This is a genomic window from Paenibacillus tyrphae, from assembly GCF_024158745.1.
GTDB classification, from domain to species: domain Bacteria; phylum Bacillota; class Bacilli; order Paenibacillales; family NBRC-103111; genus Paenibacillus_G; species Paenibacillus_G tyrfis_A.
In genome coordinates, this window is sequence record NZ_JAMZAW010000011.1 from 57,672 (window position 1) to 115,342 (window position 57,671).

The 57,671-nt window shown below is 57.3% G+C and carries 46 protein-coding genes (2 of these 46 cut by a window edge); 39 read left to right on the forward strand and 7 right to left on the reverse strand.

Going from position 1 to position 57,671, the window contains the following annotated elements; translation table 11 throughout:
- Positions 1–483, reverse strand: partial view of an NAD(P)H-dependent flavin oxidoreductase gene (locus NI000_RS17510; RefSeq protein WP_253412745.1) — the 5' portion only. It extends 600 nt beyond the left edge of the window; 483 of the gene's 1,083 nt are visible here — the first part of the coding sequence; its start codon is at positions 481–483; the stop codon falls past the left edge of the window.
- Between the two features lie 112 nt (positions 484–595).
- Positions 596–1,498, reverse strand: a complete 903-nt coding sequence (locus NI000_RS17515) for a LysR family transcriptional regulator (protein WP_375540983.1) — start codon at positions 1,496–1,498, stop codon at positions 596–598.
- Between the two features lie 137 nt (positions 1,499–1,635).
- Between NI000_RS17515 and NI000_RS17520 the strand changes: the two genes are divergently transcribed.
- The 4 genes from NI000_RS17520 (at position 1,636) to holA (ending at position 6,396) form a co-directional block, all read left to right on the forward strand.
- Positions 1,636–2,859, forward strand: coding sequence for a YbfB/YjiJ family MFS transporter (locus tag NI000_RS17520; protein ID WP_253412747.1), 1,224 nt, complete (start codon positions 1,636–1,638; stop codon positions 2,857–2,859).
- Positions 2,860–3,165: 306 nt separating this feature from the next.
- A complete protein-coding gene (locus NI000_RS17525) occupies positions 3,166–3,723 on the forward strand; it encodes an RNA polymerase sigma factor (protein ID WP_036677069.1) in 558 nt (185 codons plus the stop codon).
- 57 nt (positions 3,724–3,780) lie between these two features.
- The gene (locus NI000_RS17530; protein WP_301292563.1) at positions 3,781–5,091 is read left to right on the forward strand and encodes a zf-HC2 domain-containing protein; all 1,311 of its coding nucleotides are present in this window, start codon (positions 3,781–3,783) and stop codon (positions 5,089–5,091) included.
- 285 nt (positions 5,092–5,376) lie between these two features.
- Complete coding sequence (holA, locus tag NI000_RS17535; protein WP_253412751.1) at positions 5,377–6,396, forward strand: DNA polymerase III subunit delta; 1,020 nt, start codon at positions 5,377–5,379, stop codon at positions 6,394–6,396.
- A 50-nt stretch (positions 6,397–6,446) separates the two neighbouring features.
- Here the strand turns inward: holA and NI000_RS17540 are convergent, their stop codons facing one another.
- Entirely contained in the window at positions 6,447–6,938 is a 492-nt protein-coding gene (locus tag NI000_RS17540; protein ID WP_253412752.1) for an AAA family ATPase, read from the reverse strand.
- Positions 6,939–7,069: 131 nt separating this feature from the next.
- Positions 7,070–7,342, reverse strand: a complete 273-nt coding sequence (gene rpsT, locus NI000_RS17545; RefSeq protein WP_010495603.1) for a 30S ribosomal protein S20 — start codon at positions 7,340–7,342, stop codon at positions 7,070–7,072.
- A gap of 188 nt (positions 7,343–7,530) precedes the next feature.
- On the opposite strand from rpsT, the gene gpr reads away from it, so the two are divergent.
- The 24 genes from gpr (at position 7,531) to NI000_RS17665 (ending at position 33,016) form a co-directional block, all read left to right on the forward strand.
- The gene (gene gpr, locus NI000_RS17550; protein ID WP_253412754.1) at positions 7,531–8,529 is read left to right on the forward strand and encodes a GPR endopeptidase; all 999 of its coding nucleotides are present in this window, start codon (positions 7,531–7,533) and stop codon (positions 8,527–8,529) included.
- A gap of 190 nt (positions 8,530–8,719) precedes the next feature.
- Positions 8,720–10,003, forward strand: a complete 1,284-nt coding sequence (spoIIP, locus tag NI000_RS17555; protein ID WP_253412756.1) for a stage II sporulation protein P — start codon at positions 8,720–8,722, stop codon at positions 10,001–10,003.
- A gap of 42 nt (positions 10,004–10,045) precedes the next feature.
- A complete protein-coding gene (locus NI000_RS17560; RefSeq protein WP_253412758.1) occupies positions 10,046–10,447 on the forward strand; it encodes a hypothetical protein in 402 nt (133 codons plus the stop codon).
- Between the two features lie 120 nt (positions 10,448–10,567).
- Entirely contained in the window at positions 10,568–12,382 is a 1,815-nt protein-coding gene (lepA, locus tag NI000_RS17565; RefSeq protein WP_301292565.1) for a translation elongation factor 4, read from the forward strand.
- 63 nt (positions 12,383–12,445) lie between these two features.
- The gene (gene hemW / locus NI000_RS17570) at positions 12,446–13,624 is read left to right on the forward strand and encodes a radical SAM family heme chaperone HemW (protein ID WP_253412760.1); all 1,179 of its coding nucleotides are present in this window, start codon (positions 12,446–12,448) and stop codon (positions 13,622–13,624) included.
- 78 nt (positions 13,625–13,702) lie between these two features.
- The gene (locus NI000_RS17575; RefSeq protein WP_253412762.1) at positions 13,703–14,170 is read left to right on the forward strand and encodes an N-acetyltransferase; all 468 of its coding nucleotides are present in this window, start codon (positions 13,703–13,705) and stop codon (positions 14,168–14,170) included.
- Between the two features lie 333 nt (positions 14,171–14,503).
- Positions 14,504–15,535 carry a heat-inducible transcriptional repressor HrcA gene (gene hrcA / locus NI000_RS17580; protein ID WP_253412763.1) on the forward strand — a complete coding sequence of 344 codons (1,032 nt, stop codon included), beginning with the start codon at positions 14,504–14,506 and terminating at the stop codon, positions 15,533–15,535.
- Complete coding sequence (locus NI000_RS17585) at positions 15,532–17,070, forward strand: TCP-1/cpn60 chaperonin family protein (RefSeq protein WP_253412765.1); 1,539 nt, start codon at positions 15,532–15,534, stop codon at positions 17,068–17,070. The genes hrcA and NI000_RS17585 overlap by 4 nt, the downstream gene beginning before the upstream one ends.
- Before the next feature lie 97 nt (positions 17,071–17,167).
- Positions 17,168–17,776, forward strand: coding sequence for a nucleotide exchange factor GrpE (gene grpE / locus NI000_RS17590; protein WP_253412767.1), 609 nt, complete (start codon positions 17,168–17,170; stop codon positions 17,774–17,776).
- A gap of 69 nt (positions 17,777–17,845) precedes the next feature.
- Complete coding sequence (gene dnaK, locus NI000_RS17595; RefSeq protein WP_253412769.1) at positions 17,846–19,693, forward strand: molecular chaperone DnaK; 1,848 nt, start codon at positions 17,846–17,848, stop codon at positions 19,691–19,693.
- Between the two features lie 82 nt (positions 19,694–19,775).
- Positions 19,776–20,891, forward strand: a complete 1,116-nt coding sequence (gene dnaJ / locus NI000_RS17600; protein WP_253412771.1) for a molecular chaperone DnaJ — start codon at positions 19,776–19,778, stop codon at positions 20,889–20,891.
- A 136-nt stretch (positions 20,892–21,027) separates the two neighbouring features.
- Positions 21,028–21,186 carry a YfhD family protein gene (locus tag NI000_RS17605; RefSeq protein WP_157261791.1) on the forward strand — a complete coding sequence of 53 codons (159 nt, stop codon included), beginning with the start codon at positions 21,028–21,030 and terminating at the stop codon, positions 21,184–21,186.
- 18 nt (positions 21,187–21,204) lie between these two features.
- Positions 21,205–21,600, forward strand: a complete 396-nt coding sequence (locus NI000_RS17610; RefSeq protein ID WP_054976864.1) for a hypothetical protein — start codon at positions 21,205–21,207, stop codon at positions 21,598–21,600.
- A 167-nt stretch (positions 21,601–21,767) separates the two neighbouring features.
- Entirely contained in the window at positions 21,768–22,748 is a 981-nt protein-coding gene (gene prmA, locus NI000_RS17615; protein ID WP_253412773.1) for a 50S ribosomal protein L11 methyltransferase, read from the forward strand.
- 10 nt (positions 22,749–22,758) lie between these two features.
- Positions 22,759–23,445, forward strand: coding sequence for a site-2 protease family protein (locus NI000_RS17620; protein ID WP_253412775.1), 687 nt, complete (start codon positions 22,759–22,761; stop codon positions 23,443–23,445).
- 133 nt (positions 23,446–23,578) lie between these two features.
- Positions 23,579–24,355 (forward strand): 16S rRNA (uracil(1498)-N(3))-methyltransferase, encoded by a 777-nt coding sequence (locus tag NI000_RS17625; RefSeq protein ID WP_253412777.1) that lies wholly within the window; start codon positions 23,579–23,581, stop codon positions 24,353–24,355.
- Positions 24,356–25,762 carry a tRNA (N(6)-L-threonylcarbamoyladenosine(37)-C(2))-methylthiotransferase MtaB gene (mtaB, locus tag NI000_RS17630; RefSeq protein WP_253412779.1) on the forward strand — a complete coding sequence of 469 codons (1,407 nt, stop codon included), beginning with the start codon at positions 24,356–24,358 and terminating at the stop codon, positions 25,760–25,762.
- Positions 25,763–25,898: 136 nt separating this feature from the next.
- The gene (locus NI000_RS17635; RefSeq protein WP_253412781.1) at positions 25,899–26,330 is read left to right on the forward strand and encodes an NUDIX hydrolase; all 432 of its coding nucleotides are present in this window, start codon (positions 25,899–25,901) and stop codon (positions 26,328–26,330) included.
- A gap of 67 nt (positions 26,331–26,397) precedes the next feature.
- Positions 26,398–27,768 carry a class I SAM-dependent rRNA methyltransferase gene (locus NI000_RS17640; protein WP_253412782.1) on the forward strand — a complete coding sequence of 457 codons (1,371 nt, stop codon included), beginning with the start codon at positions 26,398–26,400 and terminating at the stop codon, positions 27,766–27,768.
- Between the two features lie 200 nt (positions 27,769–27,968).
- Positions 27,969–28,955: an SIS domain-containing protein gene (locus NI000_RS17645; protein WP_253412784.1), complete on the forward strand. Its 987-nt coding sequence runs from the start codon at positions 27,969–27,971 to the stop codon at positions 28,953–28,955.
- A gap of 97 nt (positions 28,956–29,052) precedes the next feature.
- On the forward strand, positions 29,053–30,390 hold the full coding sequence (locus NI000_RS17650) for an ABC transporter substrate-binding protein (protein ID WP_253412786.1): 1,338 nt from the start codon (positions 29,053–29,055) through the stop codon (positions 30,388–30,390).
- A 64-nt stretch (positions 30,391–30,454) separates the two neighbouring features.
- The gene (locus NI000_RS17655; protein ID WP_253412940.1) at positions 30,455–31,336 is read left to right on the forward strand and encodes a carbohydrate ABC transporter permease; all 882 of its coding nucleotides are present in this window, start codon (positions 30,455–30,457) and stop codon (positions 31,334–31,336) included.
- A gap of 2 nt (positions 31,337–31,338) precedes the next feature.
- Positions 31,339–32,169, forward strand: a complete 831-nt coding sequence (locus NI000_RS17660) for a carbohydrate ABC transporter permease (RefSeq protein ID WP_253412788.1) — start codon at positions 31,339–31,341, stop codon at positions 32,167–32,169.
- 25 nt (positions 32,170–32,194) lie between these two features.
- Complete coding sequence (locus NI000_RS17665; RefSeq protein WP_253412790.1) at positions 32,195–33,016, forward strand: PfkB family carbohydrate kinase; 822 nt, start codon at positions 32,195–32,197, stop codon at positions 33,014–33,016.
- A gap of 273 nt (positions 33,017–33,289) precedes the next feature.
- On the opposite strand, the gene NI000_RS17670 is transcribed toward NI000_RS17665, so the two are convergent.
- A complete protein-coding gene (locus NI000_RS17670) occupies positions 33,290–34,060 on the reverse strand; it encodes a GntR family transcriptional regulator (RefSeq protein ID WP_253412792.1) in 771 nt (256 codons plus the stop codon).
- Between the two features lie 217 nt (positions 34,061–34,277).
- Here NI000_RS17670 and NI000_RS17675 point away from each other — a divergent pair, with 217 nt between their 5' ends.
- On the forward strand, positions 34,278–34,880 hold the full coding sequence (locus tag NI000_RS17675) for a nitroreductase family protein (protein ID WP_253412794.1): 603 nt from the start codon (positions 34,278–34,280) through the stop codon (positions 34,878–34,880).
- A 26-nt stretch (positions 34,881–34,906) separates the two neighbouring features.
- Here NI000_RS17675 and NI000_RS17680 read toward each other — a convergent pair whose 3' ends face one another.
- Complete coding sequence (locus tag NI000_RS17680) at positions 34,907–35,830, reverse strand: helix-turn-helix domain-containing protein (protein WP_253412796.1); 924 nt, start codon at positions 35,828–35,830, stop codon at positions 34,907–34,909.
- 158 nt (positions 35,831–35,988) lie between these two features.
- Here NI000_RS17680 and NI000_RS17685 point away from each other — a divergent pair, with 158 nt between their 5' ends.
- Positions 35,989–37,110, forward strand: coding sequence for a Gfo/Idh/MocA family protein (locus NI000_RS17685; protein ID WP_253412798.1), 1,122 nt, complete (start codon positions 35,989–35,991; stop codon positions 37,108–37,110).
- A 4-nt stretch (positions 37,111–37,114) separates the two neighbouring features.
- On the opposite strand, the gene NI000_RS17690 is transcribed toward NI000_RS17685, so the two are convergent.
- Positions 37,115–38,011: a hypothetical protein gene (locus tag NI000_RS17690; protein ID WP_253412800.1), complete on the reverse strand. Its 897-nt coding sequence runs from the start codon at positions 38,009–38,011 to the stop codon at positions 37,115–37,117.
- A gap of 156 nt (positions 38,012–38,167) precedes the next feature.
- Between NI000_RS17690 and gnd the strand changes: the two genes are divergently transcribed.
- The 9 genes from gnd to NI000_RS17735 all read left to right on the forward strand — a co-directional run.
- Positions 38,168–39,067: a phosphogluconate dehydrogenase (NAD(+)-dependent, decarboxylating) gene (gnd, locus tag NI000_RS17695; protein WP_253412802.1), complete on the forward strand. Its 900-nt coding sequence runs from the start codon at positions 38,168–38,170 to the stop codon at positions 39,065–39,067.
- Between the two features lie 111 nt (positions 39,068–39,178).
- Positions 39,179–39,850, forward strand: coding sequence for a GntR family transcriptional regulator (locus NI000_RS17700; protein WP_253412804.1), 672 nt, complete (start codon positions 39,179–39,181; stop codon positions 39,848–39,850).
- 135 nt (positions 39,851–39,985) lie between these two features.
- The gene (locus NI000_RS17705; protein ID WP_253412806.1) at positions 39,986–41,347 is read left to right on the forward strand and encodes a GntP family permease; all 1,362 of its coding nucleotides are present in this window, start codon (positions 39,986–39,988) and stop codon (positions 41,345–41,347) included.
- Positions 41,348–41,382: 35 nt separating this feature from the next.
- Positions 41,383–42,912: a gluconokinase gene (gene gntK / locus NI000_RS17710; RefSeq protein WP_253412808.1), complete on the forward strand. Its 1,530-nt coding sequence runs from the start codon at positions 41,383–41,385 to the stop codon at positions 42,910–42,912.
- Between the two features lie 249 nt (positions 42,913–43,161).
- Complete coding sequence (gene addB, locus NI000_RS17715) at positions 43,162–46,842, forward strand: helicase-exonuclease AddAB subunit AddB (protein ID WP_253412810.1); 3,681 nt, start codon at positions 43,162–43,164, stop codon at positions 46,840–46,842.
- Positions 46,839–50,843, forward strand: a complete 4,005-nt coding sequence (addA, locus tag NI000_RS17720) for a helicase-exonuclease AddAB subunit AddA (RefSeq protein ID WP_253412811.1) — start codon at positions 46,839–46,841, stop codon at positions 50,841–50,843. The genes addB and addA overlap by 4 nt, the downstream gene beginning before the upstream one ends.
- A 127-nt stretch (positions 50,844–50,970) precedes the next feature.
- Positions 50,971–52,149 (forward strand): exonuclease SbcCD subunit D, encoded by a 1,179-nt coding sequence (locus tag NI000_RS17725; protein ID WP_253412812.1) that lies wholly within the window; start codon positions 50,971–50,973, stop codon positions 52,147–52,149.
- 39 nt (positions 52,150–52,188) lie between these two features.
- A complete protein-coding gene (locus NI000_RS17730; RefSeq protein WP_253412813.1) occupies positions 52,189–55,644 on the forward strand; it encodes an AAA family ATPase in 3,456 nt (1,151 codons plus the stop codon).
- 73 nt (positions 55,645–55,717) lie between these two features.
- Positions 55,718–57,671: the 5' portion of a stalk domain-containing protein gene (locus NI000_RS17735; protein WP_253412814.1), read on the forward strand. Its footprint extends 218 nt past the window's final position; the window shows 1,954 of its 2,172 coding nt (coding positions 1–1,954); the start codon lies at positions 55,718–55,720; the stop codon falls past the right edge of the window.

Below are 57,671 nucleotides of genomic sequence, written 5' to 3' on the forward strand. Positions count from 1 at the left end.
CGCTTCGCGAACCGTGGTCGCGGTCCCGATCAGCTTAATGCTTTCGCTTTTCAGCTTGCCGATGAGCTCCGGCGAAGGAATGCCGAAGGTAAAGCTGAACACGGGCACGCGTTCGTCCAGAACGACTTGAAGCTGTGCTTCAAACGTTTCTTGAAACGTAGCGGGCATAGTCCCCGGAGCAAGTTTTAGCCGTTCACGGTAACGGTTTAACCACTCGTTCATGCGTTCTGCGGTATCATCCGGCGGACCGAACGGCTCAGGGGTGAATAGATTGACGGCAAAAGGGCGATCTGTCAGACGGCGGACGTCCTCGATCGCGCGTTTAATTTGCTCGGGCGGGAGATATCCGGCGCCAATCGTCCCCAGACCGCCGGCTTCCGACACGGCGGCTACGAGCTCCGGAGTCGTCGGCCCCCCGGCCATGCCGGCTTGTATGATGGGATAGGAACATCCAACGATGTCTGTCATCGGGGTAGAAAACATGGTACAGCACTCCTTCCGAACTATGACGGCATATCCAAACCTGCTATGTTCTCATCATAAGCAATCCGGTTCGCCAAGTAAAATCGCAATAGCTGATACCCGCCATCTCAATCTAAGATGGCTGGCCGGAGCCGCGGGGCACACGGAAGCGGTTGTTGATCTCATGGAGAAACAGCTTGTAGGCTTGCGTCAAATAGGCGTCTTTCCGTCGAATAAATACCGTTTGAACCTTTCCGTACCGTTCCGGGATCGGATAGGATCGGACGAGGCTTTCCTTGGTTTTGCTCCGCACGATCGATTCGGGAAGCAGAGAGACGCCAAGTCCGGCGGCAACACAGCCGATAATCGTCTCCAAGGTGCCGAATTCCATAATTTTGACGGGCATGACGCCTTCCTCCTGAAGCCAGCCTAGCAGCTTGGCCCGGTAGGAGCAGCCGGAACGGAACACGAGAACGGTCCGGTCCGTCAATTCCTTCGGAAAATCAAGACGCGGGCGCAATGCGTCCGTGACAAGGACAAGCTCTTCCTCGAAGACGGAATCCTGAAGCAGCTCCGGATGTTCTACGGGTCCCATGACAAACGCTCCGTCCAAGCTGTAATCGAGCACCGCCTGAATCAATTGCTGCGACGGTCCCGTCACGAAAGACAAATCGACCTCCGGGCACATCCGGTGATAGTCTGCCAGCAAGTGGGGCAGCCGGACGGCGGCGGTCGTTTCCATAGATCCAATCGACAACGGCCCGGTCGGCGTCGACGCATCTTGAATCGCTTTGCGCGCCTCTTCCAATAAACGCAGCGCTTTGTCGGCGTACTCAAGCAGCGTTTTGCCGGCAGGAGTCAGCGTAATGCCCCGGTTATGCCGGTAAAAGAGCGGGGCGCCAAGCTCTTTTTCGAGCTGCTTGATTTTGGTGGTGACGTTGGATTGCGCATAGTTTAGCAACTGGGCGGCCTTGGAGACGCTGCCGCTCCGCGCGGCGGCTTGAAATATTTGAAGAGCTGCGGTATCCAGCGGCATGATCGATCGGTGCCTCCTTTGGTATATGAAAAAGTGATATATCTTATCAAAATCATTTAATTTACATGATATCAGGTAGCGTCTACGATAGACAAGACAATAACGTTTTGTTTTAACGAGACAGCGGAGGGATCGGGATGAACGAGCATAAAAAGCGTTCGCTATTATTGGTCGGCGGGGGAATCGCTTCTCTTTTTATCGCAATGGGGGTCGGGCGGTTCGCATATACGCCGATTCTTCCGCTGATGCTGAAGCAGCAGCTGTTTTCCGAGGCGGGCGCCGGCGCGCTGGCGTCGTCGAATTATGCGGGTTATTTGGCCGGTGCGATTATGACTGCTTTGAAGGCTCGGAAGGAGAGCAGATTAAGCCGGTTGAAGCTGGCGCTTGTCGTCAGCGTGGCGACGACGGCATGGATGGGGATCGCGGACAGCTATGCGTTATGGTTCGCACTGCGCTTCGTCTCCGGCTTCGCAAGCGCCGTGATCTTCGTCTACGTGTCCGGATTGGTCATGGACGGCTTGGCGGGGTTGTCGAAGCCTCATCATGCGGTGGGGCTCTTTTACAGCGGCGTCGGCCTCGGCATTACGGCGACCGGCTTTGCGGTTCCGTGGCTGCATGAGCAATACGGCTGGCGCGGCACGTGGCTTGGCATGGCGCTGATATGCGCCGTTTTGCTGGCGCTGGCGTGGACGAAGCTTCGGGAGCCGGTGGATTCAGCGGCTGCGGGGGCCCGCGTAAGTTCACCCGTCCCCGAGGACCGCAGCTCGCTGACAAGCTTCAAAATACGGCTGCTGATCGTCTACGGGCTAGAAGGGCTTGGCTACATCGTGACCGGTACGTTTCTGGTCGCTTATGTGCAGCAGCTTCCGGCGATGCAGTCTTTTTCAGCCTGGAGCTGGATTTTGGCCGGTGCGACGGCCGTTCCTTCCTGCTGGTTGTGGTCCCTGCTCGCAGGCCGGATCGGCAGCAAGGCGGCTTTATTCGCGGCCCTGGCCCTCCAAGCGGCCGGGATCGCGCTCCCCGTCGTTTATCCGGCCTGGCCGGGAGTGCTTACGGGGGCCGTGCTGTTCGGCTTTACGTTCATGGGCGTCACGACGCTGACCATCTCGTGGACGCGGCAGCGGATGCCGGCCGATTCCGGAAGATTTGTCGGCGTCCTCACTGCCGTTTACGGCACCGGGCAGGTGGCCGGTCCGATCGCCGCTGGCTGGATGGTGTCGGGCAGCGGGCATTACCAAGAGGCGTTAATCGGCGCAGCTTCGATCGTGTGCGCCGGAGCGCTCGCCACGATCTTTCCGGCCGGACGTAAGGGGAAGGGCGCTTTCACAAAGAAGGCCCGAACATCGGCAGTCAAACGGTGACATAGACCGGGAGCATGGCAACGCGTCTGCTTTATATTTGAACTCACCATCGGATTCCTGGCAAATCTCCGGGCACGAGCCTTTAACGGGCATCGTCAGCCGGGGAGCTGCTGGGAATCCGATCTTTTTTGCCGCGAAACAAAAAAGCCCTGCACACGTATAATTGAACGACATGAGTCGGCTGTTCAAGCCTTAGAAATCTATATACCTCGAAGTCAAAATTTGATATGCTGATAGAGTTGTGTTCCGGGTGCAACATTTTGCTCGACGCACTCGTTTATAAGGTTGCAAGAGAGGGGGATCCCAGTGGTAGCGCCTGAAGTTATCAAGGCTGCCCAGTCGGGCGATCGCGACGCTCTAATTACCCTATTGCGCGAAATTGAAAACCACGTCTACCGCACTGCTTATTACATTTTGAACAATGAGCAGGATGCGATGGACGCCGCTCAGGAAGCGTTAATCCGAATTTATACGAAAATCAACTCCTACGAAGAAAAGGCTCAGTTTAAAACGTGGGTGCAGCGCATCGTGACCAACTTGTGCATCGATAAATTCCGCCGGGCCAAGCCTACGGTTTCGATCGAGCAGCACGATTTGAGCTTTACCGACCATAAAACGGTGGAAGACGAAGTGATGTCTACGTATATCGCTCAGGACATCCGAGATGCAATCGACAAGCTCCCCGAGCACCATCGGTCCGTCGTGGTGCTTCGATACTTGCAGGATTTTTCCTACAATGAAATAGCGGAATCGCTCGACTTGCCGATCAACACGGTGAAATCTTATCTGTTCCGGGCAAGACAGCAGCTCCAAACCATCCTGAGGGAGTACAAAAAGCCAAGCGGCGACGCGGTTCGAGGGTAAGCGGCGCAGCATGAAGAGGATATACGAATCGTTACGGAAAGGTAGTGTACGGGGATGATGTGTCAAGAGGTGATCGAACTGATGCAGAGATACCTGGACCGGGATCTCGATGAAACGGAGTACAGCCGGATGCTTCAGCATCTGCAGCAGTGTCCGGATTGCACGGAATTGTTCGAACGTCTTGTTAATTTATCGAACGAGCTGGAGAGCTTGCCCAAGGTAACGCCGCCATTCAGCTTGGTCGATGCCATATTGCCGAAGCTGGAGCAGCTTGAAGCGGCAGGAGCCGTACCGGATACCGCTTACGCCGCTTCCGACAAGATAGAGCGCGAGACGGAAGCTCTGCGGGCTAAGACCGCCCCTGATCCGGCGGACGAACGTCCGACCTGGGGAAGCTGGCGCAAAAATATGCGGGAATGGATTTCCTTCCCCGTGTTCGGCGGCGTCGTGGCGGCCGGGCTCGTGTTCGGATTTTTCCTGTTCCAGAGCCAGCAGACCAATCCCGAGGCGGATGCGGGAAGATTGCTGCTCTCGATGACGGATAAGAAAGCGGAAAACGCAAGCGGCGCGGGGCAGCCGGCGGCCGGCCAAGCGACCGATACGGCGAAAAGCAAGCCAGCGGCGTCCGAGGAGCACAAGCTCCAAAATTCGTCCGCAGGGAGCGGTGACGCCAATACAGAAGCTCCTGCCCGCGCGGGAAGCTCCGATGCAGGGAGTGCAAGCCAGACGGCCGGACCCCGGCAGCCGACGTTTGGAGGCGGGAACAAGACGGCGGAACCGGAGCAGCCCGTTCAGGAGAAGCAGCCAAAGGCTCCGGCAGAGAGACGCGATAATGTAGCGGTGCCTTCTCAGCAGCCTGCTACTCCTCCGGCACAGGAAAAAGGCGGTCAGTCCGGGGAGCAGGGCGGTCAACAGACGGTAGCGCCGAAGAACGGCAGCAGCGAGCAAGCCGAGGGCTTCATCGCCCAGCCTTCGGAAGAAGCGGCCACCTCCGAGTCCGCTGACGCGGGCGGTGCAGGAGCGATGGATAATCAGCCGCCGCTGGAAGAATCCGCTCAGACGAATGGCGGCTCGCCTATGGGCATTGCCGCGAAGCCGGACTCGAAGCCCGCAGCTCACGAGCTTGCATCTTCGGACGGGAAGTATAAAGCCTCGGTCCGGGAAGAGAAAATTGTTATTTTTGACAAAGACGGCAAACAACTGTTTGCGTCCGGCTACAATTGGAAGGGTGCGGATCGCATCGAGCTTGTGGAATGGTCCGGCGACGGGAAATTGACGTACCGGGTCAACATGTCCGAACAGTCCAAGACGTTGGTCATCGACCTCAAAGCCAAGACCGAAACGGAAGTCAAGCCGAGCAAGCCGTAACCGAAGGCGGGTTTCAACAAGTTCATGAAAGTTTAACATATTGGTAAAGAGAACTGTTGCACCCCGCGGCGTGCATTCACGTATATATACAATAGATTAAGACGGAAGACGATTCACGTCGTATGACCATCTGCGGGCCGGTTTCTAGAGCCTGCCCGGCGGGTGTTTATATAGATGCGTTTCGGGCAAAGGGATTAGGTCGGGCCTTAGGGCTTTGACGTAATCCCTTTGTTGTTGGTATCATGAAGGACGTAAGCAGAGCGGGAAGGAACGGTGGGCGGCACGATGGATTACAAAACGGCGATGAAGCACATCAGCAAGGGGCAGTTTAAGCCCGTATACATAGCCTACGGGGCGGAAAGCTATCTGATTCAGGAGCTGATCGCCCGGTTGACGGACAAGCTGATCGAGCCGGAGCATAAAGCGTTTGCCGTATCGCGGTACGATCTGGCGGAAACGCCGGTCGACGCCGTCATCGAGGAGGCGGAGACGCTGCCTTTTATGGTGCCGAGCAAGTTGGTCGTGGCGACGAATGCGCTGTTTCTGACAGGTGCCAAGGAAAGCGGCAAAGTGGAGCATTCGCTCGAACGGCTTGCGGACTATTTGAAAGCCCCGGCGGATTTCTCCATCATCGTCTTTACGGTCGAGGCGGACAAGCTGGACGAGCGCAAAAAGATCGTCAAGGCGCTGAAGGAAGCCGATGCGCTTGTTCCGTGCGCCATGCTGTCTGCGGACGAACTGGCGGGATGGGTCAATCAGGAAGCGGGAAAAGCCGGTTTTTCGTTCGGTCCCGGGGTCGCGGAGCAGCTCATTCTGTACGCGGGCACCAGCCTTCAGGCGCTCGTCAAGGAAGTGGAGAAATGTGCCCTCTACGTCGGTCAGGGAGGGACGCTGCGAGCCGAAGATTTGGAGCAGCTCGTCACGAGAAGCATCGAGCAGAACATCTTCCTGCTGATTGAGCATATCGTTCAGGTCAAGCTGGATCAGGCGTTTACGATGCTGAGCGAGCTCATCCGCCGCAAGGAGGAGCCGATCAAAATCGTGATGCTGATTGCCCGGCAGTTCCGCATTATGTTCCAAGTGAAGGATCTAATGCAGCAGGGCTATTCGCAGCAGCAAATCGCCGGCCAGCTCGGGCTGCATCCGTACGGCGTGAAGGTTGCGGCCGGTCAGGCGAACAAGTTCGAATTGAAGCAGTTGGCGGACATTTTGCAGCAGCTTGCGGATCTCGATTACCGGATGAAGAGCGGGAAAATCGACAAAGTGCTGGGCTTGGAAATGTTTCTGCTGCGGCTGGCATCTTGACGATACAAGAAGAGAGCATGATCGTTCCGGGAAGGGACGGCCATGCTCTTTTACTTTACAAAACTCAAGTCCTTATTATCATATAATCGGATAACTTTGTGTTGATAGAACTGCAGCTTGGATTCAAAGCTTGCTCTGTTGTTTTCAAAATCCTGCGTCCATTGAAACATCATCCTTAATATCGTAAGATCCGACTTATAATGGCACGTTTCAATCCCCAGTTTTTGTTTAAGAAACCGGGTAACTATGCGGATTCTGCGTTTCCATAGCGGCGTATCGAGAAAAATAATAGTATCCGCCATTTCAAACAAACACTGATACGATTCCCGGTCCGTTCCTTCGAATATCCAAGCTCCGCTTTTATCAATCTCCCTAATGACCTCGACTTGCTCATCCGCTGTCCGTTTATACCGCCCGGCCTCCGTTTGAGGATGAACGATACCATCCAGCTCATACCAAGGAACATTCAGCTTTTGGGATAAACGCTTCGCCAAGGTCGTTTTGCCGCTAGCTACAATTCCAACGATGAAAACCTTTTTCATAGGAGCTCCTTCATGTAAATAAAAAAGACCGACAGGACAAAATCCTGAAGGTCTTTCTTTATCGCATGTATGTTGTTGACAACGGGTACGGAGACAAAGCCTCGTACCTGGTGCAACGCCGCTTAAGTACCTTACGATTGAGCGGAAAGAGCATTAAGTCTTTTCGCGAGACGGGACTTTTTGCGGGCAGCGGCATTTTTATGGATTAATCCTTTGGTCACTGCTTTGTCCAACTTTTTGCTGGCAGCGATCAGAGCGGCTTTAGCCGTTTCCACGTTGGTGCCTGCGATTGCAGTTTCAGCTGTTTTTACAGCCGTGCGGAGCGCGGATTTGTGCGAAGCGTTGCGAAGACGGCGCTTCTCGCTTACTTTCACGCGTTTAATCGCGGATTTAATGTTTGGCATGACGTTCACCTCCTACCACAACTTGCAAAAAAACATAGGTCATGTTTTGTTGACAACTCTTAATATTCTAACATGGGCAATATGAAAATGCAATAGAAACGCCGGACCGAGCCTGTAAAACTTTTGCATAACGGATTTGGCTTTTTCACACAATAATTTGGCGAGCCAGAATGAAAGGAGATGAGAGCATGGGATTGGATTTGAGCGCTTACTCCGTGCGGACGGATCTCGCCCTTGAGGCGCACGATTTGGCATCGGCCGGCGGAATGACGATACCGGGCATTGAGCGGACGCAGTACGAGGAGGAAGGCGTCCGGGTCAGCGTGATCGATATTACTTCCCAGGAGGGCTCCCAGGCGGTCGGAAAGCTTCCGGGTCATTATATAACCTTGGACGTACCGGCGCTGCGTCAAAAAGATAGCGATCTGCAGGACCGGGTAGCTACGATATTCGCCCAGGAGTTTGAGAAATTTCTGCACAAGCTGAATATCGGGCCGAAGGCGAGCGTGTTGATCATCGGACTCGGCAACTGGAACGTGACGCCCGATGCGCTGGGACCGATGGTCGTGGAAAATGTCATGGTGACCCGTCATTATTTCGAGCTGATGCCGGATCAGGTTAGCCCGGGCTATCGTCCGGTAAGTTCCGTGGCGCCGGGCGTGCTTGGGACGACCGGGATCGAAACGAGCCAGATCGTGCAGGGAATCGTAGAGCAAGCGAAGCCCGATCTGGTGATCGCCATCGACGCGCTGGCGTCCCGTTCGCTCGAACGCGTCAACACGACGATTCAGATCGCGGACACGGGCATTCATCCCGGGTCGGGCATCGGCAACAAGCGCAGAGGCTTGACGCTGGATACGCTTGGGGTGCCCGTTATCGCCATCGGCGTGCCGACCGTCGTCTATGCGTCGACGATCGTGAACAATGCGTTCGATATGATGCATAACCATTTCCGCAAACAGACGACGAACACCGGACATATTCTCGGTCTTCTCGACAATATGCAGGAGCAGGAGCGGCTGCAGCTGGTGAAGGAAGTGCTGAACCCGCTCGGCCACGATCTGCTCGTCACGCCGAAGGAGATCGATCAGTTCATCGAAGACATCGCCAATATTATTGCCAGCGGGTTGAATGCCGCGCTGCATGAAGCGGTCGATACGAGCAACGTTTCTGCGTATACACATTAAGCCGAATGAACGTCTGGGAACGGCAGGATGACGATTCTCCGCCCCGGGCGTTTTTGATTGCGCCGGTAAATTTGCTCTTGATCTATGATTTTCAGGTTCTATCTTCTAGCGCGGCTTCATAGAGTTGGTAATAGAGAAGCGGGATTTCCGAAGGCAAAAAAATCGTCGGAAAGTGCCTGCTCAGCCGAAGATGCACCAGAAGCCGAACAAGGAGGAATGGATCATGAAGTGGCCGGCCATAACCGTCAATTTAAGCAGGTACCGGAAAATGGGACAAGCCATCGGCATGTACTCAAGGACGTTGACCATCCTGATGACAGGATGTCTGTTGTTTTTTATAGCCATCGGATTGCTAGGGTATGTGCATTCGACCGTCTCGAACCCTTCCCCTTCTACGTCGATGAAGGGACTGGCAGCATCCGTATCCAGCCGGTTCTTCATGGATATGATGGGGATGGAGGTGCCGGGTCTGCAGCAGGACCGCAAGTCGTTTACATTTTCGCAATCGAACGTATCGGGCTTCCTGTTCTCGCTGTTTACCGATCTGAATCCGAAGGATCCGAAGACGCTCATTTCCCGGGAGGTCCCCGGGCTGTCGCAGGAGCGCTCCGTGCTGCTGAGCGGCGCCGACGGCTTCGTCGTCGATTCTCCCGAGGACTACGGCCCCAAATCGGACGTGTTCCAGCGTGGGGACCTGGGGGAAGCGGGCTCGATCACGGCCAATCCCCGAGCGAGATCTGTCGACGACGGAAAAGTGCAGGGTCCGGCCATCCCGCTACCTGCGGCCGAAGGACCGAGAATGGCTGGCAAGAACGTCGCTTTCATCTATCAATCGCACAATCAGGAATCGTATTTGCCGGAGCTGCCCGGCGTCCGAGATCCGGACAAGGCGTACGACCCGAAACGGAACGTAACGCTGGTCGGGCTGCGGCTCGCCCAAATGCTTGAAAAGGAAGGTATCGGCGCCGTGCATTCGGATAAAAACTATCCGGCCATCGAAAAAAGCTTCAACTATTACTACTCCTACAAATATTCGTTCAAAACGCTGGAAGAGGCCGTATCCGGGCACCCGGACTTGAAATTTTATTTTGACGTTCACCGCGACTCGCAGCGCCGCGACAAGACGACGGCGACGATCAACGGAAAAGATTACGCGCAAATCTACTTTATCATCGGCGGCAAAAATCCGAATTGGAAGCAAAACTACCAGTTCGCCGAACAAATCGACCGCGTGCTCGAAGCGAAATACCCCGGCCTCTCCAAGGGCATTCATGCCAAAAACGGAGAAGGCAACGGCGTCTACAATCAGACCTTCTCCCCGAACAGCGTACTGATCGAGGTCGGCGGGGTGGACAACAGCCTGGAGGAATGCTACCGCACCGTGGATGCGCTGGCCAAGGCGGTTTCCGAAGTAATCCTGAATGCAGAGAAGGTCGATGCGCCGGTTACAGACGGGAAAGACGGGAAAAAGTAACGGCCGGTACCGGACCCCCAGCGAGAAAGAGAGGAGAGCGCGGTGAGAGGAAATGCGTTCGTCAAAGTCGGCGCCGTAGGATTGGCGATGGCCTTCTGCATCTTTTTCGGAGTCGCGCTTGCCACGCAGGGAACCGAGCGGATCCACGGCCCGCTGACCAAGCCGCAGGCCGAGGCCGGTGAGGCGAAGCAGCACGCGTATACCGCCGCGCCAGCAGGGAAGCAGGCTACCGCGCCTCCGGCCGGAGCAAATGCAGCGGGGCCGGTGCCCAAGCCGCAAGCGCAGCGACCTGCGGAGGCCAAAGCGAAGCCGGCGATGCCGGAAGATCCGGCTGCGAACACGGGCATCAACCGTGTCGGGAACAAGACGGGAGAGCTGCTGCAGATTGCGGCGTATCACGGCATCCGTCTCGTCGTCTCTCTATTTGAAGCGTTAAGTCCATAAGCGCCGTCTTCGGGAACGGGACGGAGATGGAAGTTTAGGGGTGTCCATTGCTGCCCGCCGTCACAACTGCTATAATTAGAAGTATTGTAAATTTGCAGGTTAGTGAGGGTAAAGCTGCCGATGGATATCCAAGCCAGACAAAAGAAAATAAGAAATTTTTGTATCATCGCCCATATCGACCATGGGAAATCGACGCTTGCAGACCGCATCCTCGAATATACCGGCGCACTTTCGTCGCGCGAAATGCAGGAGCAGGTGCTTGACCAGATGGATCTGGAGCGCGAGCGGGGCATCACGATTAAGCTGCAGGCGGTTCGCCTTAGCTACCGGGCCGACGACGGTGAAGATTATATATTGAATTTGATCGATACCCCGGGACACGTCGACTTTACGTACGAGGTTTCCCGCAGTCTTGCCGCCTGTGAAGGCGCCCTGCTCGTCGTGGACGCGGCGCAGGGGATTGAAGCGCAGACGCTTGCCAACGTTTACTTGGCGTTGGACAACAATCTGGAAATTTTGCCGGTCATCAACAAAATTGACCTCCCCAGCGCGGAGCCGGAACGGGTGAAGCAGGAGGTCGAGGACGTGATCGGGCTTGACGCCAGCGATGCGGTGTTGGCTTCCGCCAAAGCCGGCATCGGAATCAAGGAGATTCTCGAGCAGGTCGTACAGAAGGTTCCCGCACCGACGGGCAATCCGGACAACCCGCTCAAGGCGCTCATTTTCGACTCGCACTACGATCCGTATAAGGGCGTTATCGTGTACGTCCGCGTCATCGACGGCTCGATCAAGGCGGGCTCGAAAATCAAATTCATGGCGACGGACAAAACGTTCGAGGTCATCGAGGTCGGCGCGTTCAAGCCGCGCATGGGCTCGGTTCCTTCGCTGGAGGTCGGCGATGTCGGCTTCATCGTCGCCGGGATCAAGAACGTCGGCGACACCCGGGTCGGGGATACGGTAACGGACGCCAAAAATCCGACACCCGAGCCGCTGCCGGGCTACCGCAAAATCAACCCGATGGTATTCTGCGGACTGTATCCGATCGAAACGAGCGATTACAACGATCTGCGCGAAGCGCTGGAGAAGCTGCAGCTGAACGACGCGTCGCTCAGCTTCGAGCCGGAGACGTCCACGGCGCTCGGCTTCGGCTTCCGCTGCGGATTTTTGGGGCTGCTCCACATGGAGATCATCCAGGAACGGATCGAGCGCGAATTCAACATTCCGCTCATTACGACCGCACCGAGCGTGGTGTTCCGCGTGACGCAGACGAACGGCACCGTGCTGAATATCGAGAATCCGTCGCTGTTCCCGGAGCCGGGCAAAATCGACTTCGTCGAAGAGCCTTACGTCAAGGCGTCCGTCATCGTGCCGAACGATTATGTCGGCGCCATCATGGAACTGTGCCAATCCAAGCGCGGCGAGTATATCAATATGGAATATCTCGACACGACCCGCGTGACGCTCACTTACGATATTCCGCTGTCGGAGATCGTTTACGACTTCTTCGACCAATTGAAATCGAGCACCAAAGGCTACGCTTCGTTCGATTATGAACTGTCGGGCTACAAGAGTTCCAACCTGGTGAAAATGGACATTCTGCTGAACGGGGAGCAAGTGGACGCGCTCTCGTTCATCGTGCACCGCGACCGGGCGTTCCACCGCGGCCGTATCATTTGCGAGAAGCTCAAGGAACTCATTCCGCGCCAAATGTTCGAGGTACCGGTGCAGGCTGCGATCGGCCAGAAGGTCATCGCGCGCGAGACGGTGAAGGCGATGCGCAAGAACGTCCTCGCCAAATGTTACGGCGGCGACATTTCGCGGAAGCGGAAGCTGCTCGAGAAGCAGAAGGAAGGCAAAAAGCGCATGAAGCAGGTCGGCAGCGTGGAAGTGCCGCAGGAAGCGTTTATGGCCGTATTGAAGATCGACGATAACTAAGAAAAAAGCAGGCAGGTGCTTCGGAGTTCCGAACGCCTGCTTTTGCCATTAGGGGGAACCTAAATGCTGCAGCGAACCCAGACACCCCAAGCGGTGTATATTCATATTCCTTTTTGCACGAACAAATGCCACTACTGCGATTTCAACTCCTACGTGCTGAAAGGCCAGCCCGTCATGGATTACTTGGACGCGCTTGAGCGCGAAATGGAACGGACGGTACAGGTGGTCCCGCCGGGGGAGATCGAGACGATCTTCGTCGGGGGCGGTACGCCGACGGTATTGACGCCGGAGCAGATGGAAGTGTTTTTGCGCCGCGTCCGCGCTTATTTTCCGGCCTGGTCGCCGCAGCTGGAATTTACGATGGAGGCGAATCCGGGCACGACTGACCTGGAGAAGCTGCAAGCGATGAAAGAAGGAGGCGTCAACCGGATCAGCTTCGGGGTGCAATCGTTCGACAACGGGCTGCTTGAAGGCATCGGACGCATCCACAATACCGACGACGTATACCGGAGCTTGGAGAACGCGCGGAAGGCCGGGTTTACGAACCTGTCCATCGATCTGATGTTTGGCCTGCCGAAGCAGACCAAGGCTGTAATGGAAGCGACGTTGAAGGAAGCGCTCGCGCTGGACTTGCCGCACTACTCGATCTACAGCTTGAAGGTGGAAGAGAATACGCTGTTCCACACGCTCTATGAGCGCGGACAGCTGCCGCTGCCCGAAGAGGATGAGGAAATCGGCATGTTTCTACTGATTATGGAACGGCTGCGCTCGGCCGACTACGGCCAGTATGAAATCAGCAACTTCGCCAGACCCGGGTACGAGAGCCGGCATAACGCGATGTACTGGCGCAATCAGAGCTATTACGGCCTTGGCGCCGGGGCTCATGGCTACGTTCACGGTCAGCGGCATGTGAATATTAAAGGTGTCCAGCCTTACATCGATGCGACGCGCAGCGGGCTGCCGCTGCTGGACAAGAACGCCGTTGAAGTTCATGAAGCGATGGAAGATTTCATGATGGTCGGGCTACGGATGCTCGGCGGTGTGCGCAAGGCGGATTTTAACGAGCAGTTCGGCATGGAGTTGGACGACGTGTTCGGGCATGTACTGCAACGGCAATGCGGCCTCGATTTGCTGGAGGCAAACGCCGGGGGCTACAAGCTGACGGAGCGGGGTGTGCTGCTCGGAAACGAAGTGTTCGGCGAATTTTTGGGAGCCGTAAAAAATACGTCAAAAATAGGTTGATCCTTTATACGTCTTGTTGTATATTTATTCATATCATTTTCTACATGAGATACTACTAGGCGATGGGTGGGAACCGCTATGACGACGACGTTGACCTGCAGACAAGCGACCGCGCAGGACATTGACACATTATACGACATTATTCAAGGCTATGCTGAAAAAGGAATTATGCTCCCGCGTACCAAGGAGACGCTGTCTGTGCAGCTCGATACGTTCGTCGTAGCGGAGATCGACGGCCAGCTTGTAGGCTGCGGCTCGCTCACAAGGCTCGGGCAAGATCTGGTCGAGATCCGGTCGCTCGGAGTTTCGGACGGATACAAAGGTCAAGGCATCGGCAAGGCGCTCGTCAACTCGCTGCTGCACGAAGCGAAGCAGCAGGGCATCCCGAAAGTGATGGCGCTGACCTACGAGGTGGCGTTCTTCGAAAGAAACGGCTTTACCGTTGTCGAGAAGGAGATCTTCCCCGAGAAGGTATGGCGCGACTGCATCCACTGCAAAAAGCAGCATTGCTGCGACGAAATCGCCGTCCTGAAACGGCTCGACTGACTTGACACAGACCCTATGGGTCTGTTATTTTTGTATTAGCTTAGCACTCACTAGCACGGAGTGCTAACGAAAGAACGGTTTGAATGTTGGGAAACAAGGCAAGCAAGGTATGCCTTGGTTTACTTCTTTTAATATATTTGTTTTTCGGTAAAAAGTTTGACGGAGGAAAGAACTGCAGTCGGAGAGTCTACGTGCCGCCTTTGAACTCGGGTTCTTACCGAAAGGTAAGTTCAATTGGAACCCGAGTTCAACAGCGGCCGGAGGCTGCAGTTCCTTTCACGCAGTCAACTCTCTTTTCTCCCGAAAAACCTCCAAAGCAAGGGGGGACATGGTGTGCTAACCGAACGTCAACGTCATATTTTAAGCGCCATAGTCGATGATTACATCCGTTCTGCAGAGCCGGTCGGCTCCCGCAGCATATCCAAGCGCGGCAATGTGGGATTCAGCCCCGCCACCATCCGCAACGAAATGTCCGACCTGGAGGAGATGGGCTTTCTGGAGCAGCCGCACACGTCGGCCGGCCGGATTCCTTCCCACAAGGGCTATCGATATTACGTCGATCATCTGATGCATTATAACCAGCTTCCTGTTCAGGATGTCGACATGCTCAAGCAGTTTTTTGCCGAAAAAATGCAGGAGATGGAACGCACCATCCAGCATGTGGCGCAAATTTTGTCCCAGCTGACGAATTATACGTCTATTGTCATGGGACCGGAGATGCTGGGCACGACGATGAAGCATTTGCAGATCGTTCCGCTTAACGAGCGGACGGCTGTCGCGATTATCGTGACGAACACCGGACAAGTGGAAAACAAGACCGTCACGATCCCCGAAGGCGTTCCGATGTCGGAGATCGAGAAGTTCGTCAACGTGCTCAATGCCCGGCTCAAGAACGTGCCGCTGCTTCATTTCAAGGCGAAGCTGTACACGGAGATCGCCTCGGAGCTGAGCAGCTACGTCTCCGGTTACGAAGAGCTGCTGCTCATGCTGGATCATGTGATGGACCGCGGAGAGGAAGAGCGGATATTCCTTGGCGGCACGACGAACATGCTGACGCAGCCCGAGTTCAAGGATGTCGATAAGGTGAAAAGCATTCTGGACCTGCTCGCCGAAGGACCGAAGATAGTGCAGCTGTTTGACGGAACCGGTGAAACGGACGGAATACAGGTGCGAATCGGCAGCGAGAACAAGTTGGAAGCCGTGAACGATTGCAGTTTGATCACCGCTTCGTATTCGCTGGACGGGCAACTGCTCGGGACGATCGGCATCCTCGGACCGACACGGATGGATTACGGTAAAGTCATCAAGCTGCTCGATCATTTGACGAAAGATTTGAATCAATTGATGGGGCGTTGGTACAAATGAGCCAAATCAAGCCGACAGGCCAGGAAGGCGAAGAGGCGTTTGCAACGCTGCGGAACAACGCGAATGCGATCCGCGCCATTTGCTCGGCGGTGGAAGGAACCCTCGGACCGAAGGGGCTCGATACGATGCTGGTCGGGACGCAAGGGGAGGTCGTCATTACGAATGACGGTGTGACCATTTTGGAAAAGATGGACGTCACCCACCCCGCCGCAAGATTGCTCATTCAAGTCGCCCGTTCCCAGCAGCATCAGGTCGGGGACGGCACGACGACAGCCACCGTGCTGGCGGGCGCATTGGTCGCCGAAGGCGTGGCGCAGGTCACGCGGGGCGTACCGGTGGCGAAGGTCGTCCGCGGGGTTCAGGACGGCGTGGCCGCGGCGCTGGAGTCGCTGGCCCGCCGGGCGCGCCCGCTGGAAGGAATGAGCGATCCGCTGCTGTACCGGATCGCGTATATTGCGGGGCGGGAGCATGCCGACCTCGCCAAGCTGATCGTCGAAGGAGCGAAGCGTCTCGGCCCGGCGAAGCTGCGGGAGCCGCATTTCCGCTTCTCCGACGTCGTGATGTCGCACGGAAAAGCGGCGAACGAAGTGTGGCCGGGCTTGTTGATTAATAAAAAGCCGGCTAATGCCCAGCTTGATTTTCCGCCGGATACGGCGCAGGTGCTGCTGTTCCAGGATGCGTTCGAGCCGGAGTCGGTCGATGAGGAAGCGCTCATGACCGATGCGGGCTTCCACAAGCAGACGCAGCTGCGGGAGCAGTTCCGCGCTCTCTTGGAGAAGCTCGTCGAGCTGCGCGTCGGCTTCGTGGCCTCCGAGCGGGGCGTCGATCCCGAGGCGGAGCAGTTCTGCACGGACCATGGGATCATGGTGCTGCAGCGCTTGCCGCGTGCGGAGCTGCGCCGCATCGCCGAATACACCGGCGCGCGGCCGATCCGTCGCAGCGGACTGCGCAAGCCCGCCTCGGAGCTGGCGGGCTATCTCGGCTTCGCCGGACACGTCGCCTACGACGAGCCGCTGGAGAGCGTGCGGATGGCCGAAGGCAAAGGCCGCACGCAAGTATCCATCGTCGTGGGCGCCAGCACGAGCGAGGTGGTCGGCGAGCGGCTGCGCATTGCCCGCGACGCGGCTTCAAGCGTGCAGGCCGCGTTGCGAGGCGGCTCCCTGCCCGGCGGCGGGGCGGCCGAAATGGCCGTCGCCCACGAGCTTGACCGGCACCGCGAGACGGTGCAGGGTATGGAGGGCTTCGGCATCGCCGCCGTCGCGCAGGCGCTGCGCAAGCCGCTGGCGCAAATCGTCGTAAACGCGGGCTACAACCCTCTGGAAAAGGTCGAAGAAGTGAAGGCGGCACAGATCGCTTCCGGCAACGATGCGCTAGGCATCGACTGCGATACCGGAAGCGTTGCGGATATGATGGCCGCCGGCGTCGTCGACCCGGCGGAGGTGAAGCTGCATGCGCTGCAGGCTGCCGGTGAGGTGGCATGCGCGGTGCTTCGCATCCACACGGTTATTAAGATGCGCCCGCGTACGGAAGAGTAGGGCCCAGCATGCCGGGCGTTTCCCGGCCGCATGGGATGGTTACAATAAGTAGAGATAGGGAGGCCGGACGGCCGATTCGGTTAAGGAGGTGACACAATTGAACGCGGAACAAAAAGAGCAAGCAAACGGACGCCCGGAGACGGACGTCGAAACCAACAAGCAAGAAGCCGGAGCTACATATGACGCCGGAGCATCGGCCGAAGGCGCTGCCGACACGGAACAGGCAACCGGCCAATCGGAGGCTCAGGAGGCAGTCAATCCGGAAATGGAAGAACTCAAAAAACAAGCGGAGGAAAATCACCAGCGTTTTTTGAGGGCGCAGGCCGATTTTGACAACTTCAGACGCCGCACGCAAAAGGAAAAAGAAGAGTTTGCCAAATACGCTTCATTCAAGCTGATCGAGCAACTGCTTCCGGTGGTCGACAACTTCGACCGGGCGCTTGCCGCCAGCAAGGGCAGCAGCGATTACGAAGCCTTGGCGAAAGGGATCGATATGATTTTCCGCCAGCTGGAGCAAGTGCTGACGAGCGAAGGCTTGCAAAAGATGGAAGCGGTCGGTCAACCTTTCAATCCCGAGTACCATCAAGCCATCATGCAGGTGGAATCCGATGAGTACGAGGAAGGCACCGTTGTGGAAGAAGTGCAAGCGGGCTACCTGCTGAAAGACAAAGTCATCCGACCTGCAATGGTCAAAGTGAGCTCATAAAGCATAAATTATGAACGCGATAAGCGTATACCCATACAATGCACAGCGAAATTAAGGAGGCTAACCCTCATGAGTAAAGTAATCGGTATCGACCTTGGGACGACAAACTCCTGCGTGGCCGTCATGGAGGGCGGCGAGGCCGTCGTTATCCCGAACCCGGAAGGCAACCGTACGACACCTTCCGTCGTAGGTTTCAAGAAAGACGGCGAGCGCGTCGTTGGCGAAACGGCGAAACGCCAAGCCATTACGAATCCTGACCGTACGGTCATCTCCATCAAGCGTCATATGGGGACGAACCACAAAGAAGTAATCGACGGCAAAGAGTACACGCCGCAAGAAATTTCGGCGATCATTCTGCAAAAGCTGAAAGCCGATGCGGAAGCTTACCTCGGCCAGTCGGTCACCCAAGCCGTTATTACCGTTCCGGCTTATTTCAACGACAGCCAACGTCAAGCGACGAAGGACGCAGGCAAAATTGCTGGCCTCGAAGTGCTGCGGATCGTCAACGAGCCGACGGCAGCCGCTCTCGCGTACGGGCTGGAGAAAAGCGAAGACCAAACGATTCTTGTATACGACCTTGGCGGCGGTACGTTCGACGTCTCCATTCTGGAGCTTGGCGACGGCTTCTTCGAAGTTAAAGCGACCAGTGGGGACAACCGTCTGGGCGGCGACGATTTCGACCAAGTCGTCATCGACCACCTCGTGGCCGAGTTCAAAAAAGAGCAAGGCATCGATTTGAGCAAAGATAAAGCGGCGGTTCAACGTCTGAAAGACGCGGCCGAAAAAGCGAAAAAAGAGCTGTCCGGCGTTCTGACGACGACGATTTCCCTGCCGTTTATTACGGTTGTGGACGGCGTGCCGCAGCACTTGGAAATGAATCTGACCCGCGCCAAATTCGAAGAGCTTTCCGCCGAGCTGGTGGAAAGAACGATGGGACCGACCCGTCAAGCTCTGAGCGATGCGGGCCTTAGCGCGAACCAAATCGACAAAATCGTATTGGTCGGCGGTTCCACACGGATTCCGGCCGTTCAAGAAGCCGTTAAAAAGCTGACGGGCAAAGAGCCGCACAAAGGCGTTAACCCGGACGAAGTCGTCGCACTCGGCGCTGCCGTGCAAGCGGGCGTACTGACGGGAGACGTTAAAGACGTCGTACTGCTCGACGTGACTCCGCTGTCCTTGGGGATCGAAACCGCAGGCGGCGTATTTACGAAAATGATCGACCGCAACACGACGATTCCGACAACGAAATCGCAGGTGTTCTCCACTTACGCAGACAACCAGCCAAGCGTGGAAATCCACGTTCTGCAAGGGGAGCGCGCAATGGCGGCCGACAACAAAACGCTGGGCCGTTTCATCCTGGGCGATATTCCGCTCGCGCCGCGCGGCGTGCCGCAAATCGAAGTTACGTTCGACATCGATGCCAACGGTATCGTCAATGTCAGTGCACTGGATAAAGGCACAGGCAAAAGCCAAAAAATTACGATCACGTCTTCCAGTGGTTTGTCCGATGAGGAAATCGACCGCATGATGAAAGACGCGGAATCGCATGCCGACGAAGACCGCAAGCGCAAAGATCTTGTTGAAGCCCGCAACCAAGCGGATCAGCTCGTTTACTCCGTCGACAAGACGATTAAAGATCTGGGCGACAAAGTCGACCAGGCTGAAATCGACAAGGCGAATGCGGCGAAAGACAAAGTGAAAAAAGCGCTTGAAGGCAACAACCTTGACGAGATCAAAGCAGCTACCGAGGAGCTGACGCAAGTCGTTCAGCAGCTTTCCACGAAGCTGTACGAGCAAGCGGCGCAGCAGGCACAAGCGGCCGGCGGCGCAGACGCCGAAGGCACGCAAGGCGCAGCCAAAGGCAAAGACAACGTGGTAGACGCGGATTACGAAGTGGTCGACGAGAACAAGAAGTAATAACCCTTGCGGTTAGCAGGAAGTCAAAGCCGGGATTCGGCTTTGACTTTCCGTTTGTCGCCCGGGGAGTGGGAGTGGAACGATGAGTAAACGCGATTACTATGAAGTGCTTGGAGTAGGCAAGGACGCTTCCCAAGAGGATATCAAGAAAGCTTACCGCAAGCTCGCCCGCCAATACCACCCGGACGTGAACAAGGCGGACGATGCCGAGTCCAAGTTCAAAGAAGCGAAGGAAGCGTACGACGTACTGAGCGACGATCAGAAGAAAGCGCAGTACGACCGCTTCGGCCATGTCGACCCGAATCAGGGCATGGGCGGCGGTTTTAACGGTGCCGACTTCGGCGGCTTTGGCGATATCTTCGATATGTTCTTTGGCGGCGGTCAGCGGCGCAACCCGAATGCACCGCAGCGGGGCGGCGACCTGCAATATACGCTGACCATCGAATTCAAGGAAGCGGTATTCGGCAAAAAGACCGACATTCACATTCCTCGCACGGAAACGTGCGATACGTGTAGCGGCAGCGGCGCGAAGCCGGGAACGAAGCCTGAAACGTGCGGCGTCTGTCACGGATCCGGGCAGCAGGAGGTCGTGCAAAATACGGCCTTCGGGCGAATCGTCAACCGCCGGGTGTGCTCCGCTTGTCAAGGACAAGGAAGAATCGTCAAAGATAAATGCGGCACGTGCCACGGCTCGGGGAAAGTCAAGAAGCAGCGCACGATCAGCCTGAACATTCCGGCAGGCGTGGACGACGGGGCGCAGCTCCGCGTGACGGGAGAGGGCGAAGCAGGAACTCGGGGAGGTCCTCCGGGAGACCTGTACGTCGTGATTCGCGTCAAGTCGCATGAATTTTTCGAGCGGGAAGGCGACGACATTTATTGCGAAGTGCCTCTGACGTTCGCGCAAGCGGCGCTTGGGGACGAAATCGAAATTCCGACGCTGACTGAGAAGGTAAAGCTGAAAATTCCGGCCGGCACGCAGACGGATACGTATTTCCGCCTGAAAGGCAAAGGCGTTCCGCGGCTTCGCGGGTACGGTCAAGGCGACCAGCACGTGAAGGTGGTCGTCGTGACGCCGACCAACATGAACGACGAGCAGCGGGAGCTGCTGCGCGAATTCGCGCGGCTCAGCGGCGAGCATACGCACGAGCAAAATCAATCGATTTTCGAGCGTATGAAAAAGGCCTTTCTAGGCGATTAAGCAGATCGAGAGGCATACGAAAGCACGGCGGCGATTTATCGCTGCGGTGCTTTTTTGCATATTTTTCGTTCGATTGGCAGACAATACAAAAGGTGGATATCCAAACCGTATAGATTACGTAAAGGAGGAAATGGAAATGAGCGAAAATGAACGTCAGACCAATCAAGCGGATCGACAGCTTCCCATCGCCACAAACGAAGACGTCGAATTTGCTTCCGAATTAGCGGATCAAGCGGACGTCGCAGCGCGCGAGCGTGCGGCGGATGCCGATGAGAGACAACAAGGGCAAGCGTAGGGAAGCGGGGTAATTATTATGGCTGAAAAAAGCATCCTGGCTTATTTCCAATCAAGGCAGCAAGCGGAGAGCTGCGTGCCGAAGCTGAAAGCCTTGCGTGCCGCCGATATTCAAATCGATCAATTCGGGGAGTATCCGGGGCATGGCGTGGAGGAAACGTTCAATCCTTTAAGCAACAGCGATTTTCCGGGATTGGCCTATTTAACGCTCGGCGGGTCCGGTATGAGTCAGGATGCGCGGATATTGACCGCCGTCGATGTGGATGCCAGCGGCATGGCCGACGGCAGCAGAGAGCTGTTGGCACCGGACCCGGAGGATATGACGCGCCGGGACATTCTGCTGACGGTTGTCCTGGATGAAGCGACCTACGACCAAGCGCTGCGGGTCATTCGCGAGGCGGGCGGCAACATCTGAAGCCCGGCAAAGCCGGCCTTCGCAGCCGGTGATAACGGTTCCTTGCATGTCCGACATGCGGGGAACCGTTTTTCGCATGCGGCTGCGCCGTTTTACCCGCGCCCGTAATTGTTGTATACTAGGACTTACGTGTGCTTGCATAAGCAAAATATGGGAGGGAATACCCGGTGCGTTGGCATGAATTAACGGTACATACGACAGAAGAAGCAATCGAGATGATTTCGAATTTTATACACGAGTTTGGAGCAGGCGGCGTGTCGATCGAGGAGTCCGGGACGCTCAACAAGAAGAGGGATACGTCGCTCGGACAATGGTATGAGCTCCCGCTGAACGATATTCCGGAAGGCCGGGCCGTCATTAAAGGCTACTTCGCCGAAGGAACCGACATGGAAGCGATTCTGGAAGAGCTAAAGCGTTCCGTCGATCAGCTTGCGGAATACGATATCGATACCGGGAATCCCGTCTACGAATTGAAGGATGTGGACGACGAGGATTGGGCGAACGCGTGGAAGCAGTACTTCAAACCGCTGCGCGTGACGGACCGGCTGACGATTAAACCGACCTGGGAAGACTATACGCCGGAAGCGGACGAGCTGATTTTGGAGCTGGACCCCGGAATGGCCTTCGGCACGGGCACGCATGCGACGACGTCGCTTTGCTTGCGTACTCTGGAGCGGGTCGTGCAAGGCGGCGAAGACGTGATCGACGTCGGCACGGGCTCGGGCATTTTGGCCATCGCGGCTGCCAAGCTGGGTGCGAAGCATGTGCTGGCGCTTGACCTCGATCCGGTCGCTGTGTCCAGCGCGACGGAGAACGTGCATTTGAACGGGCTGGATCAGCAGATCACCGTGAAGCTGAGCGACCTACTGCAGGTGCTGAACGAGCACAAAGCGGAGGCGGCCGGAAGCGGCGCGCTCGGCGTCAAGCTGCCCGTGCAGGTCGTTGTAGCGAACATTTTGGCCGAAATTATTTTGCTGTTCGTACAAGACGTGTACGAGGTGCTGGAGCCGGGTGGACGCTATATCGTATCCGGCGTTATCAAGAGCAAGCAGCAGGCGGTAGAAGAAGCGTTGACCGCGGCCGGCTTCGAGTTGATCGAACAAACCGAGGAGCAGGATTGGGTTGTGCTCGTCGCCAGAAAGCCGTAGGTGAGCCGATATGGATTGGAACTTTTTCGCCTACCCGCTGGAGGAAATGCCGTTTGTTTTCCTTGTGCTGTTGATCAGCTTTACCGTACACGAATTCGCGCACGCTTACTTCGCCGACCGGTTCGGCGATCCGACGCCGCGGTCGATGGGGCGGCTTACGCTGAATCCGCGCGTACACCTCGATCTGCTGGGGATGATCTTCTTTCTGGTGGTTGGCATCGGGTGGGCGAAGCCGGTTCTAGTCAACCGCAGTCACTTCAAAAAGCCCCGGCTGATGGGCATTATCGTGTCGTTAGCCGGACCGCTCAGCAACTTGGTGCTTGCTTTCGTCAGCCTGGTCCTGTTCTATGCGCTGATCCGTATGGGCGTATTAACCGGAACGTCGCAAGGGGTAAGCCTGGCAATTCAGCTGTTTTTCACCCGGATGGTCCTGATGAATATTTTCTTGTTCATACTCAACTTGATTCCATTCCCTCCGCTGGACGGGTACCGCATTGTGGAGGATCTGCTGCCGCGCAGAATCATGATGAAGATCAAGCCTTACGAGCAGTGGCTGTTTTACGCGATTTTGTTGATGTTCTTCATCCCGCCGATCCGGCACGTTACGCTCGGGCCGATCTTTGCCCAGCAGGGGCCGATTTTTGCAGCGTTCGATTCCGTGGCGAAGCTGATGTTCGGGGTAGGCATCCGGATGTGATTGTTTCCGGTAAAATTGGTTAATTTTCTTCGGAAACTGGCGTTTGGATCGAAAAAAGTGTATGATGAAGGATGACCGTTTCTACGTCTCGTATAAGCGGTCAACCTATTTTTGTGGAAGCGAAGGATACGGAATGCAGCGATATTTCATTCATCCGGACGAATTTGCGGATGCTGTGGTTACGATAACCGGGGACGATGCGCATCATTTGATTCGCGTGATGCGGGCGAAGCCGGGAGATACGTGCATTGTGAGCGACGGCGTGAGCCGGGAGGCGCTTGTGCGCATTCGTTCTTTGGAGGACCGGCAGGTGACGGCGGATATTGTGGACCGTCTGCCGATGGAGAACGAAGCGGCGGTTGACGTATGGATCGCTCAAAGCCTGCCCAAAGGGGACAAGATGGAGCTTGTCATCCAGAAAGGGACGGAAATCGGCGCGGTCCGTTTTTTGCCGTTCATTTCGGAGCGCACGGTCGTTCAATTGGACGGCAAAAAGGAAGGCAAGCGGCTCGAACGCTGGCAGAAAATTGCCAAAGAAGCGGCCGAACAGGCGCACCGCAACCGCGTTCCCGCGGTCGAATCCGTGCTCTCCTGGAAGGAGCTGTTGCGGACGGCTTCGGAGGCGGATGCCGCCTGGATCTGCTATGAGAAGCAGGATACGCAGCAGCTGCGCCGGGCGATTCGGGAAGCGGTAACCAAGAGAAACGACCGAACCGATGGAAGCCGCGTCAAGCTGATGCTTATCGTAGGACCCGAGGGCGGGTTCAGCGAGCGGGAAGTTTCGGAGGCAGAGGCGGCCGGCTGCGTGGCGGTCGGCTTGGGTAAACGAATACTACGGACGGAGACGGCCGCGATGGTCGGACTCACATGCATTTTATACGAATCCGGAGAGATGGGGGGAGAACAATAAATGGCAACCGTCGCTTTTCATACGCTCGGATGCAAAGTCAACTTCTACGATACGGAAGCGATCTGGCAGCTGTTTAAACAGGAAGGCTACGAGCAGGTTGATTTCGAATCGACAGCCGATGTCTATGTCATTAATACCTGTACGGTGACCAACACGGGGGATAAAAAGAGCCGCCAGATGATTCGGCGCGCCATTCGCAGAAACCCGGAGGCGATCGTCGCGGTGACCGGCTGCTACGCGCAAACGTCGCCGGCCGAAATCATGGCGATTCCGGGCGTCGATCTGGTTATCGGAACGCAGGACCGGGACAAAATCATGCCTTACGTGAAACAGCTGGAGCAGGAGCGTCAGCCGATCAACGCGGTGCGCAATATTATGAAAACACGCGCGTTCGAAGAGCTGGACGTGCCGGATTTTTCGGATCGTACGCGCGCTTTCCTGAAAATTCAGGAGGGCTGCAACAACTTCTGTACTTTCTGCATTATTCCGTGGTCACGCGGCCTCATGCGCAGCCGCGAGCCGCAAAGCGTGCTGAATCAAGCCCGCATGCTTGTAGACGCCGGTTATCAGGAGATCGTGCTGACGGGAATTCATACGGGCGGCTACGGGGAGGATATGGAGGATTACAGCCTCGCCAAGCTGCTGTGGGATCTGGACAAGGTCGACGGCCTGAAGCGGATTCGCATCAGCTCGATCGAGGCGAGCCAAATTACGGACGAGGTGCTTGAGGTACTGCAAGCCTCGGACAAAATGTGCCGTCATCTGCACATTCCGCTGCAAGCCGGAGACGACGAAGTGCTTAAGCGGATGCGCCGGAAATATACGACGGAGCAATTTGCCCGCAAAATCGAGCACATCCACCGGATTATGCCGGGCGTGGCGATTACGACGGACGTTATCGTCGGTTTCCCGGGGGAGACGGACGAGATGTTCCGTCGCGGCTACCAGTTTATGGAACAGATGAAGTTTTCGGAAATGCACGTATTCCCGTATTCCAAGCGGACCGGTACGCCGGCCGCGCGGATGGAGGATCAGATTGACGAGGAAATCAAAAACGCCCGTGTGCACGAGCTGATCGATTTGTCCGAGAAAATGCAGCTCAGCTACGCGGAAACGTTTGTCGGCCAAGTGCTGGAGGTCATTCCGGAGCGGGACTACAAGGGTCAGCCGGGAAGCGGCCTGCTCATGGGCTATTCGGACAACTACCTGCAGCTCGTGTTCGAAGGCAGCGAGGACTGGATCGGCCAAGTATGCCGGGTGAAGGTCACCGAGGCCGGAGTCAACGAGTGCCGCGGCCAGCTTGTCCGCGCCCCCGAAGCGGGAACCGTTCACCTGTCGTCCAGAGCGACAGGCACGGGCGCTTCGGCCGAGACGATTCCGGGACAAGCGGCTAAAGCGATCGTATAAGCTGAAGAACGAAGGATTTCATTCGACGATAGGCAGGCGTGTTTTCCTGCGGCATCCATGATTCAAGCCGCCGGTAAGACCGCCTGTGTCCGCCGGGTGAAGTCCTTTCGATTTCCAATAGGAAAGGGTGATGTCGATGAAGGAAATTTCGGCAGGTGGCGTGGTGTTTCGCAAAATCGGAAACGACGTGCAGGTGCAAATGATCCAGGACCGGTACGGCAAAATTACGCTGCCGAAAGGCAAGATGGAAGCCGGGGAAACGATAGAGCAAACGGCGCTGCGCGAAATTCTCGAGGAAACGGGAATTTCGGGAACCATCGTGCGTCCGCTGGAGACGATCACGTACCAATTCGCCATGAACGGCGGGGTCATCGACAAAGAGGTTCACTATTTTCTGGTAGAAGCGACCGGAGGCACCTTGCAGGCGCAGGTCGAGGAAATCCGCGGCGTCGAATGGCTTCATCCGCTCGAGGCCTGGCACCAGCAGACGCATTCCGGATACGGGAACAACGATTCCGTTTTGCAAAAGGCGCTGAATGCGCTGGGCTATGAAGTGAACGGACAATGACCGGATTTGACCTGAAGCGGGGGCTCAGCGGCACCTCGTCGTACTAAACATTGGGAGGACCTCGGCCATGGCTGTCGTCGTATTGCAGAAAAAAAGAAAAAAACGGTTAGAAGAAGGCCACCCATGGGTGTACCGCTCGGAAATCGAACGCGTGGAAGGCGAAGCGCCGCCGGGAGGGCTCGTATCCGTACATACGCACGCCGGTCAATATTTGGCGACCGGGTATTATAATCCGGCTTCGCAATTGACCGTGCGGATTGTTTCCTACGAACCGATGGAAGAAATGACGCACGCCTACTTTATCCGCCGGATTCAAGAATGCAAGGAGCACCGGGAACGGTTTTTGCTGAACGCAGGGTCGTACCGCCTCGTTTACGGCGAGGCGGATTTCTTGCCGGGGCTGATTGTGGACAAGTTTGAGGACGTGCTGGTGGTCCAGATTTTGACGCTCGGCATGGAGCGTGTGCGGGAGGCGCTCGTCTCCGCGTTGGTCGAGGTGATGCGGCCGGCCGGCATTTACGAGCGCAGCGACGTCTCCGTCCGGCAGCTCGAAGGTCTGGAGCAGCGCACCGGCGTGTTGTACGGGGAATGTCCGCAGCATGTCACGATCCGCGAGAACGGGATCGTTCTGGAAGTGGATATTGCGCAGGGGCAGAAGACCGGTTATTTTTTCGACCAGCGGGAAAACCGGGCCGCTTTGGAACCTCTGATGAAAGGCTGGGGCCAACGGAGCGGCATTGAGCTGCAAGAGCGGGTGCTGGACGACGGGACGGTCAAGCGCGTGCCGGTCAACCGGAACGGCAGCGAAGTGACGTTTCCTTACTGGGACGGCGCGACGGTGCTGGAATGCTTCTCGCATACCGGCAGCTTTACGCTTCATGCGTGCCAGTTCGGCGCCAAAAAAGTGACGTGCCTCGACATTTCCGAGCATGCCATTGAAACAGCCAAGCGGAACGTGGAGCTGAACGGTTTCAGCGACCGGGTGGAGTTCGTCGTCGCCGACGCGTTCGATTACCTGCGCGAGCAGGCCCGCGGCTTGGATCTTCGGCAGGAGCGGGGAAAAGCGGGCGAGCGGAAGGTCGATACGTCGGTGCCTCTTGCCGCAAAAGGCAGAACGTGGGACGTGGTCATTTTGGACCCGCCGGCCTTCGCCAAGTCGCGGAGCGCGGTCGAAGGGGCTTGCCGGGGCTATAAGGATATTAACCTGCACGGCATGAAGCTGGTAAACGAAGGCGGGTACTTGGTAACCGCAAGCTGCTCCTACCACATGAAGCCGGAGCTGTTCCTCGAAACGATTCATGCGGCCGCCTACGATGCGGGTAAAACGCTGCGTCTGATCGAATTCCGCAATGCCGGCAAGGACCATCCCCGCATTCTCGGTGTGGAGGAAGGCAACTATTTGAAGTTCGCTATTTTTGAGGTTCGAAGCAAACGATAACAGAATCAGCAAGGAACAAGCCTTAGTTCGGTTGATAGCCGGACTAAGGTTTTTTGTTTTCTCCATATTGACAGATAAGTTCACAGATAATATTATAAGGACATATAACGTTATATAACATATTATTAAAAAGGCCGGTGATCGATCAACCCCATCGCTTGTTTCAGAAGATTATCGATCTTAGAGGAGGAAGCGCACCCATGGCTAACGCTTATGCCAATGTGAACGAGCAGATTCGTCAAGTACTTGAGGTATTCCGAAACCGGGACATCCGGAACGTGTTTTTTGTCGCTTGCGGCGGTTCGTCCGCTTTAATGTACCCCAGCAAATATTTGCTGGACCGCGAAGCGAAGGGAATCGTCTCGGATTTGTACAGTTCGAATGAATTCATCCACCGCAATCCGGTTACGTTGGGAGCGCATTCATTGGTCGTGCTGTGCTCTCATTCCGGCAATACGCCGGAGACGGTGGAGGCGGCGAAGTTCGCCCGGTCGAAAGGGGCGCTGGCGGTCAGTCTGACGAATGTGGAACAATCTCCCTTGGCCGCCGAGTCGGATTATGCGATAAAATACGGTTGGGGCGACGAAGCCGTCGCGATCGATACGAATTATGGCATCATGTATCAGATCGTTATGGGGCTGCTCTATGTGCGGGAAAACAATCTTAAATTCGGGCCGATGATGAACAGCCTGAAGCATTTGCAGCAGGCTTACAACAAAGCGAAACAGCAGTTCGCCGAACCGGCCGCGCGCTTCGCCGAAGCGTATAAGGATGAAAAAGTGATTTATACGATGGCCAGCGGAGCGAATTACGGCATTGCCTATTCGTTCGCCATTTGCATCCTGATGGAAATGCAGTGGATTCACTCGCATGCGATTCATGCCGGCGAGTATTTTCACGGGCCGTTTGAAATTTTAGATAAAAATGTACCGTTTATTATTTTGCTGGGCTTGGACGAAACCCGTCCACTCGAGGAACGCGCACTGGAATTCTCGAAACGATACGGGGAGAAATTAATCGTTCTGGACGCCAAAGCGCTGGATCTGACCGGGATCGATCCGGAGGTTCAAGGCTATATTGCCCCTCTGGTGTTGAATGTGGTGCTGCGCCTTCATGCGAATAAGCTGGCCGATGCGCGGAATCATCCGCTTACGACCCGCCGTTATATGTGGAAAGTGGCCTATTAACAAAAAAATAGCTTGGACGCGGACGCGAACGGAGGCTCTTCGAGTCTCCGGCTCGGGTCCGGGCTGCACGGGATCCATAATTACAGGGGGGAAAGCCATGAAAAGAACTTTATCGGTGATGGGCAGTCTGCTTCTGGCCGCCGGCGTTTTGTCCGGGTGCGCCCAATCGTCCGCCGACAGCTCGACTGCTTCTGGGAATAAAGCGAGCGGGCAGGAGAAAGCGGACTCCTCCAAAAAACAAGTGACGCTTAAGCTGTTTCACCGCTGGCCCAAGGAGCCTGAAAAAACTTATTTTGAAAGCGTTGTCAAAGAATTCGAGAAGCAAAATCCGAACATCAAGATCCAGCTTGAATCGGTGCTTAACGACTCTTATAAGGAAAAAATCAGGGTGCTTCTCGGTACGAACGAGCCTCCAGACATTTTCTTTACGTGGAGCGGGGAATTTGCTTACAAGTTTATTCGTGGTCAAAAAGCGCTCGATTTGACGCCTTATTTATCCAGGGATCAAGATTGGTCGAACCGGCTGGTTGCTTCGCAGGTTGCGCCTTTTGCACTGGACGGCAAGACGTACGGCGTCCCTATGACGATGGATGGCAAAACGTTCTTTTACAATAAAGATATTTTTAAGAAATTGAACCTTGCCGTTCCGAAAACGTGGGATGAATTGATTTCGGTACTGGACGCGCTCAAGAAAAACAATTATACGCCGATCGCATTCGGCAACAAAGCGCCATGGGCCGTATCGCATTACATCGGCACGCTGAACCAGAAGATGGTGGACGAAAAGACGCTGCAAAAAGACTACAACCGGGCGACCGGTACGTTCGAAGACCCTGCTTATGTCACCGCTCTTGAAAAGCTGAATCAGCTGAGCGGCTATTTCAACAAAAATGTTAATTCGCTGGAGCATCAGTTTGCGCGACAAATGTTTATTGACGGCAAGGCGGCGATCGCTTATCTCCAGACGGCGGAAATTCGTTTGGTCGAACCGAACATCAAGTTCGAGCTCGGGTTTATGGATTTCCCGCAGCCGGACGGGGGGAAAGGCAATCCGAACTACATGACCGGAGGTCCGGAAGGCTTTATGATCTCGTCCGGCACGCAGCACCCCGAGGAAGCGGTGGCCTTCCTGAAGTTTCTCACCTCCAAGGAAATGGGCGAGAAGTTGGTCAAAGACGTAGGCTTTTTCAGCGCCGTCAAAGGGGCCGTCAATTCGGGCAATTCGACGAAGGCCATGCAGGACGCCGCGGCTCAGATCATCAATGCGGAAAACACGGCGCTGTGGCTTGATACCGCGCTAGACAGTAAAATTGTCGATACGTATTTAAACGGAGTCCAACTGATGCTTAACGGGGAAGGCACCCCGCAGGACGTTATCCGGGAAGTCCAGAAGGCGGCGAAAGCCGTCAGGGAAGCCGCAAGCAGCGGACAATGAGCTACTTCAGCGGCGGAGTTTCCGGGCTTCGCCGCCTCCTTCTCGCAAACTTAGGGGGGATGAAATTTTGCGCCAAAAACCTATAACGCCGTACTTGTACCTGGCAGCGCCATTCTTGGTTTTGCTCACCTTTATTTATTACCCGATCATCCGCAACATCCAGTACAGCTTTTACCGCTGGAACGCGTTCTCCCCAGATATGGCATACATCGGGCTGCAAAATTACACCGATTTGTTTCACGATCCGCTGCTGTATTCGGCCTTGGCCAACAATGTCTGGTATGCCGTTATCTCGGTCGTCTGCCAAGTCGGGGGCGGGCTGGTCGTTGCCGCGATTCTTGAGGACCGGGCGATCCGGCGGTGGGCCCCGTTTTTCCGCACCGTGTACTTTTTGCCGGTGATCATCTCCATTACGGTTATCGCTCTGCTGTTCGATTTCATTTACAATCCAGAGGTCGGGCTGCTCAACGGATTTCTGAAGGCCGTCGGCCTGGAAAGCTGGTCGCACGCCTGGCTGGGCGAAAGCGGCACCGCGATGTTCTCTGTCATCGCCGTCTCGCAATGGCAGAGCGTCGGCTATGTCGCAATGCTGTTCATCGTCGCCATTCAGAAAATACCGGGCGAGCTGTATGAAGCGGCAGAGATCGACGGGGCCGGCCGGTGGCGGATGTTTGTCAGCGTGACGCTTCCGCAGGTGAAGGAAATGGCGTTCGTCACGACGACGGTGACGCTGACCCAGGCGTTCACGGTATTTAACGAGCCGTATATTTTGACGGGCGGAGGACCGGGGCATGCATCTGAGGTGCTCGGAACGCTTTTGTATAAAACCGCCTTCGTGAAAGATTTGATGGGGTACGCTTCCTCGATCGCCGTCTTTATGATGATCGTGACACTGGCGATCTCGCTCCTGCAGATGAAATTATTCCGGTCTGGAGAGGAGGCCTGACGATGAGTCGAAAATCGTTGAGCGGGACGGTAGCGTTGTATTATGTGCTTCTGATCGTTTATTTCGCCGTGATCGCTTATCCGCTGCTCTGGATGCTCATCAATTCGTTCCGCGAGTCGGGGGAGATTTTCGGCAACAGCTGGGGGCTTCCGAAAACGTGGCTGTTCAGCAACTACGCGACGGCGTGGCATTCCGGCATCTCCGACTACTTCCTGAACAGCGTATTTGTCACGGCGATCGTTTGCTTGCTGGTCGTGTTTCTCAGCGCGCTCGGTGCGTTCGGCATCTCCAGGTTCGAGTTTAAAGGGAAGTCGCTTTTGTTGATCTTATGCTTGGGCGGCTTGATGCTGTCGCCGCAGGTCAGCTTAATTCCGTTATATAAGCTGATTCAAGCGTTGGGTCTGCACAATACGCACTGGGCGCTCATTCTGCCATATGCCGCGTATCGCATACCGCTGTCGCTTTTGCTTGTCCGCTCGTTTTTCCTCTCGGTCCCCAAAGAATTCGAGGAAGCGGCTTATATGGACGGCAGCAGCACCTTCGGCATTTTTATGCGTATTTTCATCCCGCTCAGTGTGCCGATTTTGTTCACGGTTGTCATTTTGACGGCGTACTTTGCGTGGAACGAATTTATGTTTGCCATCGTATTTATCGACAGCGAACGGCTGAAGACGATTCCGGCCGGACTGATGCAGTTCCGGGACATGCTGCAGACGGATTGGGGCGTGCTGCTGGCCGGACTGATGATTTCGGCTCTGCCCGTCATCGTTTTGTTTTTGTCGATGCAGCGGTTTTTTATCCGGGGCTTGGCGGCCGGCGGAGTGAAAGGGTAATCGGGAGAAGGAGAGGGGAACGAAGATGAAACTAATCGGAGTGGGAGATAACGTCGTTGACTTTTTTATGGACCGGGGAGAAATGTTTCCGGGAGGGAACGCTCTTAACGTTGCGGTGCTCAGCAAAAGGTGCGGCGCCGAGCAATGCGCGTATATGGGTATCATTGGTAACGATGAAGCCGGAGATCACGTGCTGCGCAGTCTCACAGCGGAAGGCATCGATGTATCGCACATTCGCAGAGCCTACGGGCCGAACGGACTGGCCGTCGTCGCGCTCGATGAGCAGGGAGACCGCAGGTTCGTCCGGTCGAACAAAGGCGGCGTCCAGAAGTCGATGACGCTCCGATTCACAGAGGAAGATCTGGCCTATTTCGGGCAGTTCGATGTGCTGCATACGAGCGTTTACAGCTATGTGGAGAGGGACCTGCCTTTGCTTAGCGGATATGCGGATCTTTCCTTCGACTTCTCGACGAAGCGGGACCCGGATTATTTAAGAAACGTATGCCCGAATCTCAAATATGCGTTTTTCTCCGGAAGCGATCTGTCCGAGGCGGAATGCGGGAAGTTGATTGCTGACGTACATGCGTGCGGAACTCCGGTGGTTGGGGTCACGAGAGGCGGTCAAGGGGCTATGTTCTCTTCCGGGGGAAGGCTGTGTAAGCAGGCGATCGCGGAAGAGAACGTCGTGGACACGCTGGGAGCGGGAGACTCATTTATCGCGGCGTTCCTGACGGCATACGGGAGCGGTGCGGAGATGCAAGAAGCGCTGCGCTTCGCGGCCGAGGCGGCTGCGAAAACTTGTGCCCATTACGGCGCATTCGGGTATGGCGTTCCATATAAGGAATAAAGCCACTATGACAGTGGCTAGAGTGTTGAGAAACCTTGGAAGTAGAAAAACTCAGACAAATAGAGGTGGGGTATATCCCGTAAGAGTTTACGTCCGCCTGAAACCCGTGAAAATACCGCAAATTCTAATCAAATTCATGGGTTTCAAGAGCGGCTGGAGGGATATACCCCACCGGCGTATGCAGAGAGTTTTCTACGCGAAGCGGGTTTCTCAACAAGCTCAAGCCACTATTGAAGTGGCTTTTTTGGCGTACTGCCGAAGACGCTTGTCCGGTCAAGTATGCTTGGGCTGGACCTTTTTGCCCCCCGCGTTCGGCAGGGCGGAGCTGTTGATCGTGAACGTCGCTTTGTGCGCCGGCAATTGCAAGGTAGACGTATGGATCGGCCTGTTCCCCGCATCGAAAGCCAATTTGAAAATATCGAACAGTGCGGCGCCCTGCTCGCATTTGAGCAGCTCCGCTTCCGCTTGGGTCGCATAGATGACATTCAGTACCTTGGCGTTGCTCGTCGGTACGATGTCATATCTTCTTTTTAAAATTTCATAGGTCGATACGGATTCCGTAATGTACTGCTCCAGTGCGGGAAACAGGCTGAGTGGGTAGTGCGTTGTGTCGATGAAAAACGGATCGTCGTTCACGTACAACAATCGCTTCAAGCGCAGCAGCGGTTCGTCGGCAGGCACGTTCAGGTAATGAGCGAGCTCGGCGTTAGCTTTGACCGTGCCGCATGATAAAATTTGGGACTTGGGCGTTTCGCCCGAGGTCATGATGAACTCGGAAAAGCCGTCGGCTGCGAGTAGCTCCCGTTCGATCTTGAATTCCTTCACAAACGTGCCTTTGCCTTGCTTGCGCTGCAAAATGCCTTCGTCCACCAGATCCAGAATGGCTCGGCGTGCCGTAATCCGGCTTACCTCGTAGATGTCGCAAAGATCCGACTCGGACGGCAGCTGCTGTCCGGGCTTGTAGGTTCCGCGATGAATTTCCTCTTTGATCATTTGCTTGAGTTGAACGTAAAGCGGGTTGGAGCTTTCGTTATTTAATTTCATGTACAGCCACCTTGATTGTCAGGTTATAAAATATAAACACACTCGTTCCATTATAACGTATTATAACGTCATGGTACAACCCGTGAGGACGAGCTTTGCATGATCCCGGCACGGCATGTCCGACGTCCATGGCCGATTTGACGGCGGGGAGGCCGTTGTATTATGATCCTTGCGTTAGCGTCTCTTTCATAAAGATGATTTCGGAGGTGCCGATCTGATGAATTCGAACATGTCGTTAACCGAGGCGATTCGCGGCCGGAGAAGCGTAGGGCGCGTCAAGAGCGATCCGATCGCGCGGGAAGTGATTGAGCAGCTGCTGGAAGCGGGCAATTGGGCGCCAAGCCACCATGCGACCGAGCCCTGGCGCTTTTATGTGATGACCGGTGGCGGCCGACAATCGTTGGCTGACGCGTATGCAGATATTGCGGCCGAAGGAGCCGAAGGCGTGTCCGGGCAAGAGCTGGAGGAGCTGCGGGCGAAGCAGGCGGCAAAAGCGTTCCGTGCGCCGGTGGTGATCGCCGTTGCCGTATCTCCGTCCACAGCGAAAGGGGTCAGCCGCATCGAGGAGTTTGCCGCAGCGCACGCCGCCGTGCAAAATATGCTGCTGATGGCGCATGCGCTCGGACTCGGGACGATCTGGCGGACTGGGGAGCCGGCTTATCATCCGCGGATGAAGCAGGCGTTCGGTCTCGGCGAAGCCGATGCGATCGTAGGACTGGTGTACGTCGGCATTCCGGAGACGACGCCATCCGAAGGCAAACGCCGTCCGGCTGCGGACAAAACGGTATGGATGACCGGCGAGGCCGACAGCAAGCTGTGATCTGCTTCCAACTGCCGCCGCAGGGGCTATTCCGAATCCGTCTGACTTCGTGCTTTGACGGACCGGGCGTATTCGGAAGGGCTCATGCCGGCCGATTTTTTGAACGCTTTGGAAAAATAATGCGGCCCGCTGAAGCCCAGCATCGCGGCAATTTCGGAAAAGTTGTACGTCTTCTCCCGAATCAGCGATTTGGCCCGGCCGATCTTTAATTGATTGTAATAAGCCATGACGGACAGCCCGGTCTGGCGCTTGAATTGTTCTTTCAGCCGGGTTTTGGCCACATGCAGCGCCTCGCTGATTTCCCCGAGCGACACGTTCCCTTCCACATGCTCCTCCAAGTAACCGATGACCCTTCGGGCTAAAGCTTCGTTGTCCTTTTCCCTTGCCGTAAACGAAAGCGGCTTGTTCGTCTCCGTATGTCCCAGCCTGCGCAGGAGGCGGATCAAAAACGTCTGCAAATACAGCTGAATCAGCTGCTCGCTTCCGACAGGCGCGTCCTGCCGTCGTTTGAGCGGGTACCGAAACGGGAACTCGAACGCATGCTTTCCCTCCTTGACGATCTCCGCCAGAAGATTCCGCTCCGTATCCTCCAGGTGGACAATTTGCCGCGCAAACCGCTTCATGGCTTCGGACCGGCAGTCGAACGTCAAGACGACAATGTTCGGAGCGGTGCCTTCACAGGCGTAAAAGCTGTGAAATTCGTCAGGTTCATGAAACACGACCATCCCCTGACGAAGCCGGTGCTGTGTCGTGCCCGCCGTTACCTCCACCTCGCCCTTGTCGACATAAACCAATTCCCAGAAATCGTGCTGCTCGCCCGGGAAAACATAGTTTTTGGCAAATTCGAAATAGTACATCGTGATGATGTTGTCGATGACAATCGTCTGTTTTAAACGCGTTCGTTGATAGCTCATCCGGTCCTTCGTCTCCTGCTCCATTCTTACCTCCATCATACCTTGGCTCCGGGCTTCTGAAAAGCGGCCCACGTGTTCAGGGACGGGCTCATTTTGCAAAAAATGCGGCTTCGAAGACAAAGCCACGGCCGCTCCGGCTTTCTATAATGGGGGTGAACCCATTACATACGGATTGCTTGGAGGAGGAGTCAGACATGAGATTGGCTGTCATTGGCTATGGAGCGAGAATACGCGGGGTGTTGAAATATGTGCAGCAGGCCAACCCCGAATGCAAGGTTACGGCGGTTGTCGACATCCGCAAGGACAAGGCGCTGAGCGGTACGGAAGGTTCGGGCGATATCCGGCTGTTCGAGACGCCCGAGGAGATGCTTGAGCAGGAGAAGCCGGACGGCGTTCTGATCGGCACCCGTTGCTCCTTGCATACGGAAATGGCCCTGAAGGTGCTGCCGAGCGGAATTCCGCTCTATCTCGAAAAGCCGGTCGCTACGACGATGGAGGATGCGCTGCGCTTGAAGCACGGCTTCGAGACCTGTCCGTCGCCGGTCATCGTTTCTTTCCCGCTGCGCGTCACGTCGATCGTGAAGCTGGTGAAGGAGATCATCGATTCTGGCAAAATCGGGACGGTCGAGCATGTCCAAGCGGTCAATAACGTTCCGTACGGCGGAGTCTATTTTCACAATTGGTACCGGGACGAGAACGAAACGGGGGGCCTGTTTTTGCAGAAGGCGACCCACGATTTCGACTATATTAACCACGTGCTCGGGCTTCGTCCGGTCAGCGTCTGCGCGATGACGTCCAAGCAAATTTTCAAGGGCACGAAGCCTGCGGGGCTTAGGTGCGTCGATTGCGAGGAAAACAAAACGTGCGCCGAGAGCACGGTCGGTACGCCGATGGAGCAGGAATGGCCTTACTGCGCTTTTGCCGAAGATACGGGCAACGAAGACTCGGGCAGCGCATTGATCCGTTACGAGACCGGGATGCATGTATCGTACTCGCAAAACTTTTTCGCCCGGCAAAAAGCGGGCTCCCGCGGCGCGCGTTTTCTCGGCTACAAAGGGACGGTCGAATTCGACTTTACGACCGGTATCGTCAAGGTATTCATGCATCACACGCCGCGGGTGGAAACGTATGAGATCGACGCGGCGGAAGATCATTTTGGCGGCGACGCGGCGCTTGCGGAAAATTACGTCAATATGATCCGCGGCACCGAGGAGTCGATCAGCACGCTGGACGACGGTTTGCTTAGCGCGCTCCTTTGCCTGAAAGCGCGGGAGTCGGCGCTCACCGGCACGTTCCAGACGGTCGACTGGACGTAGCGGACTAAAGGGCTTCGCCGGATGGTTCCGGAGGCAGCCGTTTCAGCAACTGCTTGCGGGCCCGGGCGGCGGCTCTGCGGACCGCAGGCGACACATCCTGCTCCAGCTTGGCGAAGCCGGGCGCGAGCAGGTCCCAATGCTCAGCCGCTGCAGCGGAAGCGTACATAATCGTCGCGTGGATGCGGACCGCTTCGTTCGCGCTGGCGATCCATACGTCAAGCCGTGCAGCCGTTTTCTCCGGATACGAAGCGAGAAGCCCCTCACCGAGTGTGAGCGGGCTTTTTGCTTTTCCGGCGGAGACCGGGGCGCCCGACATCAGCTGCTCGGTCAAATCCAGCAGCGGCCGGCTCCATGCCGGGTTGCGGGTTTTGGCCGCGATCCGGACGGCGTGGGCAACGGCTGCGATCTCGTGCGGCAGAGGCGAGGCGGACCATGCGGCTAGCTGCGGATAAAACGCGGGAAATTGCTTGACCAGCAACGTTCCGCAGGCTTCGCCCGTCCAGCGCCGGACGGTGGCGTGCGGGCTTCCGGCCAAGAAGCGCAACCGTTCGGCCGTCTCGTCGGGAGCGGCTGTGTAATGGCCGGATAATAGAAAGACGGCAAGCTCCTGCGCCGTTTCGTCCCCGGATTGCGCAAGTCCGGAAGCCAGGCGGACGAGCCGCTTCGGATCGGGTAACGCGGCTTCGATCACTTGCAGCGCTTGGTGCTTGACGGCGCGCGCTTGTTTATCGGGCAACGTGCCGAGGACCGGGCCCAGAGCAGCCGTTAAGGCGGAAGCCGAGCCGCGGGAGGCGGCGTCCGCCGCATCGCGCTTCCAGTCTTGTTCGGCAAGCGGCATCATATCAAATTCCTCCATTTCAAACGTTACGTTGTTATATCTTACCACGATATTACCAAACATACGTTCTGTGGGCAAGGCATTTGTTCCGAAATTCGACACTCTCAAGGCATAGAAGAGAGCAATTCGCAGTTTACAGACAAGCGGGATAGAGGTATATTATTTTTGAGTACATGAATACTTGTATACAAGTGTACAATATTTGTCGAGGTGATAATGATGAAGCTAGGGATGATCGGACTGGGGAAAATGGGATTCAACCTCGTGCAAAATTTGCTTCAACAGCAGCATGAGGTGGTGGTGTACGACGTTAACCCCGAACCGGGAAAGAAATTGCAAGAAGGTGGCGCAGAGCTTTCCGCTTCCGTCAACGAGCTGGTAGAGAAGCTGGAAGCTCCCCGCATCGTCTGGATTATGGTTCCCGCCGGTCCGATTGTGGATCAGGTGATCGACACGCTTGGTCCGCTGCTGGAGCAAGGAGATATCGTGATTGACGGCGGGAACTCTCACTACAAGCAATCGGTGGCCCGGGCGGATAAGCTGAAGGAGCGGGGCGTCCATTTTTTCGACGTGGGAACATCGGGAGGCACAGAGGGCGCGGCCCATGGCGGCTGCTTCATGATTGGCGGCGACCAAGACGCGTTTGCAACCATTGAACCGCTGTTTCAAGGCATCGCAGTCGACAAAGGCTATCTGTATGCCGGCGGTCACGGCAGCGGGCATTTTCTCAAGATGGTCCATAACGGCATCGAGTACGGCATGATGCAATCGATTGCAGAAGGCTTCGAAATTTTATCGAAGAGCCAATTCGATTTCAATTACGAAGAGGTTGCGCGGGTGTGGGCGAACGGTTCGGTGATTCGGGGATGGCTGATGGAGCTGACCCAAAACGCGTTTTCCAAAGATCCCAAGCTGGAAGGGATACGGGGAATCATGAAAAGCTCCGGAGAAGGAAAATGGACAGTTCAGACGGCGCTCGATATGGAAATCAGTACGCCTGTCATCGCATTGTCCCTGTTGATGCGGTACCGGTCCATGGAAGACGATACGTTCCACGGCAAGGTGGTGGCCGCTCTGCGCAATGAATTCGGCGGTCATGAAGTCGTAAGAAATTCGTAAGATCGATTTTCCTGATGGATTCGTTTCGTAACTATGTGATAAAATCTAGAAATACTTGTTTACGTTACCTTATCGCAGTTATTGAAAACGGTCTGTATGGGAGAGTTGTTCATGCGTTATCCTGCTGCATGGTTACAAGGGTTGTCTTTGGGAGAAAGTATGGCTTGCGAATTAAGATTGCAAATTATCGCCGGGAACATTAAGCCGGGCGAAGTCATATCGGAAAATAAGGTGGCCGCGGAATTCGGAACAAGCCGGTCGCCGGTCAGGGAAGCGTTGAAAACGTTGTCAAACGAAGGTCTCATTCGTCTGGAAAGAATGGGCGCCGTCGTGAACGGTCTGAGCTCACAGGATGTCGAAGAGTTGTATGACGTTCGGTTTTTGATCGAGAGCTTTGCGCAGCAGCGGTTGGCCGAAGGAAATCATGAGGCGCTGCTCGCCAATTTGAAACGGAACATCGACAAGATGGAATTGGCGATGAAGCATCGCGATATCGAGGAATTTTCGTATCTGGACTTTTCCTTTCACGAATCGATCATTGTGGAGGCCAAGCATGCAAGGATCTTGCATTTGTGGAAAAGCATCCACCAAATCGTACTGACCGTCATGTACCTTACGACGGCGGAGGTGTTCTCCAAAGGCGAGAACAAACTCAAGTCCGTCATCGATAAGCACCGGTCGATTGTGGCCGGGCTCGAATCGAAGGACGTCACCGTCATTCAATCCGTCGTTCAGCAATATTTTGCGGATTCGCACAAAACGCTTCATAGCAGGTTTCCTTAACAGGCCGCTGCTATGCAGGCTTTTCACTGCCGTACTTGTCGACAAGTATACATGTATAAATTCATTGCCGTGCTATAAATTGGGCATACTCTGGATACCGAACCATGCTCGCATGAATAATAAGGAGAGCTGCTTATGAATCGAATTTTTGGTCTTGATCACAACCTGACCTTGATCATTTGGGCGTTACTTGCCATTGTTTTTCTTGTCGTTCTGATCGCCAGATTCAAATGGAATCCTTTTGTGACGCTTTTGATTTCTTCGCTGCTATTAGGTTTTTTGGCCGGTATGAAACCTGAGGACATCATTAAAGCGGTTACAGGTGGGCTTGGCGGCACGCTCGGAACGATTGCGATCGTCATCGGGCTCGGAACAATGCTGGGCAAAATGATGGCGGAGTCCGGAGGAGCCGAGCGGATCGCGACGACGCTGATCGACCGGTTCGGTGAAAAACGCGTTCACTGGGCGATGATGGTCGTCGGATTTATTGTAGGGATTCCTGTGTTTTTCGAGGTTGGGGTCATCCTGTTGATTCCTATCGTATTTATCGTGGCGCGCAAGACGAAAATGTCGCTCTTGCAAATCGGCATTCCGCTGCTGGCCGGGCTTTCCACCGTGCATGGGCTTGTTCCGCCTCATCCGGCGCCGATGATTGCCATCGCCGCTTATAATGCCGATCTGGGGAAGACGATTCTGTACTCCATTCTGGTCGGGCTGCCGACGGCCGTTATTGCCGGCCCTCTGTTCGGCAAATTTATCGGCAAACGCTTAGCGGTAGAGCCGCCGGCTGACCTGGCTGAGCAATTCGCGGCGAAGGATAACCGCGGCCTTCCCGGGTTTGGGATCACGCTGTTCACAATTTTATTGCCCGTCCTTCTCATGCTGATCGGATCGATCGCCACCATCATCGACCCGAAAGCGACGAGCGGCCTCACCCGGTTTAGCACATTTATCGGGCATGAAATTATCGCCCTGCTCATCGCGGTCGTCTTCTCCTTCTTCTCGCTTGGCTTTGCGAGGGGCTTTAAGAAAGAGGACATTTCCCGCTTTGCCAGCGAGTGCTTGGCCCCGACCGCGACGATCATTCTGATCATTGGGGCCGGCGGAGCCTTTAAACAGGTATTGATTAACAGCGGAGTAGGCGGCGCTATTGCCGCGATGGCCACTCAGGCGCATGTGAACATTATCTTTTTCGCATGGTTTGTCGCCGCTCTCATTCGTGTCGCGACAGGGTCGGCCACGGTTGCCATGACGACAGCCGCGGGCATCGTCGCTCCCGTCCTTGTGCTGAATCCAGGAGTGAATGTAGAGCTTGTCGTGCTGGCTACGGGCGCAGGATCGCTTGTATTGTCCCACGTGAATGACGCGGGCTTTTGGATGGTGAAGGAATTTTTTAACATGAGCGTATCGCAAACTTTAAAATCATGGACGGCGATGGAGACGATTTTATCCGTGGTGGGACTGATCTTCATTCTTCTCCTGAGCGCCGTGGTTTAAGAAAGAGGGTTATTTCATTGAGCCAGCCTGCCTATATGATTGGCGTTGACATCGGAACGACCAGCACGAAAGCTGTCTTATTCGAGGAGAGCGGGAAAGTGGTCACCAAGGCGGACGAGGAATACCCTTTGTATATGCCTACTTCGTCTATAGCCGAGCAGGACCCGGACCGCATCTTCCGCGCAGTGATCCAAACGTTGAAGCGCGTAATGGCGCAAAGCGCCGCGAGGCCGGAGCAAGTCCTGTTTGTCTCCTTCAGCTCGGCCATGCACAGCGTCATCGTGGTTGATGCCGAAGGCAAGCCGCTAACGCGCTGCATCACCTGGGGGGATAACCGAAGCGCCGCCTGGGCGGAACGCTTGAAGCGGGACATGAACGGGCATGAGATCTATTTGCGAACGGGGACGCCCATCCATCCGATGTCGCCGCTTTCCAAGCTGCTATGGCTTCGCCACGATCATCAGGTGCTGTTTCAAAACGCCGGCAAATTCATCTCGATCAAGGAATATGTGTTTGCCAAGCTGTTCGACGAATACGTGGTCGACTATTCCATCGCCTCGGCGACCGGTCTAATGAATTTGCAGAAGCTGGACTGGGACGAGGAAGCGCTGGACGTTGCCGGAGTATCGAGAAATCAACTGTCCAGACTTGTCCCGACGACGTATGCGCTGAAAGGAATGAAAGCCGTTTTCGCGGAAGAGACGGGCCTTGCCGGGTCGACCCCATTTATTGTCGGCGCGAGCGACGGCGTGCTTTCCAACCTTGGCATGAATGCGATCGAGCCCGGGATTGTGGCGGCGACCATCGGCACGAGCGGCGCGATCCGCACCGTGATTGACCAGCCTTCAACCGATCCGAAGGGGAGAATCTTCTGCTATGCCCTGACGGAAAAGCACTGGGTCATCGGCGGAGCGGTCAACAATGGCGGTATGCTGTTCCGGTGGGCGAGGGACGAGTTTGCCGCATCGGAGGTCGAAACGGCCAAACGTCTTGGAATTGACGCCTACGATCTGTTGACGAAAATTGTGGAGAAGGTCAGTCCGGGCTCCGACGGCTTGATCTTCCATCCTTATATGACCGGGGAACGTGCTCCTTTATGGAATGCGAATGCAAGAGGCTCGTTTTTCGGCTTGACGATGCACCATCGCAAAGAGCATATGATCCGAGCCGTGCTGGAAGGGGTTATTTTTAATCTGTACACCGTCTTGCTGGCGATGGGGGAGCGGATCGGACGGCCCAAAAAAATTCATGCTACCGGCGGCTTTGCCCGCTCCTCTCTGTGGCGCCAGATCATGGCGGATATTTTCGACCAGGAAGTGGTCGTCCCCCAAAGCTTCGAAAGTTCTTGTCTCGGAGCCGTCGTGCTTGGCTTATACGCGACGGGGAGAGTGGATTCGCTGCATATCGTTTCCCGGATGGTCGGCGCAACGCATGTGCATAAGCCGATACTAGAGCATGCCGAAATCTACCATGAGCTTCTGCCCATCTACATTAAAATCGCGAGAAACATGGAGGAGGAATACGAGGCGATCGCCCGTTTTCAGCAAAAGCGGGAACGTTTCTAGAAAGCTTCAAGCTTCAATCACGCGGAAAAAGCCGGGAAAAGCGCGCTGTCCTGCAGCGTAGTTCTTTTCCCGGTTTTTTCCTATTCTGCCGAGCCGATACCGCAGCCAAAGGATAAGCCGGGGCGGAACGAGTGTTCCGGTGTATTCGATTGTGCTATACTATACCAAAACCTGTCTTTTCCGCAATGTCCGACATTTTGGTAGAATAGTAGAGTTACGTGAATCGAAGCGAAATTTGGAGGAGCGACTATGGCTTTTCAATTTGTGCTCGGCCGTGCGGGCAGCGGCAAAACGACGTTTTGCCTGAACGCGATCAAACAAAAGCTGCTGGAGCAGCCGGACGGTGCGCCGCTGATCTGGCTCGTGCCGGAGCAGGCCAGCTTTCAGACAGAATATGCGCTTGTGTCCTCCCCGGAGCTCGGAGGCACGCTGCGCGCTCAAGTGCTCAGCTTCCGGCGGCTTGCTTGGCGCGTCATGCAGGAGGTGGGCGGCACCTCGCGCCTGCCGATCGATGAAACAGGCAAAAAACTGCTGCTTCACCGCATTTTACATAAACAAAAAGAACGTCTCCGCCGTTTTCAAGCGTCGGCGGGACAAACGGGCTTTCTGGATAAACTGAACGAACTGTTTTCGGAGTTGAAACGGTACTGTATCAGCCCCGATCAGCTCGAGCAGTTTTATTCGTCGCGCTTCGTTTCCGGCGGCGATGCTTCCGGCACGCTTCCGGACAAGCTGCACGATTTGCAGCTTCTGTACGGCGAATTCGAGACCGAATTGTCCAAGCTGTACCTGGACGGGGAGGATTATTTGACGCTGCTGACCCGCCAGGTCGGCGAATCGGCGTATTTACGGGGCGCGGAAATATGGGTCGACGGGTTTCACGGATTTACGCCTCAGGAGCTTGCCGTCCTGGAGCAGCTTGCTCTGTATGCCGGGCGAGTCACGATGACGCTCTGCTTGAACCGTCCGTACGTTGGCGGGGAGCAGCCGCACGAGCTGGACTTGTTCCATCCGACAGCCCGGACGATGAAGATGCTGCGGGAGCGGCTGGATGCCTTGGAGGTGGAAACCGAAGCCTCGATCATCCTGCCGTCTTCGCCTCCGGCAAGGTTCCGGGATACGCCGTCGCTCGGATTTTTGGAGGCGCAATGGGAGGAGCGGGTGAAAAAGCCTTACCGACCCGAGCCGGGGGATAACCGGCAGCCGGCCGTTCGCATATCGGCGGCGGCCAGCCGCAGGGCGGAGGTGGAGGCGCTGGCCCGGGACGTCGTCAAGCTCGTCCGCGACGAAGGGCTCAGATGGCGGGACATCGCCGTGTCGGTCCGCAACATGGAATCGTATGGCGAGCTGATCTCGGGCACGTTTGCCGACTATGGCATCCCGCACTTTTTGGATCATAAGCGGCCGGTTGTTCATCACCCGCTCGTCGAATTGATTCGCTCTGCGCTCGAAACGGTCAACCATTATTGGAAATACGAAGCGGTCTTCCGCGCGGTCAAAACCGGATTTTTCCTGCCGTTCGGCGAGGAAAGAGAGCGGGAGGACGGTTTGATCATCGACCGGCATGCGATGGACCAGCTCGAAAACTATGTGCTGGCGTTCGGCATTCAAGGACACAAATGGATGAAGGATTGGACGTATTCGTACCGGACCACGCTCGAGCAGGACGAGACGCAGGCGAGCGAGGCGGACGAGGCGTTTCTGCGCAAGCTCAACGCCTGCCGCAGGCTGGTGGCCGAACCGCTAGGGGCGCTGCAGGAGCGCATGCGCTGGAAAGCGACGGTGCTTCAGCGGGTGGAGGCGCTGTACGGCCTGCTGGAGCAGCTTCGGGTGCCGGAGCGGTTGGAGGCTTGGAGCCAGGCGTCCCTCGCGCAGGGACAGGCGGAGAAAGCGCGGGAGCATGCCCAAGTATGGGAGCGGGTCGTCGATATGTTCGATCAGCTCGCGGAGCTGATGGGAGACGAGACGATGACGCCGGAAACGTTCGCGGAGCTGGTGGACACGGGACTTGAAAGCATCAAGCTCGGCCATGTCCCGCCCACCCTCGATCAGGTGCTGGTCGGCAGCATGGACCGGACCCGTTCCGGCCAGATCAAGCACATGTTCGTGCTTGGCGTGAGCGAGGGGGTCATGCCTGCCAAAATGCCTGAAAGCGGCGTCTTGTCGGAAGCGGAGCGCGAGCAGTTGGCCGGAAACGGGCTGCAAACCGCCGAAGGGAGCCGGAGACGGCTGCTTGATGAGTCGTTCCTGATCTACTGCGCGTTTTGCGCGCCTTCGCACGGATTATGGCTCAGCTATCCGCTGGCCGATGAGGAAGGAAGATCACTTCTGCCTTCGGACGTGATCCGGCAGGTGAAGCGGATGTTTCCGTCGCTGCAGGAGCGGCTGCTGTTGAACGATCCGGCCCCGGACAGCCACGCCGGCGAACAAATGGAGTACGTCGCCCGCCCGGACAAAGCCTTGTCCTTACTGATGGTACAGCTAAAGCAGTGGATGAACGGAGCTCCAATGAATCCCGTTTGGTGGTCGGTGTACAACTGGTTCACTCGCCAGCCCGAACAAACTCTGGAGCTGTCGCGGATGGTGCAGGCGCTGCTCTATTCGAACCGGGCGAAGGAATTGAGCGCCGAAACGAGCCGCGAACTGTACGGGGAAAGCATCCAGACGAGCGTATCCCGGATGGAGCGCTTCGTCGCGTGTCCGTTTTCCCAGTTCGTCTCCCACGGACTGCGGTTGAAGGAACGCCGCATCTTTCGCTTGGAAGCGCCTGATATCGGGCAGCTGTTTCACGCCGCATTGACCAAGTTTGCGGAGGAGACGGAGCGCGAAGGGTTCGACTGGGGCAGCTTGTCGGCTGCGGAATGCGAGCAGCGGGCGGCGCTTGTCGTCGACGCGCTTGCGCCGAGGCTGCAGGGCGAAATTTTGCTCAGCTCCAAACGGTATTCCTATATTGCGCGGAAACTCAAGCAGGTGATCGGACGGGCGGCGCTGATGTTGGGCGAGCACGCCCGGCGGGGACAGTTCCGGCCGATCGGACTGGAGGTCGGCTTCGGGAGCGGACAGCCGATTCCGCCGCTGCTTTACGATTTGGACAACGGCGTGCGCATGGAGCTGAGGGGAAGAATCGACCGGATCGACCGGGCGGATACCGAGCAAGGAACGCTGCTGCGGGTGATCGACTACAAGTCGAGCTCCAAGGCGCTGAATATGACCGAAGTGTATTACGGGTTATCGCTGCAAATGCTCACGTATTTGGACGTCATTCTGACGCATGCGCCGATCTGGCTCGGTCACGAAGCGCAGCCGGCGGGCGTTTTGTACTTTCATGTACATAATCCGGTGTTGAACGCAAGAAACGGGCTTTCTGTCCAAGAGATCGACAGCGAATTGAAGAAGCGGTTCAAAATGAGAGGGCTGCTTCGCGCCGACGCGGATACGATCCGGCTGATGGACGGAGGGCTGGCGGAAGCCGGAGGACATTCCGACCTGCTGCCGGTAGCGCTCAAGACGGACGGCAGCTTCTATAAAACGTCGTCGGTCGCCTCCGAAGAACAGTGGAACACCGTTCGGCGGTACGTCAAGCGGACGATCCGCGAGATCGGGACGTCGCTGACGGACGGCACCATCGAGATTGCGCCTTACCGGATGGGGCAAGCGACGGCCTGTACGATGTGCGCGTACCGCTCCGTATGCCAATTCGACACGCAGCTCGACGGCAATGCGTACAAGCAGCTTACGCCGATCGGCAAAGACCGGGTATGGGAAATGATGGAGCAAAAGGCTGCTTCCGCTCCCCGTTCCGCCGGAACGGCTTACCGGCCGCGCGCCGCTGCGAAACGGCCGGCTGCGGATGAGAGCCGGATAGCGGACCCGGAGAAAGATAACGTCCCGGAAGAGCCGGATAACGAGAATGGAGGGAACGAACAATGACGGAAACGATGCCGAAGCCGGAGAACAGCACCTGGACGGACGAGCAATGGCAGGCCATCGCCGTCCGCGGCCGTTCCACGCTCGTGGCCGCCGCCGCGGGCTCCGGGAAAACGGCCGTGCTGGTCGAGCGGATTATCCGCCGCATTTCGGACGAACGCGAGCCGCTCGACGTAGACCGGCTGCTGGTCGCTACGTTCACCAAGGCGGCGGCAGCGGAAATGCGCCACCGGATCAGTGAGGCGCTGGAGAAGGCGCTGGCGGACAATCCGGGCTCGGATCACCTGCGCAAGCAGCTTGCGCTGATGCCACAGGCGTCGATTACGACGCTGCACTCCTTTTGTATGGAGGTCATTCAACGGCATTACCAGCGGATCGGACTCGATCCGAACTTCAGAATCGCCAATGAAACGGAAAGCGCGCTGATGCGGCAGGATTTGCTGGGGGAGCTGCTGGAGGAGCGGTACGGCGAAGCAGGAGAAGGCGATTTGTTCTGGCGGCTGGCGGATTCGTTCAGCGGGGATAAAAACGACGATGCGCTGTTCTCGCTGGTACAGCGGCTGTATGACGATTCGCGGAGCCATCCGTGGCCGGAGCATTGGCTGAACGAGTGCGTCCGCATGTTCGAGCGGCCCGTCGCTTCCGGCGACAACCCGTGGCTGGCAAGCTTGCTTGCGTATGTCCGCTTGGAGCTGCAGGCTATGGCGTCGCGGCTTCGGGAAGCGGTACGGATCGCAGAGCAGCCTGGAGGACCGGCGCCGTATTTGACCAATCTTCAAGATGACGGCGCGGTCGTCGGGGAGCTGCTGGAGCTGGCTGAAGCCGGTTCGTGGGAACCGCTGTATCAAGCGTTTCAAGGCGCAGCTTTCGGCAAGTTGAAGGCTTGCCGGGGGGACGGCTTCGACAAAGCGCTTCAGGAGCAAGTGAAGGACATGCGGGGCGAGGTCAAAGACCGGCTGAGCGAGCTGAAGGAAGAATTGTTCAGACGGACGCCGGAACAGTACGAGGCGGAGCTGCGGACAATGCGGCCGATCATGGATGCGCTCGTCGGCTTGGTGATCGATTTCGGCGAGCGGTACCGGACGGCCAAAATGAGCAAGCGGCTCGTCGATTTTGCGGACCTGGAACATTTTTGCCTGAAAATCCTCAGCGCCGACGAATCGCTGCCCGGGAGCCCCATTCCTTCCGACGCAGCGCTGGAATACCGCGAGCAGTTCGCCGAGGTGCTGCTGGACGAGTATCAAGATACGAACCGCGTCCAGGAAGCGATAGTCCAACTGATCGCCAAGGACGCGCCAGGTAACCGGTTTATGGTCGGGGACGTAAAACAAAGCATCTACCGGTTTCGTTTGGCGGAGCCGGGCTTATTCCAGGAGAAGTATAAAAGCTACCGTACCGACGGCGATGGGCCGGGGAGGCGCATCGATCTGGCGCGCAACTTCCGCAGCCGCCGTCAAGTGGTAGACGGCACGAATTTTATTTTCCGCCAGCTGATGCACGGAGACGTCGGCGAGATCGACTATGACGAGCGGGCGGAGCTCGTTTACGGCGCGGGCTATCCCGAGCCGCCGAACGCAAGCGGCGCATTGGCAGCCGAACTTGTACTGATCGACCGGACGCCGCAGGATGCCGATGCGCCGGGAGAGACCGCCGGGGATTCTCCGGAAGGCTTTGCCGCCGGGACGGAGGATCGGGCGGACGAAGCGGCAGCCGAGGTGCGCGAGCTGGAGACGGTACAGCTCGAAGCGCGGTATATTGCGCGGCAAATCCGCGAAATGATGGGGATGGACGGCGGAAGGCGCCGGCAGGTATTCGACAAATCCGCTAAAGGCATGCGCGACGCCCAGTTCCGGGACATCGTCGTTTTGCTGCGGGCGACGCAGCAGTGGGCGCCTGTCATGATCGAGGAGCTGCGGCAGCAGGGCATTCCCGCTTACGCAGAGCTGAGCACCGGATATTTTACAGCCGTTGAAGTGCAAATGGTATTGTCGCTGCTTAAAGTGATCGACAATCCGTATCAGGACATCCCGCTGGCATCCGTGCTGCGTTCCCCGATCGTGGGGCTCGACGCAGAGGAATTGGCGCATATCCGCATATGCCGTCCGCACGGGGCGTACTTCGACGCCGTGAGGGCCTACGCGCCGAGAGAGGCCGCGAATTCCGAACCGGGCCGCGGAGTAGCCGGGGCCGCCGAAACGTTTGCGACATACGAAGCCACCGAGGAGGACCCGGCCTGCGAGAGCGGCGGAACGGTGGACGAATTTCAGCGGAACCCGGAAACGCGGCGCAAGCTGCGGACATTTCTCGATTGGCTCGGGCAGTGGCGCTTGGAATCGCAGCAAAGCTCGCTGGCCGATTTAATTTGGGATATTTACCGGAAAACCGGCTATTTTGATTTTGTCGGCGCCATGCCCGGCGGTCCGCAGCGGCAGGCCAATTTGAGGGCGCTTTACGACCGGGCGCGGCAATATGAAGAGACGTCGTTTCGCGGGCTGTTCCGGTTTTTGCGTTTTGTCGAACGGATGCAGGACAGCGGCGGCGACATGGGAACGGCGCGGGCGCTTGGCGAGCAGGAGGACGTCGTCCGCATCATGACGATCCATAAAAGTAAAGGATTGGAATTTCCCGTCGTCTTCGTCGCGGGGATGGCTAAGACGTTCAACCGGCGGGATTTGACGGACAGCTTTTTGCTGCATAAGGAGCTTGGGTTCGGGCCGAAGCTGATGGAGACGGAAACGAGAGTCAGTTATCCGACCTTGCCGTGGCTGGCGATCCGGCGCAAAATCGAAATGGAGATGCTGGCCGAAGAAATACGCGTGCTGTATGTAGCGCTGACCCGGGCGCGGGAGAAGCTTATCTTGATCGGGTCGGTCAAAAATTTGCAGAAGCAGTTGGACGCGTGGGGACGGTTTGTCCTGCATGATCGGCTGACGCTGCCGGACGACACGCTGGCGGGCGCACGCTGTTATTTGGATTGGATTGGTCCGGCGATGATCCGGCACCCTGACGTGGAACCACTTCGGGAAGCGGCAGGACTGGACTATCGGCTCTGGCCGTTTATGGACGGCGAGCCCTCCGAATGGCAGGTGCGCCTGTTGAGGCCGGAGCTGTTCGCGGGGATGTCCCAAGCTGCAGCGGCGGTGAGCTTTGCTGATCCCCGCTGGCAGTCGGTGGTCCGGCTGGAGCCGGTCGACGAAACGGAGCGCTGGGAGCACGAAGTGTGGCGGCGCTTGTCCTGGAGCTACCCCCGGGAGGATGCGACGCTGGTGCTGTCCAAAACGTCCGTTACGGAGCTGAAGCGGCATTCGGAGCACCGGAAGCTGCTTGAGCTGCTGTCGGACGAGCCGTCTGCGGCATTGTGGCCGGGAATCGGGACGGAGTCCGGAGAACCGGTAACGGAAGAGAGGTCCGGGCGGGGAGCCGATGGCGCGGCTTTTCACAAAGTGATTGTCCGAAGACCGCGGTTTATGGAGCGAAGCGGGCCGAATGCGGCAGAGCGCGGAACGGTGTTTCATACCGTGATGCAGCATATGCCGATGGATCGCCTCCCTTCGGAATCCGACGTCCGCGAGCTGCTGGCCTCTCTGGTGCAGCGGGAGCTGCTTACGGAGGAGCAATGCGGTCTGGTCGACCCTGCGGTGATCGTGACGTTCTTTGAAAGCGAGCTGGGACGGCGTTTGCTTCACGCCGAGCGGGTGCATCGGGAAACGCCGTTCAGCTTCGGGCTGCCTGCACGAGACGTCTATGGCGCGGAACGGGGCGGGTTGTCGGATGAGACGGTGATGCTGCAGGGCGTGATCGACTGTCTGATCGACGAAGGCGACGGCCTCTTGCTGGTGGATTTCAAGACGGACCGGTTAAAAGGCGCTTCTCCGCTTCGGGCGGCGGAAAAATACCGGCTGCAGCTTGACTTGTACGCCAAAGCCGTCGAGACGATTTGGAAGCGGCCGGTAACCGGAAAATATATCTTTTTATTCGATGGCGCTCATGTGGTGCAGCTGTGAATGAAGTAAGAAATGAGGCAGACGCCTGGGATGAGCGGGTGTCGACTATGGAAGCGGAGTAAAGCATAGCTTGGCTTAGGCCAAGTGTTACCCCGTGGCGACGCTATTAGGGAAGGAAAGAAAAGTCATGCGGATATTGCATACGGCGGATTGGCATTTCGGCCGGACGCTGGAAGGAAGAAGCCGGCTCGCCGAGCAGGAAGCGTTCGTCGACGAGCTGGCCCTTCTCGTGAAGGAGCAGCAGATCGATCTGGTGCTGCTGGCAGGAGACGTTTACGATTCGGTGAATCCTCCGGCCGCAGCCGAGCAGTTGTTTTACGATGCGCTGGCGCGTCTGTCGGATCAAGGACAGCGACCAGTTTACGTCATTGCGGGCAACCATGATCACCCCGACCGGCTGGCCGCCGCCGACCCGCTGGCGCACAAGCTTGGCGTCACGCTGGTCGGTCTGCCGGAAGCGCGGGTCCATACGGTGGACATCCGGCGCACGGGCGAAACGGCGGTGCTGTTCGCGCTGCCGTATCCGTCCGAGTCGCGGCTGCGTGAGCTGCTGTCGGAGGGGGCCGACGAGACGCTGCTGCGGGCCGTATATTCCGAGCGGGTGAGGCATATCGTCGCGGAGCAGGCAAGGCACTACCGCGTGGATACGGTCAATTTGCTCATGAGCCATCTCTATGTGCTCGGCGGGCAGGAAACGGAGTCGGAGCGGCCGATTCAAGTCGGAGGGGCTTATACGGTCGACACGTCGGCGCTGGAAGCCGGGGCGCAGTACGTCGCCTTGGGACATTTGCACCGGCCGCAATTTTTGAAGTCGGAGACGACGACGATCCGCTACAGCGGCTCGCCGCTCGCCTACAGCTTCTCGGAGGCCGGGCAGGCCAAATCGGTTACAGTGCTTGATCTGAAGCCGGGCGCGGCCCCCCAATTGGAGGAAATCTTCCTCTCTAGCGGGCGTCCGCTTGTGGAATGGAAAGCCAAGGGCGGGCTGGCGGAGGTGCATCGCTGGCTGGACGAAGGCAAGGACGTCAACGCTTGGATCGATTTGGAGGTTCACTTGCAGGAGACGATGTCAATGGAGCAACTGCACCGGCTGCGGCTGGCCCGGGACGGGTTTATTCATATCCGGCCGGTGTACCCGGATCTGGAGGCGTCGCTGCAGGAAGCCGTGTCGGCGACGAAGCTGCCGATGGACGAGCTGTTTCGCCGCTTCTACGAGCGGCAGACCGGTGGTGCGCAGCCCGAGCCGGAGCTAATCCGGCTGTTTCTGGAGCTGTTACATACGGAGGAAGACGAGCCGGCGGTGTAGCCGGATATTTATAGAGCAAATTGGAAAGGGGGCTCGCTCATGCGGCCGATTCATTTGCAAATCGCGGGGCTGCAAAGCTACCGGGAGGCGCAGGACATCGATTTCAGTGCGCTGACCGGCGCGGGTGTTTTCGGCATCTTCGGGCCGACGGGCAGCGGCAAGTCGACGCTACTCGATGCGATGACGCTGGCCTTGTTCGGGAAGGTGGAGCGGGCGCCGGGCGGTACGCAGGCGATTATGAACCAGGCGGAGCAGATGCTGTCCGTCTCGTTTACCTTCGAGCTGGGGCATGCGCTCGGCGTTAAGCGCTACCGCGTAGACCGTCAGTTCAAGCGGGGCGGCGACGTTTCGGTGCTCGGCAGCCTGTGCCGGCTGATTCAATACCGGGACGACGAAGCGATCGTGCTGGCCGATAAGGCGGGCGAGGTCAATCAGCGGATTCAGGATATATTGGGTTTGTCGATGGCCGATTTCACCCGGGCGGTCGTGCTGCCGCAAGGGAAGTTCGCGGAGTTTCTGACGCTGACGGGCAAAGACCGGCGCGCGATGCTGCAGCGCTTGTTTCATCTGGAGTCGTACGGCGACCGGCTGAGCGCGAAAACCTCCGCCCGTTTCAAGGAAACGGACGTGGCGATCCGGGCGCTTCAAGCGGAGCAGCAGGGGCTCGGCGACGCCTCGCAAGCGGCGCTGGCGCTGGCCGAGCAGCGGCTCGCGGTAGCGCGCGAAGCCGCCCGCGGGCTGCGCGAGCGGCTCGCCGCCTGCGAGCGCCGCGCCGCGGAGCTGCGCGCCGTGCGCGAGCTGCAGCGCGAGCGCGCAGCGCTGGCCGCGCGCCAGGCGGCGCTGGCCGCGCAGGCGCCGCGCGTGGCGCAGCTCGCGGCGCGCCTCGCCCGCGCGGCGCAGGCCGAGCGGCTGCGCCCGCTCGTGCGCCGGCGCAGCGCCGCGGAGGCGCAGCTCGCGCAGCAGCGCGCGGCCGCCCGCGCCGCCGCCGAGGCGCTCGGCGCCGCGCAGGGCGCGCTCGCCGCAGCGCAGGCGGCGCACGCTGCCGCGCGCGAGGCGCTGGCCGCGCAGGAGGCGCCGCTGGCCGCGCGGCTCGAGCAGCTGCGCCAGGCCGCGCAGCTCGCGGCTGAGCTCGCCGCGGCGCGCGAGCGGCTGGCCGCGCTGGCCGCCGAAGGCGGGCGCCGTGAGGCGCAGCTGGCGGCGCTGCGCGCGGAGCAGACGCGCGAGCGCGAGCTGCGCGAGAAGGCGCTGCAGCGGCAGGAGCAGCTGCGCGACGAGCTGAAGCGGGCGGAGGTGCCCGCTTCGCACCGCGAGCGCCTGCAGGAGGCGCTGCAGGAGAAGCGCGAGCTGGAGCGGCTCGCGAAGCTGGAGGCGGAGCAGCAGGCGGAAACGAACCGCCTGCAGGCGGAGCTGCAGCGTCTGAGCCACGCGGAGGCGTCGCTGCAAGCGACCCAGCGGGAATGGGAGCGGCTTGCGGCGGAATGGTCGCAGGAGCTGCTCGCGGCTTATCGGACGTCGCGGGAGGCGGAAAGCCGGCTGACGGGGCTGGAGAGCCGCATTGCGGAGGAGATTACGCACCGCCGCAAAGCTCAGCAGCAAGCGGAGCTGTCGGCGATGGCCGAGGCGTTAGCGGCGCACCTGCATCACGGCGAAGCTTGTCCGGTTTGCGGCTCCTTGGCGCATCCGAATCCGGCGCTGCCGCAGGCCGAGGGAGCCTCGGACGGGAATTCGCCTGCGCGGCAAGACGAAGCGGCGATGCTCGAGCGGCAGCAGAACGAAGCCCGCGAAAGCCGGTTTGCGGTCCAAGGCCACTTGCAGTCGCTGGAAGCGCTGGAAAGACAGTGGCGGCAGGCGGTGGAGGAAGAACTCCAGGGGTTACCCGCTGCGCTAGGCGAAGCGGCTGTCACAGCCATTTCCGCAACGGAATCTTCCAAGGACAACGCGCAGCTAGACATCCCCGGCGAACGGATCACGGAGACGCTGCGCGAAGCGGCGGAGTCGGCTGCTGGTGTCAGCCGTCAGATTCAGCAGCTGCAAGCGAAACTTCAAGAATTGCTGCAAAACAAGCGCCAGCTGGACAAGCAGCGGCATGACGGCCAAGCGCGCAAGCAAACGGCGCAAACGCTGTTCGACACCCATGCGGCCAAAGCGGGCGAGACCCGTGAAGCGCTGAACGCCGTCTGTGCCAGCTGGCAGGCCAAATTTCCGGAGCTCCGGCCCGACGAGCTGGAAGAGCTGGCGGAGCGCCTGAAGCGTCAGGACCAGCTGGCGGAGGAGCTGCGGGGCCGCTTGGACAAAAGCGTGGAGTTTTTGGACGAGAAGCGGAACCGGATGGAGCAGCTTCAGCAGGAGCTGAACGAGGCGGAAAAAGAGTTCGTCCGATTGGCGGCGGAACGGCAAGCGCTTGAGCAGCAGACCGGACAGCAGACGGAGCGGCTGCGGGCTTGGGTAGGAGACGAAGACGCTTCCGCTTTGGCTGCCAAGGCGCAGGCGGAGCTGCACAAGCTGCGCGCCGAAGCGCAGCGGGCTGCGCAGCTGCTCGAAGAAGCGCAGGCCCGCCAGCAGGCCGCAGCGAAGGCGGAAGCCGCGGCGCGGCAAGCGTCCGAATCAGCGCGGCTCGCGTGCGAGGAAGCGGAAGCGGAATGGACGCAGCAAGCGTCCGTTGAAGGCTTCGCGACAGCCGACGAAGTAACGCAAGCGTTGGTCGAACCGGAGCAGCAGCAGGCATGGGCTGCGGAAGTGGAAGCCCACGGCAAGCAGGAGCACCAACTCGCCGCGCGGCAAACGGAGCTCGACGCCGAGCTGGCGGGCCGGCAGGTCACCGAAGAAGAGTGGACGGCGCTGGAAGAAGAGCTGGCCCGGTGCAAGGCCGAGGACGAAGCGGCGCTGCAGGCGACGGCCAAGGCGGAGCGCGACCACGAGGAGCTGCAGGCGAAGCATGCCCGGTGGAGCGAGCTAGAGGCGGAGCGGGAGAAAAGCCAACAGGAGCTGTCCCTGCTAGGCAAATTGCAAAACGTGCTGCGCGGCAACGCCTTCGTCGAATTTTTGGCGGAGGAGCAGCTTATGCACGTCAGCCGTGCGGCATCCGAACGGCTCGGTCAGTTGACGAGGCAAAAATATGCGATCGAGGTCGACTCCGGCGGCGGCTTCGTCATCCGCGACAACGCGAACGGCGGCGTACGGCGGCCGGTGACCACCTTGTCCGGCGGCGAAACGTTCCTGACCTCGCTGTCGCTATCGCTCGCCCTTTCGACGCAAATCCAGCTGAAGGGAGAGCATCCGCTTGAATTTTTCTTCCTGGACGAGGGGTTCGGCACGCTGGACCAAGAGCTGCTCGATACGGTCATCACCGCGCTGGAAAAGCTGCATTTGGACAAGCTGACCGTTGGCGTCATCAGCCACGTGCCGGAGCTGAGAGCGCGGCTGCCGCGCAGGCTGGTCGTTCACCCCGCCGAGCCGAACGGACGAGGCAGCCGGGTGACGCTGGAAACGATGTAGCATACTTCTACGCGAGCCGTCATAGCTAATGGTATAATAAATAGAACAAGCCGCAGCGCAAGGGGGAACAGGAATGACCATCGCCAATCGCAAGCCGTACTGTCTAGGGGGGCACGACACACATCGCCGAAGCGTACGCCGCTTGCTCGCCGCCGTCGTGAGCGCGGGCTTGCTCCTCGGACACGGTTTGCCGGTTCAGGCCGACGCCATTTGGGACCGCTGGAAGGCGGCGGATGCCGCCGTGGCCAAAGGAGATGCGGCGTCGGCCGTGCCGCACTGGAAATTTCTCGTGGAGCATTATGCGGCGGCCGGAGATTGGGAGAATGCCGCGCTGTTTAGCGGCAAGCTCAACCAGCATTTCGACGGCATCAAGGATTACGAGCAGGCGATCCGCTATTACGAGCAGGAGAACGAGTATTGGCTAAAGGCGGGAAAAGATTGGGGAGCGGTCGATTTGCAGCGGGCGGAGCAGATCCGCACGACCATCGAGGCGTATATCGGCACGCAGGATGCCGAAACGCTGCGGCGGCAAGCGGCCCCGAAGAACGGCAAGCTGGCGAAGTTCGAGCCGGAATACGGAACGTACATCGGCATGTACACCGAGCGGGACCCCGGGATGCAGAACTATTTTGACCGCTCGGAAAGCTTGTACGGCAAGAAGCATGCGCTGTATCTCGCCTATGCGCAGGTCGGCAAGCCGTTTCCGAAGCAGCATGCGGCCCGGGCCAAGCAGGCCGGCGCTGCGCTGCAGATCGGCTGGGAGCCGATGAACGGCTTGGATGCCGTAACGGACGACGTCGTCCGTCAATGGGCGAAGGATGCGAAAGCCGCCGGGATTCCGATTTTTTTACGCTATGCCAGCGAAATGAACGGCGACTGGGTCGTCTGGCACGGTGATCCGCAAAAATATATCGATAAATTCAAAATGGTTCATGACATCATGGCCGAGGAAGCGCCGAACGTTGCTATGGTATGGAGCCCCGGCGACGTGCCGATGTATTCGATGGACGCTTATTATCCCGGTGACGATTACGTCGACTGGGTTGGCGTGAGTATGTATACGGAGCCTTATGAGAACGGCGATCCGCAGCAGGGCAATATGCAGGCGACGAGTCCCGTCGAGCGGCTCGATCATTTGTACAAAACGTACGCCGACCGCAAGCCGCTGATGATTAGCGAGACGGCCGTCTCCCATTACGCCAACCTGCCGCAGGAGTCGTTTACCGACTACGGGCTGCTTAATCTGCAGCGCCTGTACGAAGTGATGCCTTTCAAATACCCGCGGCTCAAGTCGATTACGTATTTTAACGTCAACCTGGACATGAAGGAATCGAAGAACAATTACCTGCTTCGTGACAACGAGGCGATGCTGAACCTGTATAAGCAGCTCATTTCTTCGCCGTATTACTTGTCCAGGGTGGAGCAAGGAGCGAAACCTTCCGACCATGCAGGGTTCGTGTCGATGGGGAAGGACAACGCTATCGCGCGAGCGGCCAAGCTTATTCCGTTCGTCAAAATCCCGGATATCTACATCGGTAAACTTGAATATTATTTGAACGGAACTTTGCTTGCGACGCAGACGGCCCCGCCATTCGGAATCGACCTGGTGGCCGGTGCGATCCCGGAGGGCTCGGTTTTTGAACTCGCAGTCTATAATCGCGAAGGACAGAAGAGCGGCTCCCGCTCGTTTCCGATCGCCTCCAGGATTTCCGTCGATGTGGACGGAAAAGCCGTGCCGTTCGAGCAGCCTCCGGTTCTGATCGAGGGCAATACGCTGACACCGCTGCGCGCGATTTTTGAAGCGATGGGGGCAAAGGTGGAATGGGATGAGGCGACACGGACAGCCACAGGGAAAAAAGGCTCGACGACCGTCTCCGTGACGATCGGCAGCGGCGCCGCGAGCATTAACAGGGAAGCTTACCATCTTGAAGCTCCCGCCCGGTTAGTCAACGGCTATACGATGGTCCCGGCCCGTTTTATCGGCGAAGCGTTCGGCGGCAAGGTCGAGTGGGACGGGGAGACGCAAA

Excerpts from the sequence above, each read along its gene's own strand:
- NI000_RS17515 (WP_375540983.1), bottom strand. The coding sequence starts at position 1,498 with ATGCCGCTGGATACCGCAGCTCTTCAAATATTTCAAGCCGCCGCGCGG.
- NI000_RS17520 (WP_253412747.1), top strand. The coding sequence starts at position 1,636 with ATGAACGAGCATAAAAAGCGTTCGCTATTATTGGTCGGCGGGGGAATC.
- NI000_RS17530 (WP_301292563.1), top strand. The coding sequence starts at position 3,781 with ATGTGTCAAGAGGTGATCGAACTGATGCAGAGATACCTGGACCGGGAT.
- holA (WP_253412751.1), top strand. The coding sequence starts at position 5,377 with ATGGATTACAAAACGGCGATGAAGCACATCAGCAAGGGGCAGTTTAAG.
- NI000_RS17540 (WP_253412752.1), bottom strand. The coding sequence starts at position 6,938 with ATGAAAAAGGTTTTCATCGTTGGAATTGTAGCTAGCGGCAAAACGACC.
- rpsT (WP_010495603.1), bottom strand. The coding sequence starts at position 7,342 with ATGCCAAACATTAAATCCGCGATTAAACGCGTGAAAGTAAGCGAGAAG.
- gpr (WP_253412754.1), top strand. The coding sequence starts at position 7,531 with ATGGGATTGGATTTGAGCGCTTACTCCGTGCGGACGGATCTCGCCCTT.
- spoIIP (WP_253412756.1), top strand. The coding sequence starts at position 8,720 with ATGCACCAGAAGCCGAACAAGGAGGAATGGATCATGAAGTGGCCGGCC.
- lepA (WP_301292565.1), top strand. The coding sequence starts at position 10,568 with ATGGATATCCAAGCCAGACAAAAGAAAATAAGAAATTTTTGTATCATC.
- hemW (WP_253412760.1), top strand. The coding sequence starts at position 12,446 with ATGCTGCAGCGAACCCAGACACCCCAAGCGGTGTATATTCATATTCCT.
- NI000_RS17575 (WP_253412762.1), top strand. The coding sequence starts at position 13,703 with ATGACGACGACGTTGACCTGCAGACAAGCGACCGCGCAGGACATTGAC.
- NI000_RS17585 (WP_253412765.1), top strand. The coding sequence starts at position 15,532 with ATGAGCCAAATCAAGCCGACAGGCCAGGAAGGCGAAGAGGCGTTTGCA.
- dnaK (WP_253412769.1), top strand. The coding sequence starts at position 17,846 with ATGAGTAAAGTAATCGGTATCGACCTTGGGACGACAAACTCCTGCGTG.
- dnaJ (WP_253412771.1), top strand. The coding sequence starts at position 19,776 with ATGAGTAAACGCGATTACTATGAAGTGCTTGGAGTAGGCAAGGACGCT.
- NI000_RS17605 (WP_157261791.1), top strand. The coding sequence starts at position 21,028 with ATGAGCGAAAATGAACGTCAGACCAATCAAGCGGATCGACAGCTTCCC.
- NI000_RS17610 (WP_054976864.1), top strand. The coding sequence starts at position 21,205 with ATGGCTGAAAAAAGCATCCTGGCTTATTTCCAATCAAGGCAGCAAGCG.
- NI000_RS17620 (WP_253412775.1), top strand. The coding sequence starts at position 22,759 with ATGGATTGGAACTTTTTCGCCTACCCGCTGGAGGAAATGCCGTTTGTT.
- NI000_RS17625 (WP_253412777.1), top strand. The coding sequence starts at position 23,579 with ATGCAGCGATATTTCATTCATCCGGACGAATTTGCGGATGCTGTGGTT.
- mtaB (WP_253412779.1), top strand. The coding sequence starts at position 24,356 with ATGGCAACCGTCGCTTTTCATACGCTCGGATGCAAAGTCAACTTCTAC.
- NI000_RS17635 (WP_253412781.1), top strand. The coding sequence starts at position 25,899 with ATGAAGGAAATTTCGGCAGGTGGCGTGGTGTTTCGCAAAATCGGAAAC.
- NI000_RS17640 (WP_253412782.1), top strand. The coding sequence starts at position 26,398 with ATGGCTGTCGTCGTATTGCAGAAAAAAAGAAAAAAACGGTTAGAAGAA.
- NI000_RS17645 (WP_253412784.1), top strand. The coding sequence starts at position 27,969 with ATGGCTAACGCTTATGCCAATGTGAACGAGCAGATTCGTCAAGTACTT.
- NI000_RS17650 (WP_253412786.1), top strand. The coding sequence starts at position 29,053 with ATGAAAAGAACTTTATCGGTGATGGGCAGTCTGCTTCTGGCCGCCGGC.
- NI000_RS17660 (WP_253412788.1), top strand. The coding sequence starts at position 31,339 with ATGAGTCGAAAATCGTTGAGCGGGACGGTAGCGTTGTATTATGTGCTT.
- NI000_RS17665 (WP_253412790.1), top strand. The coding sequence starts at position 32,195 with ATGAAACTAATCGGAGTGGGAGATAACGTCGTTGACTTTTTTATGGAC.
- NI000_RS17670 (WP_253412792.1), bottom strand. The coding sequence starts at position 34,060 with ATGAAATTAAATAACGAAAGCTCCAACCCGCTTTACGTTCAACTCAAG.
- NI000_RS17675 (WP_253412794.1), top strand. The coding sequence starts at position 34,278 with ATGAATTCGAACATGTCGTTAACCGAGGCGATTCGCGGCCGGAGAAGC.
- NI000_RS17680 (WP_253412796.1), bottom strand. The coding sequence starts at position 35,830 with ATGGAGGTAAGAATGGAGCAGGAGACGAAGGACCGGATGAGCTATCAA.
- NI000_RS17685 (WP_253412798.1), top strand. The coding sequence starts at position 35,989 with ATGAGATTGGCTGTCATTGGCTATGGAGCGAGAATACGCGGGGTGTTG.
- NI000_RS17690 (WP_253412800.1), bottom strand. The coding sequence starts at position 38,011 with ATGTTTGGTAATATCGTGGTAAGATATAACAACGTAACGTTTGAAATG.
- gnd (WP_253412802.1), top strand. The coding sequence starts at position 38,168 with ATGAAGCTAGGGATGATCGGACTGGGGAAAATGGGATTCAACCTCGTG.
- NI000_RS17700 (WP_253412804.1), top strand. The coding sequence starts at position 39,179 with ATGCGTTATCCTGCTGCATGGTTACAAGGGTTGTCTTTGGGAGAAAGT.
- NI000_RS17705 (WP_253412806.1), top strand. The coding sequence starts at position 39,986 with ATGAATCGAATTTTTGGTCTTGATCACAACCTGACCTTGATCATTTGG.
- gntK (WP_253412808.1), top strand. The coding sequence starts at position 41,383 with ATGATTGGCGTTGACATCGGAACGACCAGCACGAAAGCTGTCTTATTC.
- addB (WP_253412810.1), top strand. The coding sequence starts at position 43,162 with ATGGCTTTTCAATTTGTGCTCGGCCGTGCGGGCAGCGGCAAAACGACG.
- addA (WP_253412811.1), top strand. The coding sequence starts at position 46,839 with ATGACGGAAACGATGCCGAAGCCGGAGAACAGCACCTGGACGGACGAG.
- NI000_RS17725 (WP_253412812.1), top strand. The coding sequence starts at position 50,971 with ATGCGGATATTGCATACGGCGGATTGGCATTTCGGCCGGACGCTGGAA.
- NI000_RS17730 (WP_253412813.1), top strand. The coding sequence starts at position 52,189 with ATGCGGCCGATTCATTTGCAAATCGCGGGGCTGCAAAGCTACCGGGAG.